Source organism: Floricoccus tropicus, from assembly GCF_001832905.1.
Classification (GTDB): Bacteria; Bacillota; Bacilli; order Lactobacillales; family Streptococcaceae; genus Floricoccus; species Floricoccus tropicus.
The window spans coordinates 115,344-173,014 of record NZ_MKIR01000026.1; the positions used below are offsets into that span (position 1 = coordinate 115,344).

General features: G+C 33.1%; 54 protein-coding genes and 1 other RNA gene (1 of these 55 only partly in view). 12 read left to right on the forward strand and 43 right to left on the reverse strand.

Translation table 11 applies throughout. The features are described from left to right. On the reverse strand, positions 1-1,635 hold the 5' portion of the coding sequence (locus BG261_RS10380; RefSeq protein WP_070793256.1) for an ABC transporter ATP-binding protein. The gene continues 72 nt to the left of window position 1, outside the view; 1,635 of the gene's 1,707 nt are visible here — the first part of the coding sequence; the start codon lies at positions 1,633-1,635; the stop codon falls past the left edge of the window. A 121-nt stretch (positions 1,636-1,756) separates the two neighbouring features. Beyond that, positions 1,757-2,275 (reverse strand): MarR family winged helix-turn-helix transcriptional regulator, encoded by a 519-nt coding sequence (locus BG261_RS10385; protein ID WP_070793257.1) that lies wholly within the window; start codon positions 2,273-2,275, stop codon positions 1,757-1,759. Positions 2,276-2,495: 220 nt separating this feature from the next. On the opposite strand from BG261_RS10385, the gene BG261_RS10390 reads away from it, so the two are divergent. Further along, positions 2,496-3,701, forward strand: a complete 1,206-nt coding sequence (locus tag BG261_RS10390; protein WP_070793258.1) for a cation diffusion facilitator family transporter — start codon at positions 2,496-2,498, stop codon at positions 3,699-3,701. Positions 3,702-3,726: 25 nt separating this feature from the next. Here the strand turns inward: BG261_RS10390 and BG261_RS10395 are convergent, their stop codons facing one another. The 12 genes from BG261_RS10395 to BG261_RS10450 all read right to left on the reverse strand — a co-directional run bounded on the left by BG261_RS10395 (position 3,727) and on the right by BG261_RS10450 (position 18,493). Beyond that, positions 3,727-4,404, reverse strand: coding sequence for a hypothetical protein (locus BG261_RS10395; RefSeq protein WP_070793259.1), 678 nt, complete (start codon positions 4,402-4,404; stop codon positions 3,727-3,729). A gap of 229 nt (positions 4,405-4,633) precedes the next feature. Continuing rightward, the gene (locus tag BG261_RS10400) at positions 4,634-6,067 is read right to left on the reverse strand and encodes a 6-phospho-beta-glucosidase (protein ID WP_070793260.1); all 1,434 of its coding nucleotides are present in this window, start codon (positions 6,065-6,067) and stop codon (positions 4,634-4,636) included. Between the two features lie 24 nt (positions 6,068-6,091). Next, positions 6,092-7,948 carry a beta-glucoside-specific PTS transporter subunit IIABC gene (locus BG261_RS10405; RefSeq protein ID WP_070793261.1) on the reverse strand — a complete coding sequence of 619 codons (1,857 nt, stop codon included), beginning with the start codon at positions 7,946-7,948 and terminating at the stop codon, positions 6,092-6,094. A gap of 110 nt (positions 7,949-8,058) precedes the next feature. Continuing rightward, positions 8,059-8,895, reverse strand: a complete 837-nt coding sequence (gene licT / locus BG261_RS10410) for a BglG family transcription antiterminator LicT (protein WP_070793262.1) — start codon at positions 8,893-8,895, stop codon at positions 8,059-8,061. 187 nt (positions 8,896-9,082) lie between these two features. Continuing rightward, positions 9,083-11,362: an ATP-dependent Clp protease ATP-binding subunit gene (locus BG261_RS10415; RefSeq protein WP_070793263.1), complete on the reverse strand. Its 2,280-nt coding sequence runs from the start codon at positions 11,360-11,362 to the stop codon at positions 9,083-9,085. A 324-nt stretch (positions 11,363-11,686) separates the two neighbouring features. Next, positions 11,687-12,838, reverse strand: coding sequence for an N-acetylglucosamine-6-phosphate deacetylase (gene nagA, locus BG261_RS10420; protein WP_070793264.1), 1,152 nt, complete (start codon positions 12,836-12,838; stop codon positions 11,687-11,689). 107 nt (positions 12,839-12,945) lie between these two features. Beyond that, a complete protein-coding gene (locus tag BG261_RS10425) occupies positions 12,946-13,995 on the reverse strand; it encodes a hypothetical protein (protein WP_070793265.1) in 1,050 nt (349 codons plus the stop codon). 464 nt (positions 13,996-14,459) lie between these two features. Further along, complete coding sequence (locus BG261_RS10430) at positions 14,460-15,512, reverse strand: hypothetical protein (RefSeq protein ID WP_070793266.1); 1,053 nt, start codon at positions 15,510-15,512, stop codon at positions 14,460-14,462. 88 nt (positions 15,513-15,600) lie between these two features. Beyond that, on the reverse strand, positions 15,601-15,816 hold the full coding sequence (locus BG261_RS10435) for a hypothetical protein (protein ID WP_070793267.1): 216 nt from the start codon (positions 15,814-15,816) through the stop codon (positions 15,601-15,603). Positions 15,817-15,959: 143 nt separating this feature from the next. Next, a complete protein-coding gene (locus BG261_RS10440) occupies positions 15,960-16,505 on the reverse strand; it encodes a hypothetical protein (RefSeq protein ID WP_070793268.1) in 546 nt (181 codons plus the stop codon). Positions 16,506-16,758: 253 nt separating this feature from the next. Then, on the reverse strand, positions 16,759-17,922 hold the full coding sequence (locus BG261_RS10445; RefSeq protein WP_070793269.1) for a toxic anion resistance protein: 1,164 nt from the start codon (positions 17,920-17,922) through the stop codon (positions 16,759-16,761). Next, positions 17,915-18,493 (reverse strand): 5-bromo-4-chloroindolyl phosphate hydrolysis family protein, encoded by a 579-nt coding sequence (locus BG261_RS10450; RefSeq protein ID WP_070793270.1) that lies wholly within the window; start codon positions 18,491-18,493, stop codon positions 17,915-17,917. Before BG261_RS10450 ends, BG261_RS10445 begins: the two co-directional genes overlap by 8 nt. Positions 18,494-18,634: 141 nt before the next feature. Between BG261_RS10450 and BG261_RS10455 the strand changes: the two genes are divergently transcribed. The 3 genes from BG261_RS10455 to rsmG all read left to right on the forward strand — a co-directional run bounded on the left by BG261_RS10455 (position 18,635) and on the right by rsmG (position 21,455). Next, positions 18,635-19,654 (forward strand): NAD(P)H-dependent glycerol-3-phosphate dehydrogenase, encoded by a 1,020-nt coding sequence (locus BG261_RS10455; RefSeq protein WP_070793271.1) that lies wholly within the window; start codon positions 18,635-18,637, stop codon positions 19,652-19,654. A 34-nt stretch (positions 19,655-19,688) separates the two neighbouring features. After that, positions 19,689-20,627, forward strand: a complete 939-nt coding sequence (gene galU, locus BG261_RS10460; RefSeq protein WP_070793272.1) for a UTP--glucose-1-phosphate uridylyltransferase GalU — start codon at positions 19,689-19,691, stop codon at positions 20,625-20,627. Between the two features lie 114 nt (positions 20,628-20,741). Next, on the forward strand, positions 20,742-21,455 hold the full coding sequence (rsmG, locus tag BG261_RS10465; RefSeq protein ID WP_070793273.1) for a 16S rRNA (guanine(527)-N(7))-methyltransferase RsmG: 714 nt from the start codon (positions 20,742-20,744) through the stop codon (positions 21,453-21,455). Positions 21,456-21,693: 238 nt separating this feature from the next. Here the strand turns inward: rsmG and BG261_RS11570 are convergent, their stop codons facing one another. From BG261_RS11570 to BG261_RS10500, 7 genes are all read right to left on the reverse strand, one after another. After that, entirely contained in the window at positions 21,694-22,227 is a 534-nt protein-coding gene (locus BG261_RS11570; protein WP_070793274.1) for a YtxH domain-containing protein, read from the reverse strand. A 222-nt stretch (positions 22,228-22,449) separates the two neighbouring features. Next, positions 22,450-23,112 carry a ComF family protein gene (locus tag BG261_RS10475; protein ID WP_070793275.1) on the reverse strand — a complete coding sequence of 221 codons (663 nt, stop codon included), beginning with the start codon at positions 23,110-23,112 and terminating at the stop codon, positions 22,450-22,452. Further along, a complete protein-coding gene (locus BG261_RS10480) occupies positions 23,112-24,401 on the reverse strand; it encodes an ATP-dependent helicase ComFA (RefSeq protein WP_070793276.1) in 1,290 nt (429 codons plus the stop codon). Before BG261_RS10480 ends, BG261_RS10475 begins: the two co-directional genes overlap by 1 nt. A 129-nt stretch (positions 24,402-24,530) precedes the next feature. Then, on the reverse strand, positions 24,531-25,298 hold the full coding sequence (locus BG261_RS10485; protein WP_070793277.1) for a glucosaminidase domain-containing protein: 768 nt from the start codon (positions 25,296-25,298) through the stop codon (positions 24,531-24,533). 64 nt (positions 25,299-25,362) lie between these two features. Beyond that, a complete protein-coding gene (locus BG261_RS10490; RefSeq protein ID WP_070793278.1) occupies positions 25,363-26,109 on the reverse strand; it encodes a CHAP domain-containing protein in 747 nt (248 codons plus the stop codon). A gap of 361 nt (positions 26,110-26,470) precedes the next feature. Continuing rightward, positions 26,471-26,823: a transfer-messenger RNA gene (gene ssrA, locus BG261_RS10495) on the reverse strand. 27 nt (positions 26,824-26,850) lie between these two features. Then, positions 26,851-27,477 (reverse strand): YigZ family protein, encoded by a 627-nt coding sequence (locus BG261_RS10500; RefSeq protein WP_070793279.1) that lies wholly within the window; start codon positions 27,475-27,477, stop codon positions 26,851-26,853. 133 nt (positions 27,478-27,610) lie between these two features. Between BG261_RS10500 and BG261_RS10505 the strand changes: the two genes are divergently transcribed. Continuing rightward, positions 27,611-28,051, forward strand: a complete 441-nt coding sequence (locus BG261_RS10505) for a hypothetical protein (protein WP_070793280.1) — start codon at positions 27,611-27,613, stop codon at positions 28,049-28,051. A 131-nt stretch (positions 28,052-28,182) separates the two neighbouring features. Here BG261_RS10505 and BG261_RS10510 read toward each other — a convergent pair whose 3' ends face one another. The 5 genes from BG261_RS10510 to BG261_RS10530 form a co-directional block, all read right to left on the reverse strand. Next, positions 28,183-28,488 (reverse strand): DUF1827 family protein, encoded by a 306-nt coding sequence (locus tag BG261_RS10510; RefSeq protein WP_070793281.1) that lies wholly within the window; start codon positions 28,486-28,488, stop codon positions 28,183-28,185. A 66-nt stretch (positions 28,489-28,554) separates the two neighbouring features. Further along, a complete protein-coding gene (locus BG261_RS10515; protein WP_070793282.1) occupies positions 28,555-29,040 on the reverse strand; it encodes a thiol peroxidase in 486 nt (161 codons plus the stop codon). A gap of 109 nt (positions 29,041-29,149) precedes the next feature. After that, entirely contained in the window at positions 29,150-29,968 is an 819-nt protein-coding gene (locus tag BG261_RS10520; RefSeq protein WP_324609674.1) for an amino acid ABC transporter substrate-binding protein, read from the reverse strand. Then, positions 29,964-30,599, reverse strand: a complete 636-nt coding sequence (locus tag BG261_RS10525) for an amino acid ABC transporter ATP-binding protein (protein ID WP_070793284.1) — start codon at positions 30,597-30,599, stop codon at positions 29,964-29,966. Before BG261_RS10525 ends, BG261_RS10520 begins: the two co-directional genes overlap by 5 nt. 20 nt (positions 30,600-30,619) lie before the next feature. Continuing rightward, entirely contained in the window at positions 30,620-31,261 is a 642-nt protein-coding gene (locus BG261_RS10530; RefSeq protein WP_070793285.1) for an amino acid ABC transporter permease, read from the reverse strand. Between the two features lie 123 nt (positions 31,262-31,384). Between BG261_RS10530 and BG261_RS10535 the strand changes: the two genes are divergently transcribed. After that, entirely contained in the window at positions 31,385-32,200 is an 816-nt protein-coding gene (locus BG261_RS10535) for a peptidylprolyl isomerase (protein WP_070793378.1), read from the forward strand. A gap of 53 nt (positions 32,201-32,253) precedes the next feature. Here BG261_RS10535 and mgtE read toward each other — a convergent pair whose 3' ends face one another. Genes mgtE through yjbM form a run of 4 tightly spaced genes read right to left on the reverse strand, consistent with a single transcriptional unit; the run spans position 32,254 to position 35,980 of the window. Further along, positions 32,254-33,618 (reverse strand): magnesium transporter, encoded by a 1,365-nt coding sequence (mgtE, locus tag BG261_RS10540; RefSeq protein WP_070793286.1) that lies wholly within the window; start codon positions 33,616-33,618, stop codon positions 32,254-32,256. After that, on the reverse strand, positions 33,611-34,492 hold the full coding sequence (locus tag BG261_RS10545) for an RluA family pseudouridine synthase (RefSeq protein WP_070793287.1): 882 nt from the start codon (positions 34,490-34,492) through the stop codon (positions 33,611-33,613). Before BG261_RS10545 ends, mgtE begins: the two co-directional genes overlap by 8 nt. Before the next feature lie 20 nt (positions 34,493-34,512). After that, positions 34,513-35,331, reverse strand: coding sequence for an NAD kinase (locus BG261_RS10550; RefSeq protein WP_099098662.1), 819 nt, complete (start codon positions 35,329-35,331; stop codon positions 34,513-34,515). Further along, positions 35,312-35,980, reverse strand: a complete 669-nt coding sequence (yjbM, locus tag BG261_RS10555) for a GTP diphosphokinase (protein WP_070793289.1) — start codon at positions 35,978-35,980, stop codon at positions 35,312-35,314. Before yjbM ends, BG261_RS10550 begins: the two co-directional genes overlap by 20 nt. Positions 35,981-36,097: 117 nt before the next feature. On the opposite strand from yjbM, the gene BG261_RS10560 reads away from it, so the two are divergent. Then, complete coding sequence (locus tag BG261_RS10560) at positions 36,098-36,694, forward strand: CYTH domain-containing protein (protein ID WP_070793290.1); 597 nt, start codon at positions 36,098-36,100, stop codon at positions 36,692-36,694. A gap of 42 nt (positions 36,695-36,736) precedes the next feature. On the opposite strand, the gene BG261_RS10565 is transcribed toward BG261_RS10560, so the two are convergent. The 8 genes from BG261_RS10565 to BG261_RS10600 form a co-directional block, all read right to left on the reverse strand. Then, complete coding sequence (locus BG261_RS10565) at positions 36,737-37,405, reverse strand: amino acid ABC transporter permease (protein ID WP_070793291.1); 669 nt, start codon at positions 37,403-37,405, stop codon at positions 36,737-36,739. Further along, on the reverse strand, positions 37,405-38,247 hold the full coding sequence (locus BG261_RS10570; protein WP_070793292.1) for a transporter substrate-binding domain-containing protein: 843 nt from the start codon (positions 38,245-38,247) through the stop codon (positions 37,405-37,407). The genes BG261_RS10565 and BG261_RS10570 overlap by 1 nt, the downstream gene beginning before the upstream one ends. Positions 38,248-38,394: 147 nt before the next feature. Further along, positions 38,395-40,131 carry a phosphoenolpyruvate--protein phosphotransferase gene (gene ptsP / locus BG261_RS10575; protein ID WP_070793293.1) on the reverse strand — a complete coding sequence of 579 codons (1,737 nt, stop codon included), beginning with the start codon at positions 40,129-40,131 and terminating at the stop codon, positions 38,395-38,397. Next, on the reverse strand, positions 40,131-40,397 hold the full coding sequence (locus BG261_RS10580; protein WP_070788367.1) for a phosphocarrier protein HPr: 267 nt from the start codon (positions 40,395-40,397) through the stop codon (positions 40,131-40,133). The genes ptsP and BG261_RS10580 overlap by 1 nt, the downstream gene beginning before the upstream one ends. A gap of 155 nt (positions 40,398-40,552) precedes the next feature. Further along, positions 40,553-41,590 (reverse strand): 3-deoxy-7-phosphoheptulonate synthase, encoded by a 1,038-nt coding sequence (locus BG261_RS10585; protein ID WP_070793294.1) that lies wholly within the window; start codon positions 41,588-41,590, stop codon positions 40,553-40,555. A 65-nt stretch (positions 41,591-41,655) separates the two neighbouring features. Beyond that, the gene (locus BG261_RS10590; protein ID WP_070793295.1) at positions 41,656-42,696 is read right to left on the reverse strand and encodes a 3-deoxy-7-phosphoheptulonate synthase; all 1,041 of its coding nucleotides are present in this window, start codon (positions 42,694-42,696) and stop codon (positions 41,656-41,658) included. A 76-nt stretch (positions 42,697-42,772) separates the two neighbouring features. Beyond that, the gene (gene secA, locus BG261_RS10595; protein WP_070793296.1) at positions 42,773-45,325 is read right to left on the reverse strand and encodes a preprotein translocase subunit SecA; all 2,553 of its coding nucleotides are present in this window, start codon (positions 45,323-45,325) and stop codon (positions 42,773-42,775) included. An 84-nt stretch (positions 45,326-45,409) separates the two neighbouring features. After that, entirely contained in the window at positions 45,410-46,804 is a 1,395-nt protein-coding gene (locus tag BG261_RS10600; RefSeq protein WP_070793297.1) for a Cof-type HAD-IIB family hydrolase, read from the reverse strand. Positions 46,805-46,910: 106 nt separating this feature from the next. On the opposite strand from BG261_RS10600, the gene BG261_RS10605 reads away from it, so the two are divergent. Then, positions 46,911-47,876 carry an asparaginase gene (locus BG261_RS10605; RefSeq protein ID WP_070793298.1) on the forward strand — a complete coding sequence of 322 codons (966 nt, stop codon included), beginning with the start codon at positions 46,911-46,913 and terminating at the stop codon, positions 47,874-47,876. A 59-nt stretch (positions 47,877-47,935) separates the two neighbouring features. On the opposite strand, the gene BG261_RS10610 is transcribed toward BG261_RS10605, so the two are convergent. The 5 genes from BG261_RS10610 to BG261_RS10630 all read right to left on the reverse strand — a co-directional run bounded on the left by BG261_RS10610 (position 47,936) and on the right by BG261_RS10630 (position 53,402). Then, the gene (locus BG261_RS10610; RefSeq protein WP_070793299.1) at positions 47,936-48,937 is read right to left on the reverse strand and encodes a phosphodiester glycosidase family protein; all 1,002 of its coding nucleotides are present in this window, start codon (positions 48,935-48,937) and stop codon (positions 47,936-47,938) included. 15 nt (positions 48,938-48,952) lie between these two features. Continuing rightward, positions 48,953-50,470 carry a carbohydrate-binding domain-containing protein gene (locus BG261_RS10615; RefSeq protein ID WP_070793300.1) on the reverse strand — a complete coding sequence of 506 codons (1,518 nt, stop codon included), beginning with the start codon at positions 50,468-50,470 and terminating at the stop codon, positions 48,953-48,955. Then, positions 50,470-51,105, reverse strand: a complete 636-nt coding sequence (locus BG261_RS10620; RefSeq protein ID WP_070793301.1) for a DUF4956 domain-containing protein — start codon at positions 51,103-51,105, stop codon at positions 50,470-50,472. Before BG261_RS10620 ends, BG261_RS10615 begins: the two co-directional genes overlap by 1 nt. Beyond that, positions 51,098-51,856: a polyphosphate polymerase domain-containing protein gene (locus BG261_RS10625; protein ID WP_070793302.1), complete on the reverse strand. Its 759-nt coding sequence runs from the start codon at positions 51,854-51,856 to the stop codon at positions 51,098-51,100. The genes BG261_RS10620 and BG261_RS10625 overlap by 8 nt, the downstream gene beginning before the upstream one ends. 199 nt (positions 51,857-52,055) lie before the next feature. Then, entirely contained in the window at positions 52,056-53,402 is a 1,347-nt protein-coding gene (locus BG261_RS10630; RefSeq protein ID WP_070793303.1) for a glucose-6-phosphate isomerase, read from the reverse strand. Between the two features lie 175 nt (positions 53,403-53,577). Between BG261_RS10630 and BG261_RS10635 the strand changes: the two genes are divergently transcribed. From BG261_RS10635 to BG261_RS10650, 4 genes are all read left to right on the forward strand, one after another. Continuing rightward, positions 53,578-54,762: a BaiN/RdsA family NAD(P)/FAD-dependent oxidoreductase gene (locus tag BG261_RS10635; protein WP_070793304.1), complete on the forward strand. Its 1,185-nt coding sequence runs from the start codon at positions 53,578-53,580 to the stop codon at positions 54,760-54,762. A 296-nt stretch (positions 54,763-55,058) separates the two neighbouring features. Continuing rightward, the gene (gene yjeM / locus BG261_RS10640) at positions 55,059-56,549 is read left to right on the forward strand and encodes a glutamate/gamma-aminobutyrate family transporter YjeM (protein WP_070793305.1); all 1,491 of its coding nucleotides are present in this window, start codon (positions 55,059-55,061) and stop codon (positions 56,547-56,549) included. Positions 56,550-56,666: 117 nt separating this feature from the next. Further along, positions 56,667-56,897 carry a DUF6440 family protein gene (locus BG261_RS10645; protein ID WP_070793306.1) on the forward strand — a complete coding sequence of 77 codons (231 nt, stop codon included), beginning with the start codon at positions 56,667-56,669 and terminating at the stop codon, positions 56,895-56,897. A 282-nt stretch (positions 56,898-57,179) separates the two neighbouring features. Continuing rightward, positions 57,180-57,527: a hypothetical protein gene (locus tag BG261_RS10650; RefSeq protein ID WP_070793307.1), complete on the forward strand. Its 348-nt coding sequence runs from the start codon at positions 57,180-57,182 to the stop codon at positions 57,525-57,527. The last annotated feature ends 144 nt before the right edge of the window (positions 57,528-57,671 follow it).

Consider the following 57,671-nt stretch of genomic DNA (forward strand, 5'->3'; position numbering starts at 1 on the left):
AGTACCTTGTCCAATTAATCTACCTTCATCCAAAACAAGAATAGTGTCAGCATGGACAACAGAAGAAATCTTTTGGGCAATAATAACCTTAGTTGTATCTTTAAGATCTTCATTCAAAGCTTGTTGAACTAGTTTTTCACTCTTAGCATCAAGAGCTGATGTTGAATCGTCAAGAATTAAAACTTTAGGATCCTTAATAACACCACGCGCAATACTCATACGTTGTTTTTGACCACCAGAGAAGTTTGCACCACGTTCTTCAACTTCTGAATTATAGTTATCAGGCATCTTCTCAATGAATTCCTTAGCTTGAGAGATTTCACTTGCATGTTTCAAGTCGTCCAAATTAGCATCCGGTTTCCCCTGTTTAAGGTTATCAGCAACTGTACCTGAGAAAAGGATAGCTTTTTGGAGAACAATAGAAATGTTTTTCTTAAGTGTACCACGACTTAAATCACGTAAATCGCGTCCTCCCACTTCAACCATACCTTCTGTTGGATCAAAAAGTCTTGGTATTAATTGTGCTAAAGTAGTTTTACCTGAACCAGTGGCTCCTACGATACCAACCATTTGACCAGGTTTGATTTCAAATGTCACATTTTTAAGAGTAGGTTTATCATCATTTGGATAAACAAATGTTACATCATCAAATTTGATTGAACCATTAAGTTCTACATCTGGAACATCTTTAAATTGCATAGCAGGTTCTGCATCAAGAACTTCTTTAATACGACGAAGTGAAATAAATGCACGACTTGCCATCATAGACATCATACCACCCATGATGATAGCAAACATGATTTGTCCCATGTAAGTCATAAATGAAGCAACACCACCTAATGCTGTTGGATCATCAACGATAAATGTTGAAACTAAATATATAGCTCCGAAAATTGTAAGTTGGCTGACCAAAGTAAATGCTGGAATCATTGTTGAGAATAAATTACCAACAGCCAAGTTATGACCAAGTAGCTCATCACTTACAGTATCAAATTTTTCTTCCTGAGATTTCTCTTGAACAAAAGATTTAACTACACGAGCACCACGAAGATTTTCTTTAGCAATCGTATTAGATCTATCTAATAATTTTTGGAAAGCTGAGAAATGTGGTCCCATTTTAGACATTGCAAGACCAGTGATTACTACGATTAACACTACGAGAAGAACAATTAACCACCATAGTTTTGGTAGAGTTCTTACAGCAAGGATAAATGACCCGACAAATAAAATAGGAACACGTAGTAATACTTGGAATATCATCATTGTCAGGTTTTGAACTTGGTTAACGTCATTTGTCATACGAACTACCAAGTTACCAGCATTGAATTCCTCTACATTTGCATATGAGAACTGTTGAATTTTTTTGAAGGTTGCTTCACGAATATCAGCAGATACTCCTTGTGCAATCTTAGCAGCAAGAATAGTATTAATAAGACCTGCAACTAGACCCATAACTGCAATTCCGACTAGCCAAACACCAACTTCTTTGATTTTGTTTTTGTCGTCTTGCATTACAGCTGTTAATACATCTTGTAAATATTGAGGTTGCAGCAAGCTTGAAGCTACTACCAAACCAATCATTACAAGAGAAGCAAGTGCATACCACTTATACTTTTTAATAAACTGGAAAAGCATTCTTTTCTCCTTTTCATTTTTTAAATAAATAACACTCTTTTGATTACCTCTTCAAGAGAGCAGCTTTACTATTGTACATTTTCAAATCAAAAATGTCCACTACCTTTAGACCTAAATAACATTATTTTTCATCTTTTTGCAAGGGAGCACCAAAGATACTACTCTTACACATTGAGAAAAACTCATTTGAACCATCAGCATTTGCTGCATCAAGTTTTTTTAGCAATCTGAGCAATTCACTTTGTTCCTCTATTGTTAAGGATGAAAATAATTCTTCTGAAGCAGTGTCCATGATATTGATTCTCTCAGATACCATTTTTCTTCCTTCATCTGAAATATATATTCTATTTATTCTTTTATCTTGTTCATCACTGACTCGAAAAATTAAATCTTCTTGTTCAAGCTGCTTAACCATTGCAGTTACACTTGAAGGCTTAATATCTAAAGTTTCAGCAATCTCTGAGTTCGTTAGACCATTTGATTTATCATTTAAAAAGAACAACAAACCACGCGCTCCACGTTGACTACCATCTTGCCTTATTCGTCTACCATCATTGATACCATGTACCGCTTTGGCAACATTAGGTTTTCTGATAATCTTCATAAATATCCTAAACAGATCTTGGCTTTCTTTTGACATATGCTTCCTTTCCTTAAAGTATTTAGTTCATCTATTTTTTAACTAACAAATAGATTTTACTCCTCTGAACTTAAAAGTCAATTAAAAGGTTCTGGATTTGGAAAGAGCAATTTTATACAATTATAGAAGCAATTAAGTTATAAAAATTTTTAAGTTAACCTAAAAAATATTAAGTGCACATTTTTCTTGTGTATTAAATTTTTTGTGATAAAATGGAGAGATGAACAATTCTAGAATTAAAGAGCTCAAAATGGCTGAACGTGGTGCTCTAATTAGCATCGTAGCCTATGTAGTTCTCTCAATTATTAAGATTGCTGTCGCAAACGTCACAAACTCTGAAAGTTTACGAGCTGATGGGTTTAACAACATCACGGACATTATAGGAAATATAGCCGTTCTTGCTGGAATACGTATGGCAAGACGTCCTGCAGATGATGATCATGCCTATGGTCATTGGAAGGTTGAAAGTGTTGCTAGTTTAATTACTAGTTTCATTATGTTCGCTGTTGGTTTTGTTGTTTTGCGCCAGACGATTATTGACATTATTAATAACGAAAAAACCGCAGTTGATCCTGTGGGTGCCATAGTAGGTATATTCTCAGCAATAATCATGTTCGGAATTTATCGCTATAATGCTGGACTTGCTCAAAAAGTTAAATCCCCTGGACTCATGAGTGCTGCAAAAGATAACCTAAGTGATGCGGTAACATCAATTGCTACATCTATTGCTATCGTAGCTGCATCCTTCAATCTTACTTGGATTGACCGCCTTATGGCCGTTGTGATCACGATTTTCATCTTCAAAACAGCCTATGATATCTTCTCAGAAAGTGCCTTTAGCTTGTCAGATGGCTTTGATGAAGAAAAAATCGAAGAATATAAAAAAGCCCTCACAGGAATAAGAGAAATAGAAGAAATCAAGAATATCCGTGGTCGTACATATGGAAGTAACGTCTTTCTAGACGTCGTTGTCGATATGAGTCCTGATATGTCAGTTTTCGAAAGTCACCAAGCAACCGAAGAGATTGAAAATATACTCAAGACTCAATTTGAAGTATTTGACGTCGATGTTCATGTTGAACCATCGTATCTTGAAGAAGAAGAAAGAGACAGCTACATAGCCCTTGATTTACTTGCTATGGAAGAAAAAATCTTAAATGGTTTTGAGCTTGATAAACTTCTTGACAGAACCTTTAAAGAAATACAATCTGACGGCATAATACTTGATAAGAGCCAAAGATTAATTGAGAAAAAACCTCAGCAAATTGGAATCTCTCAGTTCAACCCAGAAAGAATAAGCAAGAAGACCTTCATATTAACCTATGAATACTTTGAAAACCACCAAACCTATATCGTCACAAGCATTTGGCGCAGGGATAGACATTGGAGATGTATCCAAAGACAAATAACAAAAAGAGAACTTTAGTTTCCTAAAGTTCTCTTTTTTGAAACTATTTTGCGTTTGCATAAAGATTATCTGGATATTGTCCACTAAAATTTGTTAGTAGAGCCTGATCATATTCTGGTGTACCTTTTGAACTCATCTTGTCCATCATTGCTTGTCTCATTTTTTCATTCATCTCTTTTAATCTGCGATCATATTCTTCTTGACTCATATCATCTGGTTTTGGTCCCACAGTTCCTCCTAATCCATAAGCTGGACCAGCTTTCTCTGGCCACATACCTGTTGGGAATGGAGTTCCATAAGCAAGTAGATTGCTTTTATAACCATTTGTATCAATTGTTGGACCTTCTACAACTTGTCCGTTTTGACCAACTCTATAACTAGACATGTGAGTTGCATAGTTTTGTGCTGCTGTTTCAGCCTGTTCCTCTGTCATTCCTTCATTCGATTTAGCTTCTGTAACATCATCTTGAGTAGCTTTTGATCCAGTATCTCCAGAAGCATTTCCCTCTTGATCAGATTCAACTTGACTAGCATTTTGAGATTCAGTAGATTCATTTGAAGACCCTTCAGATGATGACCCTTCAGACGATTTTTCCTTAGATGTTGATGATATTTTACTTTCTTTAGTTTTACTAGAATCTGTCTTATGTCCTCCACATGCTGCTAAAGATACGATTGCTAACAGACTCATTGTTAAAACTGCAACTCTTTTCTTGTTCATTAATTTTCTCCTATAGTTTTTTTATAAATATAGATTACCACAATATTACAATTATTACAAGATGTAATAATTTATTTTTATTAAAATATTTAATATCTAAGAAAAAGAAGATGCTGACTCATTTTTGATAATTTAATTTTAAATAATACTTAAAAGGAAGTATACACCACTAAATTAAACAATGTTTACTTCCTTTTCTTTATTCAATTTTTCACTACTGATTGATTTATCAGTTATTAGTCAAGTCCTCACCGTTTGTAGCAATGACTTTTTTATACCAGTCGAAAGATTTTTTCTTGCTGCGTTTTAGTGTTCCGTTTCCTTCATCATCTTTATCAACATAGATGAATCCGTAACGTTTAGACATTTGACCTGTTCCAGCAGATACAAGGTCTATACATCCCCATGTTGTATATCCCATAAGATCAACTCCATCTAATTCAACAGCATCTTTCATAGCTTGAATATGTTGGCTGAGATAGTCAATTCGATAGTCGTCGACCACATAGCCATTTTCGTTAGGTGTATCTTTTGCACCTAACCCATTTTCTACGATGAACAATGGTTTTTGGTAACGATCGTAGATATCATTTAAGGTAATACGGAGTCCCATAGGGTCAATCTGCCACCCCCACTCGCTAGCTTTCAGATATGGATTAGCAACCGAAGCAAAAATATTACCTTCAGTCTTGGCTAAGAGCTCTTCGTCTGTAGTAGCAACCCTAGATGAGTAGTAAGAGAATGACACAAAATCAACAGTGTTTTCTCGAAGAAGCTCAAGATCGCCATCTTCCATCTTGATTTCAATACCTTTTCGCTCAAGTTCCTTAAGAGCATAAGCAGGGTATTCCCCTCTTGACTGAACATCGATAAAGAAGTAGCTTTCGCGGTCCTTCTGTCTTGACTCAAAGACATCCTCTGGTTTTGGAGAGTAAGGGTAGTAAGCACCTGCCGCAAGCATACAACCTACCTTCATCTCAGGATCCACTTCATGGGCAATCTTTGTTGCAATAGCTGATGCCACTAGCTCATGATGTGCTGCCTGATATTTAACTTGATCTTGATTATCCTCTGGGGCAAAATACAAACCAGCTCCCATGAAGGGTGCATGTAAAATCATATTAATTTCATTAAATGTAAGCCAATATTTTACTAAACCTTTATAACGATTAAAAATAACATTACATAAATTTTCATAAAATCCAACTAATTCACGACTTCTCCAAGCACCATATTTTTCTACCAGATACATTGGACAATCAAAGTGAGTAATTGTTACTAGTGGTTCAATTCCGTATTTTTTACATTCTTTAAAAATCTTTTCATAAAATTCAAGACCAGCCTCATTTGGTTCTGATTCATCACCGCGTGGGAAAATTCTGCTCCAAGCAATTGACATACGATAAGTTTTAAATCCCATTTCAGCAAATAATGATATATCTTCTTCATAATGATGGTACATATCAATTGCTTCCTTTGCAGGATAGATTTCTCCATCAACAAACTCAAACATTTTATCTTGACCTGTGATTACTCCCATACGTTTTTCACCAAGGGGTGCTAAATCAACATTTGCGAGCCCTCTTCCATCAAGATTATAACCACCTTCACATTGGTTGGCTGCTGTTGCGCCACCCCATAAAAAATCTTTTCTAAATGCCATGCTAAATTCTCCTTTTCTCTATTTTTAGTATACTATTTTGATAACACTTTGTCCTACTCTTATTTCTTTTTCGCTTGTAGGAATAACTTCTCTATAATTAGTAGTATTTGTTATAATCACAGGTGTAATTGCTGAATAACCTTTCTCATTTAAAAGTTCTAAATCAAAATTAATTAGTAAATCACCTTGTTTAACCTTGTCACCTTGTCTAACCATTGGATGGAAGCCTTCACCATCAAGTTCAACAGTATTCATACCAATATGAATAAGTATCTCAGCTCCCTCATCTGTTTTAAGACCGATAGCATGTCCAGTTGGAAATACTGTTATTACTGTAGCTTCAGCCGGTGAATAAACCTCTCCAGCAATAGGCTTAATAGCTAATCCATTTCCCATTACTCCTGAAGAAAATACAGGATCTTCAATTTGAGAAAGCTCTATAACTTCTCCATCCATGGGACTTACAAGTTCTCCTTCTACAAGAATAGCAGTGTTAGCATCTTTCTTATCCTTAATAACTTCTTGGTCTTTGAAACAAAGCACATAAGTTAAAATAAAGGCAAGAACAAACGCAATTATTACTGCTGCAATCACCGCTGGAACATTAGATTTAAGGCTTGGATCTGTACTTATCATACCCGGGATTGAAAGAAGACTTATTAATCCATTAGTAAAATTCTTTACTCCAAAGAAACCGATAATGCCTCCACCTACAGCACCAGAAATACAAGATGCGATAAATGGTTTTTTCAATGGTAGGTTTACACCATATACAACTGGTTCTGTGATTCCAAAAAATACAGGGACAGCTGTTGAAATACTCAAAGCCCTGAACTCTTTGTTTCTTGTAATAAATGCTACTGCAAGAGCTGCTCCACCTTGAGCAATCACGCTTGGAAGGGCAAGTGGCGCTAGCACTTCATAACCTTGCATTTGAAGACTAATCATTGCAATCGGAATAAAGCCCCAATGGATACCAAACATAACCATTACTTGCCAAAAACCACCAATTATTATACCCGCTAACAGTGGACTAAATCCATATAGACCATTAAATCCTTTACCCAAGTAATCACCAATTATTGTACCTAGTGGTCCAATTACTACAAATGTTAGCGGAACCATGATCAACAAAGTTAAAAATGGAATAAATACCATTTGTAATACTGAAGGAATTACATTTTTTAAGAAAGGCTCAACCTTACTCTGTACCCAGATTGATAAAATAATCGGAACAACAGATGAAGCATAACCTCCTACACCTAATATTACAGGTATTCCTAGAAATTTCAGTCCATTACCACTCGCTAATGCAGCACTTATACTTGGATGAAGTAAAGCTGCAGCTATTGCAACTGCAATAAATGTATTAGCATTGAACTTTTTAGCAGCCGTATAAGCTAAAAATACTGGTAAAAATGTAAAAATACCATCAGCTGCCGTAAATAATATAGTATATGTTCCACTTTCAACTGAAAGCCAGCCCAGTGAAACAAATAAAATTAATAGTCCCTTTAATACTCCTGCTCCTGCCATAGCTCCAAGAAATGGTGTAAAGATACTTGAAATTGTATCTACTAATTTAGCAAATATTCCCAAATTATCTTTTTCATCTGATTTATTACTTCCTTCTAAATTAGTTATTTCCATTATCTCTTTATATACATCACCAACATGACTACCTATGACAACTTGATATTGTCCCGCACTCTTAACAACTTGAATTACACCAGGATTTTCATTTAATTCTTTTGTATTTGCAATTGAATCATCTTTTAGTTTGAATCTTAGTCTAGTTGCACAATGCACTAGACTTATAATATTTTCATCGCCACCAACACCTTTAACAATCTGTTTAGCCAACTCACTATATTTTCCCATTTTTTCTCCTTTTTAAATTAAAAACCTAGATTGTTAAAAGTGCGTAAAACGTCCTCTTGACAATCTAGGTTTTGCCTACTAAAAGTAACAATCCTTTCTATTGTATTTTATCAATTTATTATTCTATTTATGTGCATTGCCAAATATGTTTTTTCACTTTTATCCATGCCAGGACGATTGGTACTTTTTAAGAATTCATCAATGAACTCGACACAATCAAATGCTTCTTTATACTTCTTACTAACAATACCATAAAGAAATTCATCCTCATCAGTAACTTGGTTCTCTTGTCCTTCTAGATATCTATATACAAAAAATTGTAAATGAGTGACAAGTCTTTGATATTTCAAAGATTCTTCATTAATTTTTATCCCTACAAAATTATTAATAAGTTTAAGAATATCTCTCAATAATTTTGTTGCTTCCATTGTAATAATCATATCTCCATTTTTTTGCTGACTATTAACTAAATGCAATGCTATAAATCCTGCTTCATCAGATGTAAACGAAACATTAAATTCCTTTTCGATTATACTAACCAACTTTTTAGCAATCTGATATTCTTTACTATAAAACTTCTTTATTTCAAACGAAAGAAGATTTGGAATTTCAATATTGTTCTCAACTCTTTCAAGAGCATAATGTATATGGTCCATTAAAGTAAAATAAATGTTCAAAGATAATTCTTTATCTAGTTCAAATTCCGCAATATCAATAAGTTTTTTCACTAAATCGAATTCTTCTATTGGTATATCTGCCAATAAATCTTGAAACTGATTACTCAGTTTGTTGTCTTTTAAAACAAATTCCTTCTCAACTTTACTAACTTCAACTTCCTGACCAACTTTCTTTTGAAATGCCAGCCCTTTGCCCATACAGACTAGTTCTTGACCTGTTTCTGTAGAAGTCAGGAGAACATTATTATTTAATATTTTTTCTATAATCATTTCATTCTCCATAGAAAAAACCTAAAAAATATGCATCGAAAAAAGATGAAATTTTTTAGGTTTTGCCTGTAACTCAGTAACAATCCTTTATTTGATTGTATTTTATCAAATATAATTAAATAAGTCAAGCGCTTTCATTCTAATAATATAAAAATGATGCAGTCATTCTACACCATTTTCATATTATTTATTCACTTATTTCTGCTTTAGCTTCCACTTTTTTTGTAGCAGCTTTTTTTCTTCCTCTTTTTTTCCTAATAACGATATCCCCTGCCTTATTTGTATCAGCAACAAGATTTTTATTTTCAGGATTTTCAAGATAAAAGTCAGCAACTCCATCTTCAATGTTATCTTGGATTGTGCGGCGTAACGGACGTGCACCCATTGCTGGATCATAGCCCAAATCAACTAATTTTTCCTTAGCAGAATCTGTAACATCTAGATGAATCTCATTCTTAGATAATTGATTATTAACATCTTTAAGCATCAAATCAACTATATGGAGTAAATCATCCTTACTTAGTGCACTAAACTCAATGATACCATCAAATCTATTCATGAACTCAGGTGAGAAGAAATCACCTAATTGTCCAAGAACTGAATTTGTACGTCCTTCACGTGCTGCACCAAAACCAACACTTGCTTCAACCTTGCCAGTACCAGCATTTGAAGTCATGATAATTATAGCATCCTTGAAACTAATTGTTCTACCTTGAGCATCGGTTAGGCGACCATCATCAAGAATCTGCAAGAACATATGCATAACATCAGGGTGAGCTTTTTCGATTTCATCTAGCAGAATTAATGAATATGGATTACGTCGAACTTTTTCAGAAAGTTGACCGGCTTCTTCATATCCCACATATCCTGGAGGAGCACCGATTAATTTAGCCACACTATGTTTTTCCATATATTCACTCATGTCAAAGCGAATCATACTATCCTCTGAGCCAAAAAGTTCCTTAGCTAGCTGCTTAGCTAGTTCAGTTTTACCAACCCCAGTAGGACCAACAAACATGAAACTACCAATCGGACGACTATCACTTCCTAGTCCAATTCGATTACGACGAATTGCCTTAGAAATCTTATCTACGGCATTATCTTGACCGATAACATGGGCTTTTAAGTCATCAGCGAGATTTACGAGCTGAGCTTGTTCCTTTTCTTTCAAATCTCCAACTGGAATATTTGTTTTTTGTTCAATAATCTGCTCAATTTCTTTTTCAGAAATTATTGGAGTATCAACTTCTACAGTACTTTCTTTTTGCAGAACCTTCAATTTAGAAATTTGATCCCTATAGTAAGCTGCTTTTTCAAAATCTTCCATCATCATGGCATCATTTTTTTCAGCTTCTGCATCTTCAATTCTTCGTGCAATATCTTCTGGGTTAAGGAAACGAAGAGTTAAATTCATCTTAGAACCGGCTTCATCCAGAAGGTCGATGGCCTTATCTGGCAAGAATCTATCTTGAATGTAACGATTTGATAGAAGTGCTGCCTGTCTAATGGCTTCATCTGTATATTTTACATGATGATAATCTTCATATCTACTTTGTATACCTTTGAGAATAACTATTGTTTCATCAATGCTAGGCTCGTCAACTCGAACTGGTTGCATACGTCTTTCAAGTGCCGCATCTTTTTCAATAATACGATATTCGTTAAGCGTAGTAGCCCCAATCATTTGAAGTTCACCACGCGCAAGAGCCGGTTTCAAAATATTACCAGCATCCATACTCCCATCACCTGTTGAACCTGCGCCAACAATCTCATGGATTTCATCAATAAAGAGAACTACATCATCACGTTCTTTGATTTCTTCCAGAAGTTTTTGCATACGTTCCTCAAATTGACCACGTACTCCTGTACCTTGAACTAGACTAACAACATCAAGTCGGATAACTTCTTTATTTTGTAATTTTTGCGGAACATCATCTTCAACAATTTTTTGGGCTAAACCTTCAACAACCGCGGTTTTACCAACCCCAGGCTCTCCGATTAAAACTGGATTATTTTTTGTTCTACGATTTAATATTTCAATTACACGAGTAATTTCTTCATCACGACCGATTACAGGATCAATTTCTCCACGGCGTGCAAGTTCAGTAATATTGATACCAAATTCATCTAATAAAGTTGGTTTTGCACTTTTTGGTTTCTTTGGTCCATTACCGTTTCCACCTGGATTTCTTCCCCCTGTTTGTGTTGGAGGAACTGACCCAAATCCACTTGCAAAATCACGATTTAATGTGCCAAATAAATCCTCGAATGGATTATATTGACGATTATTATCATCACTATTTATATTTTTAGTTGGTTCAGTTGCTTGACCAAACAAGTTATCTCGACCACCCATCTTCATTTCTTGATAACACTTTTGGCAGAGATCTGTTTGTTGTTTTTGACCGTTCACATTTGTATATAAGTGAATTGTCGCTTCATTTTTACCACAATTTTGACAAAGCATATGAATCTCCTTTTTTACTATTCAAAATAGGTTTTTAATTATATCTAAATCAACCTACTTAGCAAAGTTTTCGTTATAAAGGAATTTGGTTTTTTATTCCTTGACCAAATTTGACCTTTGAAATAATTATATCATTTACACTGTCATTTTATCAAATTATTTGTCTTATATCACTAATAAAATATGACAAAAAACGACCTTAATTAAGATCGTTAATATCGTATTGATAACAAGTTTAAGAAACGATAAATTACACATTATAAACAATATAATTGGTAATATATATGCTTCTTATTTTATTGTAAGCATGTGATTGAAAAATTTTTATTTTTCGAAACGCTTAACACCATCTACCCAAGTAGAAACAAGTTCTAAGTCATTATCTAAAACGATAAAGTCAGCATCTCGTCCTGCTTTAATTTTTCCACATTTATCGTCAATCTTACATGAAATTGCAGGGATAAGACTTGCCATCATTACAGCTTCTTCAGGACTTGCAAGTCCCCATTCAACTACATTTTTGATACCATCTTTAAGTCTTAAAATACTACCAGCAAGATTTCCACCATCTTTAAGTCTAGCGGTTCCATTTTCAACAATTACTGGAAATTCACCAAGCATGTAATCACCATCGGGTTGTCCACCTGCTCGCATACAGTCAGTAATCATAGCCACATGGTCATGACCTTTTTGTTTAATTAAAATATCACAGGCTTTTGGATGAACATGGTGACCATCGCAAATAAGTTCAGCATAAGTATGAGGAAGCTCAAACATTGAACCAACCATACCAACTTCACGGTGAGTTAAGCCTCGCATACCATTGTATGCATGTACCCAGACACTAGCTCCAGCTTGAACAGCCTTAGTTGCTTCTTCAAGAGTACCATTTGAATGGCCTAAAGCCACAACAACACCTTCATCAGTCACAGTATTTACAAACTCTTCAACACCATCACGTTCTGGTGCAAGTGCAATCTTCTTAATTAGCCCACCAGCAGCTTCTTGCCATTCATGAAATTCATCAACACTTGGATTAGAGAAGTAAATAGGGTTTTGAGCTCCTTTGTATTCCTCTGTAAAATAAGGTCCTTCAAAGTAAATACCTTGAATTTTAGCTCCTTTAGCTTCCTTATAATTATCACCTAATCCTTTAGAAACCTCTTTTAACAACTCATGGTTACCAGTTAAAGTTGTTGGAAGGAAACTTGTAACACCAGTTGCAAGAAGCCCCTCGCTCATTTTAGTAAGTACTCCATCGATATCATTATCCATGACATCAACGCCTGCAAAGCCGTGAATATGAGTATCCACAAGACCTGGAGCAATAGTATGACCAGAATAGTCTACGACTTCTGCATCAGCTGGAATATCACTTACATGGTTCCCAAATTTTCCATCTTTAATTTCTAAGTATCCACCTACTTTTGTTTCAAACGGGTAGAAAAATTTATCTGCTTTAATATATGTTGTCATTATATATCCTCCATATTTCTTATCGTTACCTATATTCTACTACTTTAGATTTTAAAGTCAATTGGTATATACCAAAAATAGATTTATTATAGTTTTTAATTTCTCATTTATTGATTTTTGTTAGAGGAATCAGTTTGATTCTGGTTACTAATGTCTACTTTTTTGATTTCAATATTTTCATCAGCTTTTTCCACCAATTTATCCATGACGTCAGTTTCAATTGATATCTTATCTCCAACCTTATAACCTTTATTGTCAGTTGAATCAGTCATTTCAATTATAATACCATAACCACCATTAAACCTATAAATGTCATAAACTTCATATTTCACATAACCATCCGTGTGCATTGTTTTTGAATATATTCTTACTAACTCATAATCAGCTTTTTTTTCAACGTCTGAAGATTTATAGTATGTTGCTTCATCAGTGGATGAATATAATCCATAAATTTTAAACTGCTCTATAATGTTATTTGTCAATGATCCCCAAACAGATACATAATTATCGTTGTCTTCAAAATTGGATTTTAAAAATGTTTTAGCGTCACCATAGCTATTTGATGGTGATACAAAAACAGATTCTTCAGTTAACTCCATTGTTACAAAATTTTTTAAAGTTAATTGATAACCATTAGAAAAAATGAAATGCGTTCCCTCTTGAGTGACATAAAAATTATTTTCTTTACTTGTTTCTTCAGTTGACGTGGAAAATATATCCGCTAATGGATTAACCTCTTCATTTTTTTTCACATAATGCACACCTATTTCTAAGTTTCGAGTTCTGTCGAAAGTAAGTAGTGGTTTATTGATATTCAATTTTATAATGCTGCATGCTATTAAAAATATTAGTATAACTGTTATTAATACTTTCACTCTCAATTGATCCATATGCCAAGTTTTATTAATTGTATCTGAATTTATTCTTTTTTTTTGATTTCTATTATTTTTTTTCTTATCATTTACATGAAAGTTTATTTCTTTTTCACCATATGTTTTATTTTCGACATTAATAGGCTTCTTTACTACATTTTCTTGGATTTCACTGGTTGTTGAATTATATTTTCCATCTTCCTTAAATTCATCAAAGCCAAAAATTTCATCGAATTCTTTTGAAAAATCATCATTACTTGCTTCATTATTCTTTTTATTAGTCATAAATACACTTTCTGATTATTGTTTTTTTCAAACTTCAGCATTTCATCCACCTCTTTTTCAACTACTTTAAAAGTACCGAGCGATTAATTTAACTAAATTCATTTCTCATAAAGCAATTCCATCCTTAATTTCCTTATAATAACACTCCATAGCACTCCATATTAATCTATATATTTTTTATCAACTATGTATTCAAAAGATATTGAGTCTTATATTCAGTATTATTTGAGTATATTTCTTATATATATATACCTACGTATAATAATCAACTTTTTATACTTCATACCATATTTAATAATATTTTTTAAAAAAATATATTTTAAAATAAATTATACAATATTGTGTATTTATTTTGTATTTTCAACAAAACTATCAGAAGTTATGCTCCTGATAGTTTAATCTTGTAAATTTTATATGTTTCTAACGTTAATTTGAAACACTATACTTTCCCAGCATACTGATACTCATTTATTTGCATTGGATTTTATAAGTTCAAAACTTTTTGCAAAAATTTCTTTTTGTTTGTCTAGGGAATAAACATCTATTATTTTTTCATTTTTACTATGTGAACCATCAGAATCATAGAGACTTGAACTTAATGAAATTCCACTACCGTCATTAAAACAATAAACCTTATCTATATAATTAGCGTCACCATATTCAGATATTTTTTGTCTATATATATAAACTGCCTCATAGTCTTCATGTTTTTCTACATCAAAAGTTTTGTAAATTTGTAATTCATTACCATAATTCTGAAAGTAATATGATTTTAAAATATCATTACTCATTATTCCGTCAACCATAATGGTTCTCATTCTAAATTCTTCATTTTTCAAATCAAAATCATATGATAAAAAATTTGCATAGTTATCATAATCAGTTACAGGGGGTACAATAGTCGGTTCTGATTTCATACTTAATCTGTTATATCCTATCACGTTCAACTGAAATCCATTTGAAAAATTAAATGTTTTCCCCTCTTGAAAAACATAAAAATTATCAGTTTTGCTTGCTTCTTTTGTTGGCTTAGATAATACACCATTCAAAGGAAAAAATTTCTTCTCCCCGACAACTAGAACTTGTCCCTCCTTCACTGCTCTTTCAGTATCTACTTTTTCGATTCTTTCAAAGCTTTTTTCATCAGAAGAATTGTTCATGCCTTTCTTATTTCCTGTAGTTTCTGAGATATTCTCATTAAATCTTCCAATGGGCTTCTTCGAAGAATTCTGTTTATTAAATATTAAAATAGCAATAATGATTACAAAAATAAATATATATATAGTTCTATTATTTACTTTTGATACAGATTTTGAAAAAGTATAGTTCTTAAAATTTTTGTCTTTTCTTTGATTAACAAACTTTCTTTTACTTTTTTCGTTAATCTTACCATTATTATGTTCTAATTCTCGTTTAGGCGGCACTCTTTTTAAATCTTCACTGCTAAAGCCAAAAATTTCATCAAATTCCTTTGCAAAATCATCATTACTTGCTTCATTATTCTTTTTATAAGTCATAAAATTCGCTCCCCAAGTCATTAAATTACATCAAAAACTTTTAGCCCTTTAAAACATGCTACGTTTGATCTAACAATATTATTTTTTATTAATTTGTTTCTTTAAAGTTAAATTGGCTATCAATAACTTCTTTAACATGGTCAAAATTTTTCATATCAAATTCATACAAGCTACCTTCCTCATTAGTTTCTGATTCCACATCACTATCAAACATAAATGAGCAATCTATATAAAATTCAGATCCATTGGTAAGTCGATAAATTTTATTAATATGATTTATCGAATAATTATCTTGTATATCCATAATATAAATGCATGCTACTTCATACCCATTAAACTTTTCTGCTGGAAATATTTTATAAAGTTTTGCGTTTTCACCATTTTGTATTTCATAACTGTCAACAATATTATTATTTAAATAGGAGGTATAACCAAGATATATATCATTTAATCCATTATCAGAGTATGCTGAGAAAAAATATTTCGTGCTCCATAGCTACCATCAAAAGGTTCAACATTAATTGTTTCAGATTTACCAAGTTCAGTTAAGTTTTTTGTTTCAAGTTCATAACCATTAGACAAAATAAAGTTTTTTCCCTTTTGATTAACATAAAAATCTGTTGTTTGTTTTTCATTTTCTGAAACCGGACTAAAGACATCAGTTAACGGTTTTTCTGATTCATTATCTGCGATTTTTTTTACTCCATCTTGTAATTTTATACTATCTAGATCAATTTTTTTAGATTCTGTTCCAGGTATTTCAATATTCATTATCATACTAAATACGAATACAACAACCAAACAAAAAATAAATATGCCGCTTAATACAGAAAACATTGTTCTAGATTTTGAACTCTTATTTACTTCTTTATTTTTATAACTTTCATCTGCAAAGATATTTTGAATTCTACTGGATGGAATTTCTTTTTTTATATTATTTGTTTTTCTTCTTTTTTTATGATTTGTAATTATTGGTGACTTATCATCTTCCAAATCACTGAATGAATTACTATAAATAAAAAGTTGATAAAATTAGTTCGAAAAATTGTCATTGGTAACGCTTTTCTTCCCCATATTCTACTCCAAATATATAAATATAATTACTAAGAAAATTCCCTTTGCTCTTTCTTATTTTAAAATTGTTAATTTAAAATAATTATATCATATATATATTAATTAATTTTATCAAAGAACAAAAAAACTATCAGAAATCTTTTCTGATAGTTTTATATCTCCAAACTGATTATTATTTTTTACTATTTTCAGTAATTTGCAGAAGTTTAGTTTTAATTTCTTTTTCCATTCTTTGTAATTCAACTTCAGAAGCACGACGTTTTTGACTTCCTTCCGCCTGAATTCGAAGTGTTTCCTGAATTGTTTCAATTAAATCGTTCTGAGTCTTCTTGAGAGTTTCCACATCAACAACTCCTCGTTCATTTTCTTTAGCAGCTTCAATAGTTGAAGTCTTCAACATTTCACTGTTTTTCGATAGAAGATCGTTAGTAGTTTCTGATACAATTCTTTGACTTGCAAGGGCATCTTTTTGTTTAAGTAAGGTCAAAGCAATAGCAACTTGATTTTTCCATAAAGGAATAGCAGTATTTATTGATGTTTGAATTTTTTCTGCTAACTCTTGGTTTGTATTTTGAATTAAACGAATCTGAGGCGCTTGTTGAATTGTAATTTGTCTAACTAGACGTAAATCGTGAGTACGCTTATCCAATCGATTCTTGTAGGCCTCTAAATCACTAACTTTTTGAATCGCCAAAGCATTATCAGTTGAATTTTCTGCCTCAATTCTTGCTTTAGGAATTATCTCATTTTCTAATTCAGCCATCTTCAATTCAGCACCAGCTATATAAACGTTCAATGCTTTAAAGTAATTTAAGTTCTCATCATATAAATCTTCTAGAGTTTTATTATCTTCAAGTAATCCAGCTTGCTCATAATCTAATTTTACAGCAATTTTATCAATACCTGCACCAATTTTTTGATATTTTTGAGTAACTTCGAAAATTGATTTTTTTACCTTACCAAACATTTTAGTAAAGAAATTTTGATCTCCTGTAACTAAATCGTTAGTATCTGCCTCTTTTAAGCGGTACATAAGATCAGTAAGACTTGAACCAAGTTCTCCTAAATCCTTAGCCTGAACTCTTTCTAAAACACCCTGAGAAAAATCGCCCACACGCTTTTGTGCAGATGTTCCATATTCAATAACTGACTGCGAATTATTTTCATTTAATTGTTCAACAAGCTTTTTAGCCTGTTCCACTTCCTCAGGTGTCAATGTGGCAAGGGTAGAGTTTGTCCCCACCTCTTGAACTTCATTAATACTTTCTACTACTTGCCCTTCAGCCTTATTCTGTAAGCTTTCATTCATCAAATCTTCTAAAATAGGATTATTCATATTCCTCCACCTTCTCCTCAACTTCTTTATCTTTTAAAGCATGTTTTATTTCATCGACATCATCAATTAACATCGCTTGATAATTTTTAGTAATTCTTTCAGAGAGCTTATTAATATAGTAAAGTCTTTCAGCCAACTCCATCTTAACTTCTTGTGTTTCAGGCCTTACTTCAGTTAACTCACCATATTTTTTAACTAGAGTTACCATATTTGGTAAATCTTTATATAGAAAATCATTTTCTTTAGTCATTTCAGCCGGTTCTTCTACAATAGCTTGGAAAATTTTCTTACTTGATTCAAGACCTGCTGTCTGTTCTTCAATAATTTCTAATTTTTCATGTGTAGGTAACTGAGAGTTCCAATATTTTATATTATCTCGCGCTTCTTTCATTGTATCACGGAAAATATCTATATCTTTGTCATCTAACCCTTTTTCCTTGTAATGTTGTATCTTATTAGTTTTACTTTTCTTAATATTATTATTTAATTTATTATTGTTTTCTTTTTTATCCAAGAATAAATATTTTACTATTAGGTAAGCAATTCCTAAAAATATTATTGTTTTCCACATAATTTTTATTCTCCTTTATCTATAAAAGTATTTTAACATATTTTTATCCTTAGAATATACTCCTAGAGACTGATTTTATGAATATGCTTACAAATCATATAAGATTGTGATAAAATATATATAAAAATAGGAGGACATTTTTTGGAAAAACAAAAAATCGCTGTTCTTGGAGCTGGAAGTTGGGGAACTGGTCTTGCTCAAGTTATAAATGACAATGGTCATGAGGCCCGGTTATGGAGTTACAATCCTGAACAGGTTAATGAAATAAACACGAAACATACAAATTCGGCTTATCTTGGAAACCAAAAGTTTGCTGAAAACATAAAGGCGTATTCTGATCTTTCCGAAGCCCTTAATGGAGTTGATGGAGTTCTATTTGTTGTTCCAACAAAAGCTATACGTGAAGTTGCAAAACAAGTTAATGAGGTAATTGATCATAAAGTTTATGTTATGCATGCCTCTAAAGGCTTGGAACAAGGCACTCATAAAAGAATTTCCGAAATTCTTGAAGAAGAAATTCCTCAAGAATTACGAAGCGACATTATTGTTGTTTCAGGCCCAAGTCATGCTGAGGAGGTTGCTGTCCGTGATTTAACTTTAATTACAGCTGCTTCTAATTCTGAAAATGATGCAAAGTATGTACAAAGATTACTCAGCAACAACTACTTCCGCATCTACACAAATAATGATGTTGTAGGAGTGGAAACAGCTGGTGCCTTAAAAAATATTATTGCCGTTGGTGCTGGAGCTCTTCATGGGTTAGGGTACGGAGATAATGCGAAAGCAGCAATTATTACAAGAGGATTAGCTGAAATTACAAGACTTGGTGTTGCACTTGGTGCAGATCCACTAACATATATTGGTTTATCAGGTGTTGGTGATTTAATCGTAACTGGTACTAGTCCTCATAGTCGAAATTGGCGTGCGGGTAATGCCCTTGGTAAAGGCGAAAAACTCAAAGATATAGAATCAAATATGGGTATGGTTATTGAGGGTGTATCAACTACTAAAGCTGCTTATGAATTAGCCAACTCCCTTAATATTGAAATGCCAATTACAGAAGTCATTTATAATGTTTTATACAATGACGCAAACTTACGTGAAGCTATTGAAAATGTTATGACTCGTGAATTCAGATCTGAAAACGAATATAGCATTTAAAAATATAATTATACATAAATAGAAAGAGAATTTTATGAACAAGAAAGCAAACACTGACAATTCAAAAAAAGTAAGAAAAGCAATTATTCCTGCCGCTGGCTTAGGAACTCGTTTCTTACCTGCAACTAAGGCTATTGCTAAGGAAATGCTTCCAATTGTTGACAAACCAACAATTCAATTTATCGTTGAAGAAGCATTAGCTAGTGGAATTGAAGATATCTTAATCGTAACCGGAAAGGCAAAACGACCAATTGAAGACCATTTTGATTCAAATATTGAACTTGAAATGAATTTGAAAGAAAAAGGTAAAGATGAACTTCTTAAGTTAGTAGAAGAAACAACAGATATTAACTTACACTTCATCCGTCAAAGCCATCCTAAGGGGTTAGGACATGCTGTTCTTCAAGCAAAAGCATTTGTTGGTGATGAACCTTTTGTAGTTATGCTTGGCGATGACCTTATGGAGGACAAAGTTCCACTAACTAAACAGTTAATTAATGACTACGATGAAGTTCACGCTTCTACAATAGCAGTTATGAAAGTTCCTCATCAGGAAGTAGACAAATATGGTGTTATTGCTCCTGAAGGTCAGGTTGAAGAAGGTTTATATAATGTGGCAAACTTTGTAGAAAAACCAGCTGTTGAAGATGCACCAAGTGATCTCGCTATCATTGGTCGTTACCTGTTAACTCCTGAAATCTTCCACATCTTGGAAAATCAGGCACCTGGAGCTGGTAATGAAATTCAACTTACAGATGCAATTGAAACATTAAACAAAACTCAACGTGTATTTGCTCGCGAATTTAAAGGTAAACGTTATGATGTTGGAGATAAATTTGGATTCGTAGAAACTACTATTGAATATGGACTAAAACATCCACAAATTAAAGATGATTTAAAACAATACATCATCAAATTAGGTAAAGAACTTGAAGGTCCTGCACCTAAAAAAGAAATTAAATCTGAAAAATAAGATTTTAGAGACTTGTAAATCAAGTCTCTTTTATTTTTATTTATTCATCATTCTATTTCTAATTTCTTTAAAACATGCTATGATTATTTATAATAAAAAATTAGGTATGGTCATATGAACACAGAAGAATTTTATAATGAATTAAATAAATTTAATATCGAATTGACTAACAGTCAAAAAGAACAATTTGAAAACTACTTTGAAACTTTAGTTGAATGGAATGAAAAAATTAATTTAACTGCAATTACGGAAAAGCAAGATGTCTACCTTAAACATTTTTACGACTCTATTGCTCCTATACTCTATGAATTGATTCCTAACGAACATATCAAATTACTTGATATTGGAGCAGGTGCTGGGTTCCCAAGTATCCCAATGAAAATAATTTTCCCCAATATTCAGGTTACAATTATTGACTCACTTAACAAAAGAATTAATTTTTTAAAAGAATTAACTTCAGAACTCAAAATAACAGGTGTTGAATTATTACATGGACGTGCAGAAGATTATGGTCAAGATAAAAGATATCGTGGAAAATTTGATTTTGTAACTGCAAGAGCTGTAGCAAGGTTAAATATTCTAAACGAAATTACCATTCCGTTCCTTAAAAAGAATGGATTACTTCTCTCACTGAAGGCGAGTAAAATGTCTGAAGAAGTATCTGAAGCAAAAAAATCTTTATCAATTTTAGGTGCAAAATTATCTAAAGAGATTGACTATCAACTTCCTAATGGAGATGAACGTCATATAGTGATCATTGAAAAAACAAAAGATACTCCCAATAAATATCCAAGAAAAGCTGGAACACCAAATAAAAATCCTTTATAAGATTACAATAAAAGGATTAGTTAAAAGTCATCTAAACATATTCAACAAAAATAAACACGAGCTATATTTAGAACAAGTGCTGAACGTTCTTACATAACTTGTGTTTTTCTTTTAGATTTTAATCTAGCTTAAGCTAGATTTTTTAAACACATGTAAATTCCCAAAAAGTCATTTGAAATCAACTTAATTAATAAAAAAAGAAGCAAGTATTACTTGCTTCTACTATAGATAGTATATTTTAATCTTCACTTATAACATCGGACGCCTTATCCTGTACATTTTCAGCTGTTTCGTTCGCTGCATCTTTGACATCACTTGCCTTGTCTTTGACATCATCTGAAATGTCATCTACCTTATCTGTTGCTTTATCCGCGACTTCTTTAGTAGCATCAACAGCGTCATTTGCTTTTTCTTTAGCAGCTTCTTTAACTTCTTCTGCTTTATCTTCAGCAGATTTAGTTTTATCTTTTAATTCTTTCGCTTCTTTATTTGCCTTCAACTGAGCTTGTAAGTCACTTAATTCCTTACGCGTTTCATCTTCGAGATTTACAACTAATTTATCAAAGTCACTTCTTTCAAAAGTCCAACCAACAAATACACCCAAAGCAAGCATAATCAAAATTAATAAGATAAGTGGAACTTTAATTGAAAAGAATAATAATGATAATTCTGCAGTATTTAAATTTTGAAAAGCAAAAATAGCAACTAAAACGATAACAATAATTGCAATAACACGTTTAACAGTAAAGAATGAATTTTCATTTTTTTTCATTTTTATATCTCCCTAAATAATAGTATACTTCATTCTAGTAAAAATTTTTGAATCAGTCAAAAAAATGCAACAAAAAAAGCCCAAACGGGCTATATGTAAATATATCTGAAATAATAATGATTTTCTCAAGATGTAAGGTCATTATAGCATTAAAAGTTACAATTTTACAAGTATTTAAACTGATAGTTTTATAGAGTACTTAAATTGTTTACAATTTGTTCTTTATCTTGCGATGGATAATGACTTAATTTCTTTAATACCTTCTTTTTTCAATATCTGTCTTGCCTGATTAATCGTAGCACCAGTTGTATAGATATCATCAAATAAAAGTACCTTTGTTGGTAACTCATATCCTTCGACAATAGAAAAGAGGCCTTCAATTTCTAGCCTGTCAACTTTATTCTTTCTTGACTGATCTTCTGAATCCTTTTTAGTAAAAACTTGAATATAAGGAATATCGCACCATTCAAGAATTGCAGTAACCTGACAGAAACCTCTCTCCTCTAGTCGTTCTGGACTAACTGGTATAGGAATTACAGTATAGCTTTTATATGTGTTAATAACTTTTTTTATTTCTTGAGCAAATACCTGTCTCAGTTGATAATGTCCGACAAACTTGTACATCTTAAAATATTCTCTCATAGCTTCATCATATTTATATATTGCTTGATGTTTGACTTCTTCGCCCTTTTTTAACCAATTTTTACAATCTGAGCAGGTTTCTTTCGTACCTGATTTAAAACATCTTTTACAATGAACATCTGAAATTTTCGTGAATGAAGCAAGGCACTTTTGACATACTCTATTTTCAATTTTTCTAAGAAAAATAATATCAGTGAATTTTAATTGATAGTTAATAAATTTTGAGCATAAAATACAAGTCATCAAAACCCTCCCAGTCTGTTCATCTCTTTTATTTCTAATATAGCATCAACCATACCTTTACTTTTCCCATTATGAAAAAAGTATACCAGACCACTTGTTCTATCAGGACTTCTGCCAGTTCGGCCGGATATCTGAACTAAGGAGCTTGAACTAAAGAGCTTATGGTTTGAATGAAGTACAAACACATCAACTCTTGGAAATGTAACGCCCCTCTCTAAAATAGTTGTAGTTATCAAAATATCAATTTTTTCTTCCCTAAAATCATTAACGAGGTCCTTACGATTTTCGCTAATACTTGAAACACAAGCAATTTTTTCGTTTGGAAAGAATTTTTGTAAAGTTTTTTCAAATTTGTGACCAAATGAAATTACAGGAGCAAAAATCAATAAAGGAAAGCCTGTTGCCCTTTGATCTTTAATATAAGAAAACAGTTTTTTAGGTATCTTTTCTATTTCCCATGGAATATTGCACCAAATATTTTTGGGAACAACTAAGGGACTGCCATGAAATCTTCTTGGTAAATTTACTTTTTTCAAACTTCCTTTAGAAACTTGATTATTAAGATTTTTTGTAGCAGTTGCTGTCAAATATATAAGGCATGATTCATTTTTTCGCGAATTTTCAGCAGCATAATAAAGCATTGGATTATCCGCAAATGGAAATGCATCAACTTCGTCTATTATTAATAAATCAAATGCTTCCTTAAAACGTAAAAGCTGATGAGTAGTTAAAATCATTAATTGCGTCCGATAAAATGAATCTCCTTCTGCATATAACAAGGCTATATCTATATCAAAATCATTAACCATTCGTTTATGGAGTTCAATGCATACATCAACCCGTGGGGATGCAATACCTACTATTCCTCCATTATTGATGGTTTCAGCAACTACCTGATAAATCATTTCGGTTTTTCCTGCTCCTGTTACTGCATGAACCCAAATTGAATCCTTATCTTTATTTGCCTCTATCAAAAATTTTGAAATATTCCCTTGTAATTCAGTTAGCTGTCCTGACCACTTTAAAACACTTTCTTCCCTTTGAGAAAAAGATTTTTGCGGTAAATGATATAAATACTCATCTGACCTTACTCTACCTAAATTTATACATTTTGGGCAATAATAAGCATCTATCTGTAACTTTACTTCTTCTTTCAGATTCTTATTGTTACAGCGGTGACATATAATATATTGACCACTTTCAGACATAGATTCTAGTTTTTGTACATTTTTAGGGACAGATTGCAATTCTTTTTCACTAAGAATACGTCCATATAAAAGTTCTTCCATGCTATTTTATACGTAAAACATATTGAGACATATCAAAAAATTGATGTAGATAACTAATAAATATATATAGAAAAACAATTCGCTTTCTATCAAAAAAGCCCCAGCAAAAGCTAGGGCTGATAATGTTTATTAACGTGTAAACTCATCACGTTGTTTTGCGTCTACAGTACCGATATTCATCAAATCTTTTCCATAAACACGTTTATATTCTTCACGCAATTTTGCTAACTTTTTGGAATCGTTAAACCATTTAGCTCTATCACCTTGCTTCAAAAATACTGTTCCGTTACAATCAAATGTAAACATATCTTGTTCCTCCTCTAAAATTTTATTATCGTCCAGTATTGGACTATTATCTGCTATTGAATCAATCAATTCAAATTTTCCTGGGTTTTGTTTCTTTATTGCATTGTATGTTGGTAACATTAACTCTAAGTAATTATCATAACCACTAGCTGCATAATCTGCCCTAGCTCCTCCTACTCTAAATAACCCTTTGCAATAAGCCTCCAAGGAAGCCGCTCCCTCTACATTATATAAACCATTTCTTTTAGAAACTACAAAACTAAAGGCTTTGAAAAAATCATTTAATGTTGCAAAATGAATATAATAACCTCCCTCATTGTCTGGTCTAGCAGTACCACGGCTCATATTTATATCTAAGTCAATCGGTGTAGAGAAGGGTTCTGAAATACCACTCCAATTATTATCTACACTTCCAACATAAGATGTCTTTTTATCACCCCAGTGACTTTCTATAAACATTTGAGTAATTAAAAAACTTGGTTTTAAATTATACTTTTGAACTGCATTAATTATCAGATTTAGATTATCCTGGGAAATCACATATTCAACATTCCTCAATTCACCTCCAGAATAATTAATCGTTTTATTCACTCTGTCTGTTCCTCCTCAAATTATAAATTATTGAAAATATTATTAAATTTTTAAGGTAAGTCAATTAACGTGTAAACTCATCACGTTGTTTTGCATCTACAGTACCGATATTCATCAAATCTTTTCCATAAACACGTTTATATTCTTCACGCAATTTTGCTAACTTTTTGGAATCATTAAACCATTTAGCTCTATCACCTTGCTTCAAAAATACTGTTCCGTTACAATCAAATGTAAACATATCTTGTTCCTCCTCTATTATTTGTTCTCTTCCTATTAATTTTAATTCATCTTTTAGATAATTATTTAAATCTACAAAAGTTACTCCTGTTGAGCTATTAAATGTAGATAGTGGGTATGTGCGTACTACAGTACCATTATTTGGATATGGAGCATCTAACCCTCCAAAAGGTGCATTATAGTTTGCTTCCCCAGTTATTACAGTATCGCCATCAATTCCCAAAACAATTCCGGTGTGTCCTGCATTCATAGTGTAGTAATTGCCATTATTTGCAGTAATTGAAAATAGTGAAAATGCTACTGGTGTATTACGAATAGATACTTTACCAATATTTGCATTTACGAAGTATTCTACCATTTGATTCCCATTACCACTTAGGATTGCTAATCTAACATTATCAGTAGTATAATTTAGTAAAAACCATGTACTAAATAATGTACAATTCGAATGAATTTCAGGGCTTCCTGGAAGCGTACCGTGATAGTTACCACTTGAATCTAAAGATATTGGACTGTTAAGATACATCGTCATTAACGACTTTGCTTGTGCAATTGTAAATCCTGTTGCCATAATTGTTTCTCCTTTCATTTTATATTTGTAAAGCGCTTTACATATATTATTATAAAATATATATTTTTTATTAAACTCCAACTTTAACCCAAATAATCCTCATGATATACACAAAATCAATTTTTTACTTTTATTAATGACAAGAATTGAAAACATATCGTCGTATATCTTAACTGCTATGTTGATGAGGAGCATTTGCTCATTTAATAGTCATCATAAAAATCTTAATATTTAATAAAAAATGGTTAAGAAAATGGTTAAGTTTTTTTTGGAAACTACTGAAATCTGCTAAAAAACAAAAACGCCGAAACCCTTGTTATTAAAGAGTCTCTGGCGTTTATTGAAATGTACTAAAACGTACGTATGGAGCCGGTGGGAGTCGAACCCACGTCCAAATATCTTGCTACACAAAGGTCTACAACCATAGGCTGTGCATTAATTTAACCATTTAACACAGACACAGCTCAACTGAGTTAACGGCTAGTCTATAAATCTCTTTTGTTAAAGCTAGACAATTTAACAACGTATCCCACTAATTTGAGAACTGGAAATTACCATGGGCGAGCAAAATCTAGTTCACGAGAGCTGGGGTTTAGGCAGCTACTGCGTAATTATTACTGTTTTTAGCAGTTATATTTTTTTTAGCAGATTAAGGTTTGCAAATCCTAGTTGCACTTCATGCTCAATAATACCTGTCGAATCCGTAACGACCCCTTATTAAGCAGTAGCACTATTATAACATCAAATATCTACTTCGACAAATCTTTTCTCTCCTAGACTTGTTGAAACCTTTCCGTTAAAGCTTTCGGTAATTTGGGATAAAATATCATCAACTTTATCTAAATCAACAAAAATTGATCCAGTAATTTCAGTTGTAAACTGAGCATCAATTAATTTCAAAACTTGTGTATCGAGAAAACGATTAAGATTATCAAAAAGAGAATAATCAATGTTAATTTTAATTTCCTGTTGCTCAACGATTTTTACTAAAGGTGCCTCATCTAGAGCATGTGCAACACTCCCTGCATAAGCACGAATCAACCCTCCCGCACCTAATTTAACTCCTCCAAAATAACGGGTAACAACTGCAACCACATTAATAATTTCTCGTTTTTTTAGAACTTCAAGCATCGGAACACCTGCAGTACCTGATGGTTCACCATCATCACTAGAACGCTGAATCTCTTGATTTTCTCCAAGAGTAAAAGCAGAACAGTTGTGATTTGCTTTGTAATGTTCTTTTTTTATTTTATTGATAAATTCACGCGCCTCATCCTCATTTCCAACTCTTTTTAAATGACAGATAAAACGTGATTTTTTTATTTCTTCTTCGTAGACAAAATAGTCATCTTTAATTGTAGTATTCATTTATTACCTCAAAATTTTCATCTGTAGTATATTCTAATATTAATTGTAGCATAAATGAAATAAAATTTATTTATTAACATAACTTTCATTTCATTTATATGATATAATCATAAAAAAATAAAAAGGATAAAATATGAATCAATCAAAAAAGTTAGATAAATTTTTTAATATAATAGAAAAAATATTCAATTTAACAATTTTAATACTAGGTATTTTATTAGTAGGATTTTCCATAATTGGACTAATTAACCTTGGAAAAGATGCTACAATTCTATTTTTATCATTGATTTTTTTAGGGCTTACTCTAATTTTCCAAAGTTTAAAAAAATTATTAAAAGACTTTAATAAAGCTAGTAAGAAGGTAAGAAATCAAATTGATAATCTTTATCTTACATTTTCACTCCTTACAGGATTATCTTTTGTAGTTTTAGCATTTTATTTTTACAAAGTAGATTCTGACTCTGAGGGATTACACAGGATTTTACCAATTGGTATTATTTTTGCCATTATGGCAATTTTAAATATCGGAATGAAAATATACGAAAAATATAACTCACAAAAAACAAAACATTAAATTTTCCACCTATCATATACAAAATAAACACTGACCGAGTCAAGCTAAGTCAGTGTTTTTTTTATTAATATATTTAATTTTTTCAAACCCTTCCAAGGAGAAAGGGATATCAACCTACCAGTAAGGTTAGATTATTCACCAGGAATAGGAATTGATATTTCGATAAGATTTGGGGTTTCAATTAGGCTGATATTGTCTCGATCAATATCAGTTTGATCAATTCTTTTATCAACAAAAAATGATTTAATTTGTTTTCTTTCATCGGGACGAATGGCACGGTGTTTATTAGAAACAACGATTTCATGATGGCTAGGAGCCTTTGTATAAATAACGTCCGTATTACCAGCAGAATAAACTTCTACAAGTTCCGCATCTGTATTTCGCAACTGCTCTCTGACCAGACCACGATGATTGTTGGTAACATTAATTATCTTCATATGGTTCCTCCAGTCTTTCATGTTTATTATATCACTAGTTCTAAAATAATAAAAAAGATAAATGTACTATTTGGTTATTATTTTATCAATAGCGTCAAATAAAAGGGAATAATTAGGTTCATCAGTCATCTCATCCACAACCTCAACATAAACAATTTCACCATCTTTGATTAAATATACACTTCTTGCTAATTTTCCAGTTTGCATTAAAAGACCATACTCTTGTCCAAAAGTGTTTGTTTCATCAGATAAAACTTCCATATCTACGCCTTCGGCGGCACACCAATTCTTTTGTTCATCAGAAGTATTGTTGGAAATTGATAGAAATTCAATTTCTGGATTCTTTGCAGCCTCTTCATTAAAATGACGTGTTTGAAGGGCACAAACTCGCGTATTTATATCCGGGAAAATACTTAAAACAATTGGTTTATCTAGTTCAGATAGGGTGATTGTATTTCCTTTTTGATCTTCTAAACTAAAGTTTGGAGCTTTTCCTTCCATAATTGGTTCTATTCTTGCTACTTCTTCCCCGTTACGTGTTATTACTTTCATATCATTCTCCTTTTACTAAATATTCTAACTATATTTATATTATATAAGAAAAATAATCATTTTACCCATATCTTGTTTATAAAAAAAGAAGGCATGTTAGCCTCTTTAATTATTTCGGGTATACATCCTTGCCAAACCATTTATCTGAAATCTTTTGAAAATCACCTAATTCGTGTAATTCTTTAACAGCCTTATTAATATTTTCTACTAAAGTTTTATCATCTTTACGTGCTCCAACGGCAAAATTTTCTGGCGTGTATTCAGTTTCAATAATGTTGTAATCTTTTATTTCGTTATTTTTATTCAAATAATATTCAGCATATACATCATCAATCAATAAGCCGTCAATACGTCCACTTTTTAGATCTAGAAGAGCTTCATTGAAGCCCTCATATAAAGTTGCATCATTATTTTTTACGATATCTTGAAGGACTTCTGGAGCTCCTGTAAAGGCATCGTAACCACTTGACCCATCTTGTGCACCAAGAACCTTGTTCTTCATGTCTTTGACACTTGTGATATTTGATGATTTCTTAGTAACTAATACTTGTTTATTAGCCATGTAAGGTTTTGTGAAAAGAACTTGTTTTTCCCTTTGGGGTGTAATTGAATAACCATTCCAGATTAAATCTATACTTCCATTTTTCAATTCAGTTTCTTTCATTGACCAATCAATTGGCTGCATCTTAACTTTAATATCGTATTTTTTAAATACAGCATTAGCAAGATCAATGTCAAATCCAACATTATTGCCTGATTCATCTTTGAATCCCATTGGAACAAATGTGTTATCAAAACCTATAACTACTTCTTTTTTGTCCTCAATTTTCTTCCAACCGTCGGCTTTTTCTTCTTTTTTTCCACATGAAACTAAAAATAAAGTTGTTAAAAGTAAACTAAAAATTGTTAAAAATTTCTTCATACTAATCCTCCTTTGAATTAACTGCAAGTATTGTATCGGCTATGGTTTCAGCAAATTGCATATCATGGGTTACAACTATTTGTGTCATTCCAGCTACCTTATTAGCTAGGATTAATTCAGCAACTTGATCTCGAAGTCCTGGATCAAGCGCACTTGTTGGTTCGTCATATCCAATAATCTTAGGATCAATCATCATGGCACGCGCTAGCGCTACCCTTTGTTTTTGACCACCAGATAAGGCATAGGGATATAAATCTTTTTGTTCAAATATACCTAAGTCAAATAGAAGACTTTCTGCCTTAGATACTGCATCAACTTTACTCATATTCATTGTCTGAATCGGACTTAAAGTTAGATTATCAATAATTGTCATATTAGGGAAAAGTTGAAAATCCTGAAAAACAAAACCCAAGATGTTTCCCCTTACATAGCCATCATGAGAAATTTTTTCCCCATTATAAATGACTTCCCCACTATCAATCGATTCAAGCCCAACAAGCATTCTAAGTAGAGTGGTTTTACCACCACCACTTGGTCCTACAATCGCTAAAAGTTCTTTGTCTTCAACTAATAAATTAAAATTTTCAAAGATAACTTTATCGCCAAATTTTTTACAAATATTTTTTAATTCTAGCATCTCACCTTCTCCAATCTCAATTATTTATAGAAATCAAATTTCTTTTCGATTCTCTTAGATAATAGTGTTAACAATCCTATTAGAACCAAATAAATTAATGATACGACTATCATTGGAATCAAAGTCACATCTCGGCTCATAGCAATTTTACCTGCTCGAAGTAAGTCTCCCAAACCAACAACGTATACCAATGAAGAATCTTTTACTAAATTAATAATTTCATTAAAAATACTTGGTAAAACGATTTTTACGACTTGGGGTAATACAACGAAACGTGCTGTTTGCCATTTATTTAACTGTAAAACTTCAGCAGCCTCAATCTGTCCTTGAGGAATTGCTTGGAGTCCTCCACGGAAGATTTCAGCAAAGTATGCTGCATAATTAAGCACAAAAGCTAAAATAGCAGCTGGCATTCTATCTAGTGTTATACCCACCATTGGTAGTGCATAAAATATAATAATTAATTGTACTAATAAAGGGGTACCACGCATTAGCCAAACGTAAATATTTGTCAATAAGCGTACTGGGAAAAATTTAACTCTTAATAAAAATGCAACTATCATCCCTAACGGTATTGATAAAATCAATGTTATTGCAAAAACTTGTAAGGTAGTATTCAAGCCTGATAATAGTTGAGGGAGTATTTCTGATATATACTGCATAGTCACCTCCTTAAAAATATAGTGTTATAATTATACAAATTTTTAGATATTATTGCAAGGTATACCAATTCTTATTTTATAGCAATTCTTTATTTTATATACTTATTTTGATATAATATGCCCATGGAAAATAAGAAAAAAAATAATAATTTAGGCATCATTATTGGTGCCATTGTCGCTCTAATTGCTATATTTGGTCTTGTTTACTTTGCAAACAAAGGAGAGAAAAAAGAAAGCACAAAAAGTGCAGAATCATCAAGTACCAAAACTACTACTAGTAAAGAAGACTTAGAAAAAGTTGATTTACCTCAATTATCAGACAAGGTTTCTGATGATGAAGCAGAGGTTAAGATGATTACCGAAGAAGGTGATATCACAATCAAACTGTTCCCTAAATATGCGCCACTTGCAGTTGAAAACTTTTTGACGCACTCTAAAAAAGGATATTATAACGGAGTTGAATTTTTCAGAGTTGTGAAAGACTTTATGATTCAAGGTGGAGATCCTAAGAACAGTGGTACAGGTGGGGAGTCAATTTGGAATGGTAAAGATGCAAGTATTGACCCAGGGACTGGATTCCGTAACGAAGTATCTAATCATCTTTTCCACTTAAGAGGTGCCCTATCAATGGCTAATGCCGGAGCTGATACAAATGGAAGTCAATTCTTTATTGTACAAAATCCTAAGGATATGAGTGATGGGTTGCTATACGATGAATTTCCTACAAAGATTATAGACGCATATAAAAATGGTGGTGTTCCTAGTCTGGACAAAAACTATTCTGTCTTCGGACAAGTAGTTTCAGGAATGGATGTGGTTGATAAAATTGCTAATGGAGAAACTACAGCAAATAGTTCTGGGAATGAAAAATCAAAACCAGTTAACCCAGTAAAAATTAAATCAATTGAAGTCATCAAAGATTATGATTTTAAAAAATAGAGAAAAAACCAGTTAGCCAACAACAACGGCTCACTGGTTTTTTCTTCGAAATTCTAATTGAAATAATGTATAAATAATGATGCTATGTTGAAATATATGAAAACACTTGTCAAATCACTCATAGTAGAAATAAAGGGACCACTGGCAACTGCTGGATCAAATCCTAATTTCTCCATAAGTATGGGAATAAGACTCCCTGCAAGGTTTGCGACTGTAATAGCGCAAAACATTGCAGTCCCAACCGCTATTCCTAGAATCATATTATGTTTCCAGATACTAACAACTATAAAAATAGTGATACCAGTAACAAGCCCTGTAATCAACCCAGTTATTAGTTCTGATAAAATCATAGTCATTAAACTATTTTTTTTATCCTCATCACGAATTGCTAGACGTCGTACTGCAACCGCTAAAGATTGAGTTCCTGCATTCCCTGCAGTACCTGTAATTAATGAGATAAAAACAGCAAGAATGCTAGCTTTTGACACCAAACTATCAAAATGATTAATAAGGCTGGCAGTTCCCATTCCTAAAAATAGAAGAGCAATTAGCCATGGTAAACGTTTTGAAGCTGCTTGCCATGGGTTTTGGCTTACATCTTCCGTATCAACCCCTGCAAGTCCCGAATAGTCGCTAGCTGCTTCTTCATCGATTACGTCAATGATATCATCGACTGTTACAATACCTATAAGCTTATTGTCCGTATCAACAACTGGTATTGCAAGTAGATCATAGTCACGGAAATATTGAGCAATCTTTTCTTGATCCTCATTTACATCAAGTTTAATGATGTGGTCATTATAAATATCGCTGATTAAAGTATCATCATGACTTGTAATAAGTGCACGTAAGCTGATTACACCTAATAGCCGATTCTGTGAATCAATTACATATACATAATAAATTGTTTCAGCTTCTTCAGCCTGTGCCTTCAAAACAGTCATTGCTGAGCGGACTGTTTGATTTGCGACAATCGAAACGAATTCTGTGGTCATAATCGCCCCAGCAGTTTCATCGTCGTAGTGAAGTATGCGTTTAACCTCCGTCGACTCTTCAGCATCCATACTATCAAGAATTTCCTTCATGGTTTCTGGTTCTAAGTTAGCAAGTAGGTCGGCAGCATTATCCGAATAAATTGAGTCAAAAATTTCACCCAAATATTCCTTACTCATTTCGTCAACAAAAGGATTAATATCAATATCATCTGAATCAAAAAGGTCAAAGATATCAGCAATTTCTTTAGGACTCATAAGATTATAAAACTCTAATCTCTCCACTGGATCCAAAGAAAGGAAAAATCTACTTTGATCATACAAGTGATGATTTAGAAATGATTCACGGAATTCGTTTATCTCATTATTTTTTAGAAGTTCTTTAAGTTGAACAAAATTTTTCTCAAAATTTATTTCTTCATTCATTGATTAAATTCCTCATATCTTCTGGAAGATTTGCTTCTAATTTTATTTTTTCATTTGTGAAAGGATGAATAAATTCCAATGAATGGCAATGCAAGGCCTGTCTTTGAATTTTATTTATACTTCCACCATATAAGTCATCTCCCAACAAAGGAGCTCCCAAGTGTGAAAAATGAACCCTGATTTGATGAGTTCTACCCGTATGAAGTTTGATATCTAGAAGCGAAGTATCATCTTTCTTTTCAAGTAGTTTATAACTAGTATGTGCTTGTTTCCCACTTTCAGCAACACAACGTTTAATAATACTTCCTTCTTCTCTATCAATGGGAAGAATTATCTCCCCTTCTTTTTCAAGCATGTCCGAAGATTCAACAAGAGCATAGTATTTCTTTTCAATTGTTCTATCTTGCAACATTTTATCCATATGTGAATGTGCAAAACCATGTTTTGCAAACATCATAAGACCTGATGTATCTCTGTCTAAACGCGTTACAATATGAACTTTTTTGTTCTCATAATTTTGTCTAATCAGGTAATCTTGAACAAAATTTGAGATAGTATTATTAGGATGAACTGAACTTGTCACACTTGCAAATCTTGCTGGTTTGTTAATTACTAAGAAATGTTCATCTTCGAAGATAACATCAAGTGGATATTTTTGCGCCAGCAGTTTTTCAGAAGGATTTTCAGAAGGTATTGTTATTTCAACAGTATCTCCACTATTAACCATGTGCGTTACAATTTCTTCCTGCCCATTAACAAGGATTAAACCCCCAGCAAACTTTATTTTAGCTAGAAGTCGTTTTGAAATTCCCTTTTGAGCCAAAAATGTTTTTATTTTAATGTTATCTTGCTCAACTTCATAGGTAAATTTCATATTTCTTCCTTATCTAAAATCTAATTTACATCACCAATAAAGGACTCCTGTACCCTTTTCCAGAAAGAGCTATGACGTCCACCAAGGAAACGGACCACTGTTCCATCTAGTGAATACTCTAATCCAGCTAAATTGGTAAATTTATATTCTAATCTATCAATGGTAAGGCTATAATCAAGCGCCTTATCCAAATTCAAAATAATATTTTCATCTTCAGTTACTACCACTGGTGCCCCTAAAGTTCGATAAACACGGTTGTTGAGCGAAGCAATCTCTGCCATCTGCATGACTTTTAGTCCGGGGTGTAATACCGCACCGCCAATAGATTTATTATAAGCTGTACTTCCAGTTGGTGTTGAAATTGAAAGCCCATCTCCTCTAAATCTTTCAAAAAGAAAATTTGAAATAAAGACATCAGCGACAAGTGTTCTACTTAGACGTCGGACGGTTGATTCATTAAGTGCATATTTCTCAAAAATTTGACCATCAGCCATGACAGCCTTCATCTTTAAAACAGGGTAGGCTACAGAATTTTTCGGGTCCTCATTTACTATTGCCTCAACAAGTTCTTCAACCTCACTACATAGATAGTCTGTGTAGAAACCAAGATGCCCCGTATGAACTCCAACAAAGCGTATTGTATCCAAACGTCTACCATATGTGTGAACTGCCTCTAAGAGCGTCCCATCGCCCCCAATAGAGATCACGATATCAGGAGTTTTTGGATCAACCTCAATTCGTTTGACCTTTAATTTTTTACGAATTTTCTTCTCAACATCTACAGATTCTGCTGACCCACTTGATACAAAAGCAACTCTTTTACCATCTGTAATATTCATCATTGTCATCGCTATTTCCTACTCCATCATTCAATTTGTTAGCCGGTGGATTAAAAAGTAATTGAGCTTCTTGAATTTCTTCACGGATTTGGCTCATCTCTTCATCCAAAGCATAGGCAATTTTAGCAGTTTTAGCAATTCTTTCTTTCAATTCTTCCGGAAACTCACCTTGATACTTGTAGTTAAGCGAGTGCTCTATAGTTGCCCAAAAATTCATTGCCAATGTTCTGATTTGGATTTCAGCTAATATAAGTTTACGTCCATCAATAGTTTCAACAGGATATTCAATAACTACATGATAACTCCTGTAACCACTAGCTTTTTGATTTTTAATATAGTCCCTTTCTTGAATTATTTTAAAATCTTTTCGATCCCGTAATAATTCTAGAACTTCTTCAACATCCTCAACAAATTGAACCATTATTCTGATTCCAGCAATATCTTGCATTTCTTGCTCAAGATTTTCTTTTTTTACACCTCTTAATTTTGCTTTGTTCTTTATGCTCTCAATTGGTTTAACTCTTCCAGTAACAAATTCGATTGGAGAATGTCTATTTTTCTTCTGAAATTGTTTTCTCATTCCACGAAATTTAACCTTAAGCTCACCAACTGCTTGTACGTATGGATCTAAAAATTCTTCCCAATTCATATCTTTAAAAGGACAAGGTTAACTTTTAAATAGATTGTTTTTTAAAAGACTTGCCACATCTCCTTTTTCACGTTATAATCAATAATAATTTTACCACAATTTAGAACGGATTACATTATGACTACCAATTTAGAAATAGAATATAAAACCCTTCTCAGTCTGGATGAATATGATAGACTAAAAAAATATTTTAGCCACGTCACTCCAATCAGACAAACTAATCACTATATGGATAGTCACGATTTAATAATGAGAAGCAACCGATTAGCATTACGTATCCGCACCTTTGATAACGATGCTGAAATGACATTGAAAGTCCCTCAAACAATCGGAAATATTGAGCATAACGCTGCTTTAACTTTAGAAGAAGCGCATGGGATGCTTGAGGCAAAAAAAATTAATGATAATCTACCTCAAATTTCTGATATTCTTTCAATCTTAAAAGAACGTGGAATTGACTACGGGAAAATTACAGTTCTCGGAAGTCTAACTACCATCAGACAAGAGATGGAAACTGATATTGGACTAATGGCGCTAGATAAAAATACTTACTTCGATGCCTGTGACTACGAACTTGAACTTGAAGTTCAAGATTCAGTAAAAGGAAAAAAGGATTTTAAAAAATTCTTAATTGATAAAAATGTCGAATTTAGATATGCCAAAAGTAAGGTAGTTCGTTTCCTAAAAATGTTAGATAATAAAACAAAAAATTAAAATAATGCCTACTCTAAATAATTTTAGAGTAGGCATTTTAATTTATTCTAAGACGTTTATATATCTATTTAAAGATTTTTCAAGTTTTTTTTGTAAATAGTCAATTCCAATACACAAAAGCCAGTAAATTATTGCGACCATTACATACATGGTCATATAATCAAAAGTTCTACCACCAACTATTTTAGCTTTTTGGAAAATATCAGGTATTGTAATCATGGCAGCAAGTGACGTCCCCTTAACCAAATCCATTGCCACATTCCCTAGTGCAGGAATAGATATCCTAAAAGCTTGGGGAATAATAATATATCTTAAGCTTTGAATGAAAGTAAAACCTTGAGAATATGACGCATCCCATTGTTCAAATGGAACTCCAAGAATTGCCCCTCTATATATTTCGCAAATAAATGCACTGCTACTCAATGTAAAGCATATTATACTCGCAACTAAAGCACTTAGCTGGATTGGTAGTCCAAAGTATAACAAGAATAGTAAAACTAATGCAGGTACACCTCTTAAAAATGAAACATAAAATCTCACAAAATATTGTAAAATTTTCGATTTTGTCATCCCAAAAACAGTTAAAACTAGTCCCAAGACATTACCAAGAAAAAAGCTTGCTACTGAAAGACCGATAGTGTATTTTAATCCTGAAAGTACAAAAGGTAGAGAGTCAAACATTAGTTTGACATCGATTTTCGGGATATACATTATTTACTGTCTACTGTTTCAATTTTTTTATCTGATTTCACCGATACATCTTCACCAAAATATGTATTGGATATCTTAGCTAAAGTTCCATCCTTCTTCATCTCTTCTAAAGTTGAATCAACTTTTTCTCTTAATTTATCACTTTCTTTTTTAAATAGAAAACCTGATTCACTTGGATCAAAGTATAGACCATCTAAAATTTTTACTGGAATATTTGGTAGGGCACCTACTGACATTTTTTGTAAATAATAGTCATTAATGATAACATCTGTTCTTCCATTTGCCACATCAGTTAAATATTGATCATTTGTCGCATTATCATAAGTAACAGGAATAGCTCCCATCTTTTCAGCAAATTTCATGTAACTAGTATTAGGTTCACCAGCAGCTTTCTTACCTTTTAAATCATCTAAAGAATGGATACCTGAATCGTCGCTTTTTCTAACAATTAAGCTAGTAAATGAATATTTTATTGGAGTTGATAATGAAAATTTCTTCTTTCTATCTTCAGCAGTTAGACCGAAATCATTTGCTGCAAAATCTGTTTCTCCTTTATCAAGAGAAGCAATTTGGCCATCGACATTGTATTCTTTGAATTCAATTTTTAGATCTAAACGTTTTGCAACTTCTTTGGCTATATCAACATCATACCCAACTAGTTCATTTTTATCATTATAATATGATGAGGGAAACAATGTTCCAGATGTGGCTACAGTTAAGATTTTTTTCTCTTCAACTTTAGATAAGCTAGGATCTCCGCTCTCTTTTGTTTTAGCTCCACAAGCAACTAAAAATACCGTTGCAAAAGCAACAACAAACAATTTATATATGTTTTTCTTCATAATATTTTTCCTATCCTTAATATTTTTTATAGTGTAAGCAATTACATTACAAACCGATATTATAGCAAAAATATTGAATTATTGCTTACATTTTGTTTCACAAATTCACAAAAAAACTACTCTCGCAAGAGTAGCTTTTTTACTTTATTATTGAATTTCTGGAACATACTCATTTACTAAAGCAACAACTTCTTCCATTGTAGAAGTTTCTGTAAGAGCTTTATTAGCAAGCTCTTCCATTTGTTTAGTATCAAGTTTCTTCATAAGGCTACGTGTTTTAAGAACAGATGTAGCACTCATTGAGAATTCATCTAATCCCATACCAACTAATAATGGTACTGCGATTTGATCTCCAGCCATTTCTCCACACATTCCAGCCCACTTACCTTCAGCATGTGCTGCTTTAATTACGTTATTTATTAAACGCAAGATTGATGGGTTGTATGGTTGGTAAAGGTATGAAACTTGTTCGTTCATACGGTCAGCAGCCATTGTATATTGAATAAGGTCATTTGTACCAATTGAGAAGAAGTCAACTTCTTTAGCAAATTGGTCTGCAAGCATTGCTGCTGCAGGGATTTCAATCATAATACCAACTTGAATGTCGTCAGCAACTGAAACACCTTCGTTTAAAAGATTAGCTTTTTCTTCATCAAATACTTTTTTCGCTGCGCGGAACTCAGTAAGAAGAGCAACCATTGGGAACATGATACGTAATTTACCATGAACAGATGCACGTAATAGAGCACGAATTTGTGTACGGAACATTCCATCACCTTTTTCAGATAATGAAATACGTAATGCACGATATCCCAAGAATGGGTTCATTTCTTTTGGAAGATCAAAGTAAGGAAGTTCCTTATCTCCACCGATATCCATAGTACGAACTACTACTGGTTTACCATTCATTCCTTCTAGAACTGCTTTATAAGCTTCATACTGCTCATCTTCAGTTGGGAAGTCTTGAGAATCCATATATAAGAATTCTGTACGGTAAAGACCAATTGCTTCTGCACCATTATCATTTGCTCCAACAACATCTTTTGGAGTACCGATATTTGCTGCAAGTTCAAAATGTTTTCCATCAGCAGTTTCAGTCTTAGCATCTTTTAATTGTTCCCACTCAGCTTTAAGAGCTTTGTAAGCTTCTCCTGCTTTATGGAATTCTTCTTGAGTTTCTTCAGAAGGTTCAATTACTACTTCACCAGTAATTCCGTTTACTGCAAGCAGTTGACCATCTTTTACTAACTCAGTAATATTATTTGTTCCAAGTACTGCTGGAATTTCAAGTGTTCTAGCCATAATAGCTGAATGGCTTGTACGTCCACCAATATTTGTAATAAATGCTTTTACAAATTTACGATCTAATTGAGCTGTATCTGAAGGAGTTAAGTCATGAGCAATCACAACAACTTCTTCATTAATCATTGCTGGACTAGGAAGTTTAACTCCTAGAAGATTTGCAAGAACACGTTTAGCTACGTCGCGAATGTCAGCTGCTCTTTCTTGCATATAAGGATTATCATCCATATTTTCAAAAAGAGTAATGAACATATCTGTAACTTCTTTAAGAGCATGTTCAGCATTGGTTTTTTTAGCACGAATAGTTTCTTTAATTTGACCAATCATTTCTGGGTCTGAAAGAACCATTAAGTGAGCATCAAAAACTGATGCAGCTTCTTCTCCAAGGCTTGACACTGCTTTGTCACGGATAGCTTGAAGCTCGCCTTGACTTGCAGCTAATGCTGCGTCTAGACGAGCTTCTTCGTTGTCAGTATTTTCGACAGTAACTGTCTCAAATGACAAATCCGGTTGAACAAGCAGATATGCCTTAGCTACCGCAACACCATCGCTGGCTGCAATACCTTTAAGCACTTCTGACATTATTCAGCTAGACCTTCTTTCTCCATTGTTTCAGTGATAGCAGCGATTGCGTCGTCTGCATCAGCACCTTCAGCAGTGATAGTAACGTCAGCACCTTGACCAACACCTAGGCTCATTACACCCATGATTGATTTAAGGTTAACTGCTTTACCTTTATAGTCTAAGTTGATATCGCTAGTGAATTTGCTAGCTGTTTGAACTAGTAAAGTCGCTGGACGAGCGTGAATTCCTGTTTCTGCTACAATGTGAAAATCTTTAGATGCCATTTTGCATTCTCCTTTGAATTGTTTATATTGATTTCTGAAAAAATTCATGATTTTTTCATATAGGGTAACCCCTTACAAAGAAAATTCTATCATAAACTGATATAATTTGCAATCGTTTACTGTCATATAATTGGTAAGAAAAAAAGCAGATTAAACTAATCTACTTTGCTTTCGTTTTCAAAAATTTCCATTACTAAAGCCTCTGTCTTATCCCATCCAAGGCAAGGATCCGTAACTGATTTTCCATAGACTTCAGGATGATCTTGTCGACCATCTTCAATGTAACTTTCAATCATAAATCCACGAACTGATTTTCTTATTTTTTCATTCCAATCACGATTGATCAATGTTTGACGAACTATTCTAATTTGCTCCATAAATTGCTTACCACTGTTATCGTGATTTGTATCAATTACAATAAATGGATTCTTTAAGTTCATTTTGTCATAGATATCTATAGTATGTAGAAGGTTATCGTAGTAGTAATTAGGTACATAACGACCATCTTCCTTTAGTCCACCACGTAAAATAACGTGGGCTAATGGATTTCCTGAAGTTTTAACCTCAGTCCCTGAAAATAGAAATTCTTGAGGATGTTGGGCTGCATAGATACCATTGAACATTACTTTAAGATTACCACTTGTCGGATTTTTTAGACCAGTTGGTGCATCTATTCCACTTGCCACAAATCTATGTTGTTGGTTTTCAACACTTCGAGCACCAATTGCATGATAGCTTACCAAATCATCAATCAATGATAAATTTTCTGGGTATAACATTTCATCAGCAGTTGTTAGACCTGTTTGAGTGATAACTTTATAATGTAAATCACGAACTGCCTTTATACCATTTATTAAATTTGGAAGAGCATTAATATTGGGTTGATGAATTAATCCCTTATATCCATCTCCATTAGTTCTAGGTTTAGCCGTATAAACTCGCATTACCATAAAGATTTTATCTTTAACTTTTTCTTGTAATTTAGCTAAGCGATGTGCATAATCTAACACTGCTTCTTCATTATCACTTGAACATGGACCAATTATTAAAAGTAATCTATCATCTTCACCTTTAATTATAGCTTCTAGTTCTTTATCTCTTTGTAGCTTCTTTTCTAACTCTTGCCCTTTTAACTTACCAAGATTTTTTACTTCTTTCATATCTATCTTGGGACTTGTAACTTCAAACGTCATAATATATATAAATTCCTCATTCTAAAAAATATTAAAGTAGTACAAATAATGTACTACTTTCTTCACTATTTTACCAGATTATTTTCATGTTCAAAAATTTCTAGTACTAAATCTTCTGTTTTTTCCCATCCAAGACATGGATCAGTGATTGATTTACCATATGTATCAGGATGATCTTGACGTCCGTCTTCAATATATGATTCAATCATAAATCCACGAACATATTTATTTATCTTTTCATTCCATTCACGATTAATTAACGTTTGTCGAACAATTCTAATTTGTTCCATATATCTTTTACCACTATTATCGTGGTTAGTATCTATCATAATAAATGGATTTTTTAAATTTGATGATTCATACATTTCAATGGCATGTAATAAATTATCATAATAGTAATTTGGAACATATCTTCCATCTTCTTTTAATCCGCCACGTAATATTGCATGTGCTAATGGATTACCAGAAGTCTTCACTTCTGAACTTGAATATAAAAATTCTTGAGAATGTTGAGCTGCATAGATACCGTTAAACATCACCTTAAGATTACCACTTGTCGGATTTTTCATCCCAGTTGGCATATCAATTCCACTTGCTACAAATCGGTGTTGTTGATTTTCGACACTACGAGCTCCTATTGCAATGTAACTTACCAAATCGTCCACCAATGGTAGGTTTTCTGGATATAGCATTTCATCAGCAGTTGTCAAGCCTGTCTCTGTAATGACTCGATAGTGAAGGTCACGTACTGCCTTAATACCATTAATCAAATTTGGCAATCCTTCAACATCAGGCTGATGTATTAATCCTTTATACCCGTCACCGTTTGTTCTTGGTTTAGCAGTATATACTCGCATTACAATGAATATTTTTTCCTTAACTTTTTCTTGTAAGGCCGCTAATCTATTTGCATAATCAAGAACTGCTTCTTCATTATCACTAGAACAAGGTCCAATAACAAGTAGTATACGATTATCTTCACCCTTAATGATAGCTTCTAACTCTTTATCTCTCTGATTTTTTCTTTCTAAAGCTTCTCCTGTTAACTTACCAAGATCCTTAACCTTCTCCACATCAATTTTTGGACTAATAATTTCAAATGTCATAATATTCTAAACCCTTCACTTATATATAAAGTAGTGTAATTAATTACACTACTTTAGCTTCTTATTCAATTATAGTTTATAAATTTTTTCCATGGCAGTTTTTAAATTTCTTACCACTTCCACAAGGACAAGGATCATTTCTCTTGACCTGTGAAAAGTCAATTCCTTCTGCTCTCAATGCATCCTTATCACTAGCAACTTTATCATCTACAAGCATGTTTTCTTGTGATGCTGTCATAACTACATTTGGAGATACTGGACGTGGGGCTTCTTGATGAATTTGCGCTTTCATCATCAGACGAGTCACATCGAATTCAATTGAACCAATCATGTCATTAAACATTGTAAAGCTCTCTGATTGATACTCAACTAAAGGATTATTCTGTGCATATCCTCGTAAACCAACTGATTGTCTCATTTGGTCTAAAGCATCAATATGATCAGCCCACTTGCTATCAACTACACGTAAAATTACAGCCTTTTGGAATCTTAATCTTTGTTCATCATCAGCAAGTTTAGACATTTGATTTTCATAATGTTCACGAACTTTAGCATAAAGATAATCCGTTACTTGCTCTGGAGTTTTACCTTCTAAATCTGCACGAGTTATTGAATCTTCAGGAAGAAGAGAGGCTTTTGTAAACTCATAAAGATCATTGATAGAATCTTTAGATAAAGTATTTCCGCCTTGTGTTTGTGTAGCAACTTCTCTTTCAATTGTTCGTTTAAACATTCCAAGAAGAGTCGACGTTAAATCTTTCGTTGCAGTCATCACTTCTTTACGTTGCTTATAAATAATCTCACGTTGCTCACGCATTACATCATCATATTGAAGTACTTGCTTACGTGAATCATAGTTATTACCTTCAACACGTTTTTGGCTTGATTCAACTTGACGAGTGATTAGACGTGATTCAATGATAGCATCTTCATCAGCCAAGTTCATACTTTCGAGGAAAGCACTTACTCGCTCACTACCAAAACGCTTCATCAGTTCATCTTCTAGCGATAGATAGAATCTTGATTCACCCGGATCTCCTTGACGACCTGAACGACCACGTAACTGATTATCAATACGACGAGACTCATGACGTTCAGTACCAATTACAGCAAGTCCGCCACGTTCAACAACACCTGCACCAAGTTTGATATCTGTACCACGACCAGCCATATTTGTCGCAATAGTAACTGCTCCCATTTGGCCTGCATTCATGATGATTTCAGCTTCTTTAAAGTGATTTTTTGCATTAAGAACTTCGTGAGGAATACCAGCCTGAGTTAGACGGTTTGAAATAATTTCACTCGTTTCAACACCAACAGTACCAATAAGAATGGGTTGGCCTTTTTCGTGACGTTCTTTAACATCCTCTACAACAGCATTATATTTAGATTGAAGAGTTGGGTATAAAAGGTCATTATGGTCAATACGTTTGATAGGCTTATTTGTAGGAATTGGGATAATCTGCATATTATAGATTTCTCTAAATTCATCAGCTTCAGTTTTTGCAGTACCAGTCATCCCTGCCAATTTTTTATACATGCGGAAGAAGTTTTGATAAGTAATTGAAGCCATTGTCTTAGATTCATCTTGAACAGGTACACCTTCTTTAGCTTCAATAGCTTGGTGAAGTCCATCTGAATAACGACGGCCTTCCATGGCACGACCTGTAAATTGGTCAACTATAAGAACTTCTTGATTTTCATCAACCATGTAATCTAAATCTAGTATCATTATGAAGTTTGCTCTTAATGCATTATCAATATAATGAGTGAGTGCCGCATTTTCAAGATCATACAGATTATCTAAGGCAAAATATGACTCTGCCTTATCAATCCCACTCTCAGTAAGAGAAATAGTTTTTGATTGTAAATCGATAATGTAGTCTTCATCAGCTAATGATTTCACGAACATATCAGCTCTTGCATAAAGAGCACTAGAGCCTTCAGATTGTCCTGAAATAATTAAAGGTGTTCTGGCTTCATCAATAAGAATTGAATCGACCTCATCAACAAGAGCAAAATTCAAATCACGTTGAACTAATTCTTCTGTCTGTGTAACCATATTATCACGAAGATAATCAAATCCTAATTCTGAGTTTGTTGAATAAGTGATATCACAGTTATATGCTTCTCTCTTTTCTTCAGGTGATTTTGCATTCAAGTTAATACCAACTGAGAGTCCTAACCAGTTGTATAACTCACCCATTTCAGTTGCATCACGAGTTGATAAATATTCATTTACTGTTACTACATGCACACCTTCACCACTAATTGCATTAAGATATACAGGCATTGTTGCAGTAAGGGTTTTACCTTCCCCTGTTCTCATCTCTGGTACATCACCATTATGAAGAACTATTCCCCCCATAATTTGAACATGATATGGATAAAGACCTAAAACACGTTTTGCTCCTTCACGAACAACAGCAAAAGCTTCGGGTAAAAGTTCGTCTAAAGTTTCACCATTCTGGTATCGTTGCTTAAACTCTGGTGTCTTCGCCTTTAATTCTTCATCAGTCAAAGCAGCCATTGCATCAGCATATTTTTCAACTTCGTTAGCTTGCTTATCTAGTCTTTTTATTTCACGCTTATCATTCTCAATAAGTTTTCTTACAATATTATTAGCCATTTTCTCTCCTAGTGTATAATACTCGTGCCATTATAACATTTTCATAGTTGTTTTTCAATCTATCAAAAAGACTAGAATTAATTTCTAGCCTAATCTACTTGCTTTTTTCGTCGCAACTTTCTTCTGTCTTTCAAGCTCAAATCTGATCCTTTCTTCAGGAGCATATTCTTTTTCCCAGTTACTAGGTTTTAAAACCTTATGTGTAACTTCATCAAAATGTGCCTCTCCATCTGGGAATATCTTCCCCATATTAGCACGATGTACAGCATCAAATATCTCAGCAGGATCTACACCCATTAAAACAAAACTTCCATAAGTAAGATAAAGCATATCAGTCAAAGCGTCTACTTCATTTGTCAAAACATCATCGATATTTTTATTTTTAGAAATAACTTTTTGTTTTGCCTTATCAATATCCGTTTTCATTTTTTCAGTTATAGTTTCAAAAGATTCTTCATCTCCTTTTGTTGCTGCATAAAGAAACTCAACCATTTCCTCTACCTTAAAGTCAACACGATTACTTGCTTCTGATGCTGAAAATACTCTTGGAATTTCTTGAGTCTTTCCATCCATTAATTTATGGAAATCTTTAGCTTTGTTGAATTCCTCATCACGACTACGGAAGGTTTCGTGATCATAAAAATTAATAAGTCCATAGTGGGCAATAGCTTTTGCTATTCCATCTTGATTATTTGTATCCGTTACATAACTGGCTACTTGTTTAACTTGATGGGTACCATTTCCCATAGCCACACCTATGCCAACACCACCAATCATTTCTATGTCGTTATTACTATCCCCAAATGCCATTACATTCTCTAGAGTAAAGCCATATTTTTCTCCAACTTTTGCAATACCATTAAGCTTTGAATTGTTTTTTGCTATTATATCTACAGAATATGGATTGCTTCTTGTGATAGTAACATTTTTAAAGTTCGCTTCAAGTTCAGGAGTTTCATCCTCTGTCGCTACCATTACCACTTGATAAACAGGTTGGCGAATAATTTTTTCCAAATCCATGCGTTGTGGTTTAACTTTTCTTACAAAGTTTTTAAAGGTATCTTTTAGACTGTTAGAAATTTGTCCAGGTAAAATATGGTTAACAAACTGAGCCGTTCTCGTTTCACCAAACTTAATTAGACCACTTCCCAACATTCCATCTGCACCTCCAAAAGAAACATCTCTATGATTCTTCCTTGAATATGCTAATATCTCTCTTAAACTTTTTTTATCAATCGGTCTTGTACTGATAGTTTCTGATGGTGAAAATATATACTGACCATTATATGTAATAGCAAAATCAAGTTGAAGATTTTCCATTATTGGAATAACAAAAGCAGGACCGCGTCCAGTTGCAACCCCAACAAGAATACCTCTTTCTTTGAGTTCTGCAATTGCTCTTTTAGTACTTGGCAAAATATTCCTAGTGCTAGTGAATAATGTACCATCTAAATCAAAAAATACTGCTTTCGTATCCATCTGTTCTCCCCATAATAGAAATTTGTTTGCTTGAATTAGTCTAGTAATTATTATACAATTTTTATAAAAATATTTCACTTAAAAGACTAATATCAAAGGAATCAAAATGAAAAATATTCTTGTATTACATACGGGTGGTACTATTTCAATGCTTGAAGACGAAAGCGGAAATGTAAAACCCGATCAAATAAATCCTATGAACAATATACAAGTCGATCTAGACAATGTAAATCTGATAGTTGAGGATTTTTTTAATTTACCAAGTCCACAAGTAACACTAGAAGATATGCTAGAACTCAAAAGAAGAATTAAGAAAGCATTTTCTGATGAAAATATTGATGGGGTTGTAATTACCCATGGAACAGACACTTTGGAAGAAACTGCCTACTTCCTTGATTCAACAATTGAGAGAGGGAAACCGATAGTAGTTACAGGCGCTATGCGTTCAAGCAATGAAATTGCAAGTGACGGAACGTATAACTTTTTAACCTCTATTCGTGTAGCTGCAGATGATAATTCAGCAAACCGAGGAGTTTTGGTAGTTATGAATGACGAGATTCACTCAGCTCGTTTTGTTACTAAAACTCATACGACTAACGTTTCAACTTTCCAAACACCAACGCACGGTCCTCTTGGGCTTTTAACAAAAAATCATATTCTATATTTCCAAAATGAACACGAAGATAAGCATATTGATATTGATAGTGTTAAAGGAAATGTTCCGATTATAAAAGCATATGCTGGTATGACAGGTGAACTTATTGATTTACTTGATTTGGATAGACTTGACGGCTTAGTAATTGAAGCACTTGGGGCTGGAAATCTTCCACCACTTGCTGCTAGAAGTCTTGATAGAATTTTAAAAAACAAAATCCCAGTTATTCTTGTATCTCGTTGCTTTAATGGTATCGCTGAACCGGTATATAGCTATGAAGGTGGGGGTGTTCAACTTCACAGTGATGGCGTATTATTTAGTCGCGAAGTTAATTCTCAAAAGGCGCGCATTAAACTTTTAATCGCACTAAATGCAGGCTTAAAAGACTTTGATTTTGTAAGTTATATGGAAAATTAATACAGCATAAAGCTATCAGATTTATAAATTCTGATAGCTTTTTTCATGCTCTTTGTTATCTACTTGCTTACTACGAAAGCATTAGGTAATTCTCTTTCTTTACCGTTACTCAAATTATTTACAAGTTCACCATCATAGTACATCTCGCTTGATCCACCACCATCAAGATTAGTAGCATTGACTGCGCCAAGATTTTCCATGATTTCTTGTAAATCATAAAGTGTAGCTCCAACACTTGATGACGAACGACCTTCAATAACAACAAAGAAGAAAGTCCCATCAGCAGCTTGTCCAATAGCCGTTCGAGGTTGGTATCCACCTGTAGATTTTTCAGTTACTTGTTTTTCTCCATTAACCAAAAGATATGGCCCAAATGATATAGCATCATCAATTCCAGCATCAATCGCTTCTTGATAAGTATAGTCACCCAAGACAAGTTTTCCTTCCGAAGTCATTCCTATCATTTGATAAGAAGTGTCCTTATCTCCATATAGAAGCTTACCATCAATAATTGTTAAAGAATCTAATGCCTGGTCACCAGTTGATTCACTAGCACGGTCAAAGTCAAAGCCCGCAGCATTTAAAGCGACCTTGTAAGAATTATTTGCAACCGTATCTGAAAGTTTAGTCCCACCACCAGATGACGTTAAAGTATTTACTAACTTGACCGTTGATGGATCCTTAATTGTAACAACATAACCCTTATAAGTAGAGCCACTAATTTCTTTGATAGAAGTATTATTTTCATCAGTAGATGAAGTGCTTATTTTTGGTGAAGCAGTGCTTAAAGAGACTGCCTCACTATTTGACTTGCTCGTATTTTCAACCTTATATTTAGCCAAAATAGTATTTATTTCATTTTCACTAAGGAAGCTCCTTGCAAGCCATTTATGATTTGAAGTATTCATGGCTGTTTGAACCCATAAATCACGCTGATTTGCAAAAACATCTGTTTTAAAAAATATCGCTAGAGCACTACTAGTTATAAAAATCAATGTTGCCAAAACTATTGTCAGCTTTTTCCACAAGGGTTTTACTTTTTTGTTTGTTTTTCTTACCATAAAGTTCACCTTTCATTATCTACGACCACCAGGTCCTCCACCTTGACCCATACCTCCCATTTGGTTATTTGCTTGTCCACTAGTTGTGATGGTATCAGTTAGCTTATATTCTTTACTATTAATTTTCACACTGCTTCCATTTTTCATGTTGGGAGTTGAAACAAAGAGGAAACTGTAAGAATTTGATGGTGTGTAAGTCAATGTATCTTTGCCATCCTCAACGGTAATCTTACCACTGGATTCTTCGTATACAGCAAGACCTGCCTGACTTCCTTTAGTTGTTTGTGCCATGCTTGATGAACCCATTGCTAAAAGGGTACCTCCTGATTGATTAAACTCACCATTGAAATCAAGAGGAGCATCACCATCACCATTTTGTTCAACAATGAGAGTCCCTGCTGACATATTTACATTACCATTACTATCAATTCCATCTCCGCTTGCTTTAACGGTCGTACTTCCACCAGTAATGTTAATAATAAGATTTTCATCAACCTCATCACCACCACCTGGCATACCATCATTCATATCAGGACCTCCTTGTCCTCCTTCATCAGGTGGTGTTTGTCCATCTGATTTTTGCATATCTTGATCTTTATCAGCCTTATCATTAGTTTTACTATTAGTTGATTTTGTATCTTTAGCATCAGAATCCGAAGTTGATGATGAAGCATTTATTCCATCATCCGAAGCAATAATGGTATTTTTACCGCCTTTAATATTAATAACTTCTGCCTCAAAACCTTCATATGATTTAGCGATATTTGTTGTACCACCTTCTACATTAAGCGTTTTAGAAGCTTTGAGTCCCTTTTTCTCAGCTGAAATATTAATTTCACCGTCTTTAATTGTAATTATTCCCTTACCATCTTTTGTGCTAGTAGCTTGAATTCCATCACTTCCTGACTTAATATCGATTTTACCACCATTAATAATTACTTGGTCAGTTGCCTTAATTGCATCTGTTGTACTCTCAATTGAGTACGTTCCACTATCAATTGTTACTATATCTTTTGATCGGATGGCTGTTTTATAGTTTGATTTTACAGATAATGATCCTTCACCTGTCAGTACTAAATCATTTTTAGCATATAAAGTCGCATTTGGTGCATCATCGGTTGTTGGATAATTACTTGAATCAGAAAGATAGTTTTCACCAACAAGTGAGATGGTTGTTTTAGATGCACTTTCTGAATATATGGCTGGCCCAGAATCAGAGGAAATCTTAGCATTTTTAAGAATAATTGTTACTTCAGACTTATCAGCTTTGATATGAATCTGACCTTTATATTCTCCAGTTAAGATATATATTCCATCCTTAGTAATTTCAACAGTTTTACCAGTTTCTTTTGATAAATCAATAGTTGTTGCATTACTTTCATCTACTTTACTATTTGTAGACACATTTTGAACAGTTGCTGTCTGACTTGAACTTGTCTTCGTGCTTGTTGCTGAAGAATTGTTGGAACAAGCCGCTAAAAGCAAGCTTGAACTTAGTAAAACCATAATTTTCTTTAATTTATTTGCTGACATTATAATACCTCACTATTCTGTGCTAATCTGCCTAAGGAAACAGGTAAATTCCCATTTCGAACTCTAATTTCATCAATGAGCTTTTTCTCATCTTCAATATTTTTTAATTTGATATTGTAGCGAAGCTCATACAAACTTCCCATATTTGTAGTCTTTACTGATTCATTATCAAATTGATAGGTAAACTTATTTAGTATTGCATCAAATATACCTGGAAAATCCAAATCCTCAGCAATAGTTATTTTAAGTGTACGCTCGGCAACTTTATTTTGCTCACCGAACCTGAGAGTATTTAAAGTAATGATTAAAAGTGCTGTGATTGCTGAAAATATAGCTGCCTCCATATAGGCACCCGTTCCTGTAGCAAGTCCTATCGCCATCGACCAGAAAACACTTGTTATCTCACGCGCACCACCTGCAACCGACCTAAATCGAATAAGGGAGAAGGCTCCCATGACGGCTACTCCCGTACCAAGATTGCCATTGACAAGCATTATTACTAGCTGAACAAGAACCGGTAGGGCAACTAAGGTGATAATAAAATTTTTACTATAAACATTGCGGTAAGTATGTACCAAAGCTACCAGTAAACCTAGGGCAATAGATACCCCGACTCCAATTAACGTATTAAGCATAAGCTTTCTCTCCTATATCTTCTATTTTTCTATCCAGTTCCTTAAAATTTTCGCGTGGAACTATAAAATCCTTATAAACCCGTGCATATTTGGAATAACTAGCCTTAAAAGCTCCAATCTCGCTCAGTGCTTTTGAAAACCAAAGTGGGTAACTAGCCAAACTCTTGACCTCCATAAGTACGTCTACATCTGGGCTTACACCTCTCATTCCATCTTCTTGAAAATCTAACTCATCTAAAGAATAGCGAATGTTAAAATCAAAAGTTACACGAAAATTTCCGTCCTCAGGTGTGTAGAGAGCTTTCCTGTCATAGGCAATCAAAACCTTTGGTTCTAAAACCTGCTGGCTGAAAAGATAAGTTATTTCACGATTCACTTGACTTTTTTTACTTTGGAAGGGATTTTCTAGTGCTGTATAAGTATCAATTAAATTCAAAGCTGAATAAGGTTGTTCGACACGTCTTTTGTAGACTATACCGTTTACTTTCTTCTTGATTTCCAAATACACATTTGATTCGGCTGTGGGTAATCCATATGATCGTATGCGAAATTTTTCCTTGTAATCAGGTTTTTCAATTGATTTTCTTATCATGTCAAAATTATCAGTATCATAGTAAAGTGAATATATAGTATGAAGTCCATATTGATCTTCAAAAAGTTTATCTTTTGTAAGCATCCTTAACTTTTCATATTGCTCAAAAGATAAAGTATATTTGACCTCTCGCCTTTGAAAAACATTCTTTAATTTCATAAGCCTTGCTCCTTTTTGTTATTTTATTTGTATTAATAATAATTCACAAAGCTTTATCAAACCTTTCACCAAACTTGCTTAAAACTTAATCCAAACTTTAAGATTCCTTAAAAAGAAAAAATGCACCATTCTTTAAGAAAAGTGCATTCATAGAAAAAAGGATGAACCGAAAGCCCATCCCTTTTCTTTATAATTTTGATTATAGGCGAGAATTTAATTCTTTACCTAATTCTTCATATCCTGGTTTACCAAGTAATGCAAACATATTTTTCTTATATGCTTCAACTCCTGGTTGGTCAAATGGATTAATAGCATTCAAGTAACCAGAAAGTCCAATTGCAATTTCAAAGAAATAGATTGCATAACCTAATGTAAATTCATCTTGTTCAGGAAGATTTACGATCATATTTGGAACTCCACCGTCTGTATGAGCAAGTAATACTCCGTCAGCGGCTTTCTTATTAACGTAGTCCACATCTTTACCTTGAAGATATCCAAGACCATCTAAGTCTTCATCTAGACTAGGAATTGTGATATTTTTTGTAGGCTTATCAACACGAACAACTGTTTCAAACATGATGCGAGCACCTTCTTGGATGAATTGTCCTAGAGAGTGTAAGTCTGTTGAGAAGTTTGCTGAAGTTGGATAAATTCCTTTTTGATCCTTACCTTCAGATTCCCCAGCAAGTTGTTTCCACCATTCTGAGAAGTACTGTAGGCTTGGTTCATAGTTTGCAAGAATTTCAGTTGCATATCCTTTGCGATAAAGAATATTACGAAGTGCTGCATATTGGTATGCTTCATTTTCTGAAATCTTATCAGACGTATATTCCTTACGTGCAGCATTAGCTCCATCCATAAGTGCCTTAATATCAGCCCCACTTGCAGCGATTGGAAGAAGTCCAACAGCAGTAAGAACAGAGAAACGTCCACCAACGTTATCTGGAACTACAAAAGTATCCCATCCCTCAGCATCAGCTTCAACTTTAACTGCTCCACGAGATTTATCAGTTGTAGCATAAATACGTTTATTAGCTTCTTCTTTACCATATTTCTTAACTAAAAGTTCTTTAAATACACGGAAAGCGATAGCAGGTTCTGTTGTAGTCCCAGATTTTGAAATTACATTTACAGAGAATTCTTTATCAGTAACATACTCAACTAAGTCAGATAAATAAGTTGAAGAAATTGAATTACCAGCGTATAGAATTTGCGGTGCTTTACGTTCTTCTTTAGATTGTAGGTTTACAAATGAATTATTTAAGAAATCAATTGCAGCACGTGCCCCAAGGTAAGAACCACCAATACCAATAACTACAAGAACTTCTGAATCAGATTGAATTTTTTTAGCTGCTTTTTGAATACGAGCAAATTCGTCCTTATCATAGTTTTCAGGTAAGTCTAACCAACCTAGGAAATCAGAACCAGCACCTGTTCCCTTACGAATTAATTCATCAGCTGCTGTTACTTGACTTTGCATATAATCAAGTTCATGTTCAGCAACGAATGGTGCTAATTTACTGTAATCAAATTTAATATGAGCCATAATATCCTCCAAATTTTTTCTATTTAGTGAACTTATCCACTAAATTAGTCTTTCACAGTAATTTTATCCTTTTTCTATTCATTTTTCAACATATTGTAAACATTTTCACTCAAACGTTTGCACAATTTTATACAACAAAGCTGAATATAAAATAAACTTATGCTAAAATTAAGCCATGAATAAATATGACACAATAGTAATCGGTGGCGGACCTTCTGGTATGATGGCATCTATAGGTTCTAGCTACTACGGGCATTCAACAATGCTAATTGAAAAAAACAGACGACTTGGAAAAAAACTTTCTATGACTGGTGGCGGACGTTGCAATGTTACCAACAACGCTAATATCGATGAAATTATCGAAAATATACCTGGTAATGGAAGATTTCTCCATTCAACATTCTCACAATTTGATAACCAAGATATAATAAACTTCTTCCAGGATAACGGCACTCCACTTAAAGAAGAAGACCACGGTCGCATGTTTCCAACAACAGATAAATCAATGACTATAATCAATGCTCTAATCGATAAAATGAAGGAGCTCGGTGTTACCATCAAAACTAAAGTCGAAGTTGTTTCGGTCAAAAAGACTGGCGATTTTTTCGTGGTTAAAACAAGCGATAAGGAAGAATACCAAGCAAGTCGTGTCATTGTAGCTACTGGTGGTAAAACTTACCCTTCTACTGGCTCAACAGGATTTGGTCATGAAATTGCAAGACGATTTGATATTCCACTTACTGATCTAAGACCTTCCGAAAGTCCATTAATAATGAATAAACCAATTAAAGACCTTCAGGGAATTTCAATGGATGATGTGACTGTAAAAGTAGGGAAAAAGACCATTGTTCACGATATTCTTTTCACTCATTTTGGTTTATCAGGGCCTGCTGCACTCAGAGCATCAACATATATTAAAGAACCAACAAATATATATTTGGATCTCTTTGATAACCTCAATCAAGAAGAACTTGTAAAAAAATGGTTAACTTTTGATGAGAATAAGGCTATAAAAAACTCTCTTAAAAGTGAATTTCAAGAGCGAGTTTTACTATATTTATTAAATATAGTTGGAATTGAACCGCAAACTCCTCTTAAACAAGTAAGTAAGCAGAAATTGCAAGAACTTGCTCACCTAGCTAAGAATTGGGAGCTAGCAATTGAAAAAACTTTTTCTCTTGAAAAATCTTTTGTAACTGCTGGAGGAGTCGAACTAAAAAATATCAATCCGAAGACTCTAGAGTCGAAAACCGTTCCTGGACTATATTTTGTCGGTGAAGTTTTAGATATTAATGCACACACTGGCGGATACAATATCACTTCTGCACTCGCTACTGGATGGGTAGCTGGAACTAATTAAGTAAAAATCATATATTGACTAAGATATGTAATGAAATGTCAACTTAGGTGTCTTAAACATAAAAATTATCGTAGAAATTAACAAAAAATTCAGAAAAAACTTCCCATTAAATCTAACAGGAAGTTTTTTTATATAGCTAATATGTTTTTATTTGTCCTAATTTAATAATTTCAAAAATTTACTTGTTTTTATCTTTTTTTAATTATAAAGTATAGAGTGGGAAAATTTCTTGTATTTATTGCAATCACATGCTTTTTTTATGCAATATTTTCTACAAAAATTATGGGAGGGTTTTTATGTCAAAAACTCAAAAAGGTATGAGTCTTGGAGCATTAGTTCTAATGATTTTCACCTCGGTATTCGGTTTTGCTAACGGACCTGTTGCCTATTATTTAATGGGTTACGGATCAATAATATTTTATGTCCTAGCAGCAATCTTCTTCTTCATTCCATTTGCACTGATGATGGCTGAATATGGTTCAGCAATTAAAGGGGAAAATAGTGGGATGTATAAATGGCTAGAAGTTAGTGTAAGTCCACGTTTTGCATTTGTTGCAACCTTCATGTGGTTCGCTTCATATGTAATTTGGATGGTTTCTACATCATCCAAAGTCTTCATTCCACTAACAACCGCATTTGCTGGAAGCGACCAAACTCAAAAGCTTAGTATGTTTGGATTAACTTCTACTCAAATTGTAGGTCTAATGGCATGTCTATGGATGATAACTGTTACCTTTATTTCAATCAAAGGCGTCAAAGGAATTGTAAAAGTTACGAGTCTAGGTGGTTTAGCTGTAACCAGTTTAAACGCCGTGCTATTAGTAATTTCAGGAATCATTTTAGTTGCCAATGGTGGTAAGCTAGCTCAGCCATTTGAGCACATTATGTCTTCACCAAACCCTGCTTATCAAAGCCCACTTGCCATGCTTGGGTTTGCTGTATTTGCAATTTTTGCCTATGGTGGGCTTGAAACTTTGGGTGCAATGGTTGATAAGACTGATAAGCCTGAGAAAACTTTCCCAAGAGCAATTATCATTTCAGCTATAGTTATCTCAGTAGGTTATGCTTTAGGTATATTCCTATGGGGAGTATCAACAAATTGGAATACTGTTCTTTCAGGTAAAACAACTAACCTTGGTAACATCAGCTATGTTATGATGAATAACTTAGGTTTTGAATTTGGTAAAGCTATTGGTCTTAAAGAGGCAGCTGCAATTACTATGGGTAATTGGTTTGCTAGATATACTGGTCTTGGTATGTTCCTAGCTTATAGTGGGGCTTTCTTCTCTTTAACTTATTCACCTCTTAAAACTCTAATAATGGGTACTCCAAAGAAATTATGGCCAAAAAAATTCACTGTATTGAATAAAAATGGTATGCCAAGTTACGCAATGTGGATTCAATGTGCTCTAGTAGTAACAATCATCCTTGTTGCTTCATTTGGAGCAAGTGACCCTAGACAATTCTACAATGTATTAACTTTAATGGCCAATGTTTCAATAACCTTACCATACCTATTCTTAATTTATGCTTTCCCTAAATTTAAGAAAAAAGAAGGTTTAGATCGTCCATTCCAAGTTTATAAATCATATTCTACTACTGTTATTGTTAGTACAGTCGTGTTTATATTAGTTCTTGGTGCCAATGTTTTCACAATTATACAACCAATCATTGATGGTGCAGGTCCAAAAGATACAATATGGATGCTTGCAGGACCTATTGGATTCTCAATAATTAGTATTATAATTTATCAAGCATATGTTAACAGAACAAAAAATGATAAATAATTAATTAAAAAGAGCTATCAAGCTCTTTTTTGATATTTTTTTATTTTTAATGCGTGCTATAATTAAAATATTAATGTTATAGGAAAAAATAATAATCATTAAAAAGAGGAGAAAATTATGAAAAAAACACAAAAACAATTATCTAGAGAAGTTAAAGATCGTTTTGAAGTTACTATCAGTGGAGGATTATTGCAAAATATTTCAATAGTTACAGACAGAAGTACGGGAGTACAATATTTAGCTGTACCCAATAGCGGGCTTTCTGTAATTGTTGACAAAGATGGAAAACCTTTATTAACTGAAATAGTTGAAGAACCAAAATCTGAAAAAGATATGTCTATTTTTTAACACAATCATTCCCTATCTCTCACTTTTTTCCTTGCCCTGCAATAGAATGTAGAAAAGAAAATGAATATAAAAAATATCAAAAAACCTCAACAAGTGTAGTAACTATATAAATACTATACGGTGTCTATTGATATTATGTTTATATAAAATGATTTATAATGAATTATTTACTAATATCGTAAATATGAGAAAAAATAATAAGGAAAGAAAAACTAAAGTTTTGGAACTTTCAACAAGATAAAAAATGTTATTTATTTGTAAAAAGAAGTCCTGGAGGTATTTATGAATGAATTTTTCGCAAAGTTTTTACGAGTGTTATCTTGGATATTAATTGTAATTAATTCTGTAATCTTAGTTTTTTTGATTATGATGTCAACCTTCGGCTTTTACACTTTTACTGCATTTGGCAATATGATTACTGGAACTTCTGCGACAGTTAGTATTGGTGATATAGCTATAAATACTATTTCACTGTGGATAGAACTGATTCAAAAATGGTTGAATGCTCCTTTTGATTTTTCTAATGAAATTGTAGTATATTTTGACATAACGATATTAATGTATTTAATACCAATTTTAATTTTGAAATTTGTTCATACTACAAAAAAACAACTTCAAAAAGCTCTATAATTCTAGTGTGGGTGTAAAAAACCATTCACACTTTTTTGATGTAAATAAAAAAATATAACTCTCTGCTAGAATAGTTGATAGCCACAAAAAAATTTTTACAAGAGAAAAGACATATGCTAAATAATGATTCTATCAGAAATCTAA

Bases quoted from the DNA above. Each gene is read 5' to 3' on its own strand.
- BG261_RS10385 (WP_070793257.1), bottom strand. From the start codon at position 2,275: ATGTCAAAAGAAAGCCAAGATCTGTTTAGGATATTTATGAAGATTATC.
- BG261_RS10390 (WP_070793258.1), top strand. From the start codon at position 2,496: ATGAACAATTCTAGAATTAAAGAGCTCAAAATGGCTGAACGTGGTGCT.
- BG261_RS10395 (WP_070793259.1), bottom strand. From the start codon at position 4,404: ATGAACAAGAAAAGAGTTGCAGTTTTAACAATGAGTCTGTTAGCAATC.
- BG261_RS10400 (WP_070793260.1), bottom strand. From the start codon at position 6,067: ATGGCATTTAGAAAAGATTTTTTATGGGGTGGCGCAACAGCAGCCAAC.
- BG261_RS10405 (WP_070793261.1), bottom strand. From the start codon at position 7,948: ATGGGAAAATATAGTGAGTTGGCTAAACAGATTGTTAAAGGTGTTGGT.
- licT (WP_070793262.1), bottom strand. From the start codon at position 8,895: ATGATTATAGAAAAAATATTAAATAATAATGTTCTCCTGACTTCTACA.
- BG261_RS10415 (WP_070793263.1), bottom strand. From the start codon at position 11,362: ATGCTTTGTCAAAATTGTGGTAAAAATGAAGCGACAATTCACTTATAT.
- nagA (WP_070793264.1), bottom strand. From the start codon at position 12,838: ATGACAACATATATTAAAGCAGATAAATTTTTCTACCCGTTTGAAACA.
- BG261_RS10425 (WP_070793265.1), bottom strand. From the start codon at position 13,995: ATGACTAATAAAAAGAATAATGAAGCAAGTAATGATGATTTTTCAAAA.
- BG261_RS10430 (WP_070793266.1), bottom strand. From the start codon at position 15,512: ATGACTTATAAAAAGAATAATGAAGCAAGTAATGATGATTTTGCAAAG.
- BG261_RS10435 (WP_070793267.1), bottom strand. From the start codon at position 15,816: ATGGATATACAAGATAATTATTCGATAAATCATATTAATAAAATTTAT.
- BG261_RS10445 (WP_070793269.1), bottom strand. From the start codon at position 17,922: ATGAATAATCCTATTTTAGAAGATTTGATGAATGAAAGCTTACAGAAT.
- BG261_RS10450 (WP_070793270.1), bottom strand. From the start codon at position 18,493: ATGTGGAAAACAATAATATTTTTAGGAATTGCTTACCTAATAGTAAAA.
- galU (WP_070793272.1), top strand. From the start codon at position 19,689: ATGAACAAGAAAGCAAACACTGACAATTCAAAAAAAGTAAGAAAAGCA.
- rsmG (WP_070793273.1), top strand. From the start codon at position 20,742: ATGAACACAGAAGAATTTTATAATGAATTAAATAAATTTAATATCGAA.
- BG261_RS11570 (WP_070793274.1), bottom strand. From the start codon at position 22,227: ATGAAAAAAAATGAAAATTCATTCTTTACTGTTAAACGTGTTATTGCA.
- BG261_RS10475 (WP_070793275.1), bottom strand. From the start codon at position 23,112: ATGACTTGTATTTTATGCTCAAAATTTATTAACTATCAATTAAAATTC.
- BG261_RS10480 (WP_070793276.1), bottom strand. From the start codon at position 24,401: ATGGAAGAACTTTTATATGGACGTATTCTTAGTGAAAAAGAATTGCAA.
- BG261_RS10490 (WP_070793278.1), bottom strand. From the start codon at position 26,109: ATGGCAACAGGATTTACAATTGCACAAGCAAAGTCGTTAATGACGATG.
- BG261_RS10500 (WP_070793279.1), bottom strand. From the start codon at position 27,477: ATGAATACTACAATTAAAGATGACTATTTTGTCTACGAAGAAGAAATA.
- BG261_RS10505 (WP_070793280.1), top strand. From the start codon at position 27,611: ATGAATCAATCAAAAAAGTTAGATAAATTTTTTAATATAATAGAAAAA.
- BG261_RS10510 (WP_070793281.1), bottom strand. From the start codon at position 28,488: ATGAAGATAATTAATGTTACCAACAATCATCGTGGTCTGGTCAGAGAG.
- BG261_RS10515 (WP_070793282.1), bottom strand. From the start codon at position 29,040: ATGAAAGTAATAACACGTAACGGGGAAGAAGTAGCAAGAATAGAACCA.
- BG261_RS10525 (WP_070793284.1), bottom strand. From the start codon at position 30,599: ATGCTAGAATTAAAAAATATTTGTAAAAAATTTGGCGATAAAGTTATC.
- BG261_RS10530 (WP_070793285.1), bottom strand. From the start codon at position 31,261: ATGCAGTATATATCAGAAATACTCCCTCAACTATTATCAGGCTTGAAT.
- BG261_RS10535 (WP_070793378.1), top strand. From the start codon at position 31,385: ATGGAAAATAAGAAAAAAAATAATAATTTAGGCATCATTATTGGTGCC.
- mgtE (WP_070793286.1), bottom strand. From the start codon at position 33,618: ATGAATGAAGAAATAAATTTTGAGAAAAATTTTGTTCAACTTAAAGAA.
- BG261_RS10545 (WP_070793287.1), bottom strand. From the start codon at position 34,492: ATGAAATTTACCTATGAAGTTGAGCAAGATAACATTAAAATAAAAACA.
- BG261_RS10550 (WP_099098662.1), bottom strand. From the start codon at position 35,331: ATGAATATTACAGATGGTAAAAGAGTTGCTTTTGTATCAAGTGGGTCA.
- yjbM (WP_070793289.1), bottom strand. From the start codon at position 35,980: ATGAATTGGGAAGAATTTTTAGATCCATACGTACAAGCAGTTGGTGAG.
- BG261_RS10560 (WP_070793290.1), top strand. From the start codon at position 36,098: ATGACTACCAATTTAGAAATAGAATATAAAACCCTTCTCAGTCTGGAT.
- BG261_RS10565 (WP_070793291.1), bottom strand. From the start codon at position 37,405: ATGTATATCCCGAAAATCGATGTCAAACTAATGTTTGACTCTCTACCT.
- BG261_RS10570 (WP_070793292.1), bottom strand. From the start codon at position 38,247: ATGAAGAAAAACATATATAAATTGTTTGTTGTTGCTTTTGCAACGGTA.
- ptsP (WP_070793293.1), bottom strand. From the start codon at position 40,131: ATGTCAGAAGTGCTTAAAGGTATTGCAGCCAGCGATGGTGTTGCGGTA.
- BG261_RS10580 (WP_070788367.1), bottom strand. From the start codon at position 40,397: ATGGCATCTAAAGATTTTCACATTGTAGCAGAAACAGGAATTCACGCT.
- BG261_RS10585 (WP_070793294.1), bottom strand. From the start codon at position 41,590: ATGACGTTTGAAGTTACAAGTCCCAAGATAGATATGAAAGAAGTAAAA.
- BG261_RS10590 (WP_070793295.1), bottom strand. From the start codon at position 42,696: ATGACATTTGAAATTATTAGTCCAAAAATTGATGTGGAGAAGGTTAAG.
- secA (WP_070793296.1), bottom strand. From the start codon at position 45,325: ATGGCTAATAATATTGTAAGAAAACTTATTGAGAATGATAAGCGTGAA.
- BG261_RS10600 (WP_070793297.1), bottom strand. From the start codon at position 46,804: ATGGATACGAAAGCAGTATTTTTTGATTTAGATGGTACATTATTCACT.
- BG261_RS10605 (WP_070793298.1), top strand. From the start codon at position 46,911: ATGAAAAATATTCTTGTATTACATACGGGTGGTACTATTTCAATGCTT.
- BG261_RS10610 (WP_070793299.1), bottom strand. From the start codon at position 48,937: ATGGTAAGAAAAACAAACAAAAAAGTAAAACCCTTGTGGAAAAAGCTG.
- BG261_RS10615 (WP_070793300.1), bottom strand. From the start codon at position 50,470: ATGTCAGCAAATAAATTAAAGAAAATTATGGTTTTACTAAGTTCAAGC.
- BG261_RS10620 (WP_070793301.1), bottom strand. From the start codon at position 51,105: ATGCTTAATACGTTAATTGGAGTCGGGGTATCTATTGCCCTAGGTTTA.
- BG261_RS10625 (WP_070793302.1), bottom strand. From the start codon at position 51,856: ATGAAATTAAAGAATGTTTTTCAAAGGCGAGAGGTCAAATATACTTTA.
- BG261_RS10630 (WP_070793303.1), bottom strand. From the start codon at position 53,402: ATGGCTCATATTAAATTTGATTACAGTAAATTAGCACCATTCGTTGCT.
- BG261_RS10635 (WP_070793304.1), top strand. From the start codon at position 53,578: ATGAATAAATATGACACAATAGTAATCGGTGGCGGACCTTCTGGTATG.
- yjeM (WP_070793305.1), top strand. From the start codon at position 55,059: ATGTCAAAAACTCAAAAAGGTATGAGTCTTGGAGCATTAGTTCTAATG.
- BG261_RS10645 (WP_070793306.1), top strand. From the start codon at position 56,667: ATGAAAAAAACACAAAAACAATTATCTAGAGAAGTTAAAGATCGTTTT.
- BG261_RS10650 (WP_070793307.1), top strand. From the start codon at position 57,180: ATGAATGAATTTTTCGCAAAGTTTTTACGAGTGTTATCTTGGATATTA.